We start from the raw sequence: 53,059 nt of genomic DNA, 5'->3' as shown, positions 1-53,059 counted from the left end.
ATTCCTTCCGGCTTATCGGGGACGGGCGGAGGTAACATCCCTGTAAAGCCCGCCCTCTCGGCGCATCCCTGCGCCTCGCCCCGGCCTACAGGAAACGCCTCAGCGATTTACAGCCGGACCGAGGCATCGCTGAAAGCCTTCAGTTATTCTGAAGGCAACGTTATCGCTTTTGCTTTCAAATTACTGGGGATCCCTCAGCCCGTCAGGGAGTGGGTACCAACTCCCTGCTTTTGCTGACATTTAACAAATCAGATCTTGCTCCCAATGAATAACCATACATCGTGTAATGATTTGTTTAATTACATTCATTAACGAGGGAGCATCATGATCACCATTGAGTTTATTGTCATTATTCTCTGCCTGCTGATAGGCACCCGCTTCGGCGGGATGGGCCTGGGGCTGATAAGCGGCATCGGCCTGTTTGTTTTGAGTTTTGTCTTTGGTCTGCAACCCGGTAAACCGCCGGTTGACGTGATGCTCACGATCCTCGCCGTCATCGGCTGTGCGGCCACGCTACAGACCGCCGGTGGCCTGAATGTAATGATGCAGTTTGCAGAGCGCCTGCTGCGTAAACATCCCCAGCACATCACCCTTCTCGCACCGTTTACCACCTGGATGTTGACCTTCCTGTGCGGGACCGGGCACGTCGTCTACACCATGTTTCCCATTATCGCGGATATCGCCCTGAAAAAAGGCATACGCCCGGAACGGCCGATGGCGGTGGCCTCGGTGGCATCTCAGATGGCGATCACCGCCTCCCCCGTTTCCGTGGCCGTCGTTTCGCTGGTCTCGATTCTGGGTGCGCAGCACGGTATCGGCCACGCGTGGGGGATCCTCGAAATTCTTGCGGTCTCCGTACCGGCCTCACTGTCTGGCGTCGCCATTGCGGCGCTGTGGAGCTTGCGTCGCGGGAAAAACCTCGCAGACGATCCTGAATTTCAGGAAAAGCTGAAAGATCCGAAACAGCGGGAGTTTATCTATGGAGGAACGGAGACGTTGATGGATCAACGTTTCCCGAAACAGGCCTACTGGTCCACGTGGATCTTCTTCGCCGGGATTGCCATAGTGGTCCTGCTGGGTGCGCTGCCCGAGCTGCGTCCGGCGTTTGAGATCAAAGGGAAAATGACAGCCCTGTCGATGAACCTTGTCATTCAAATGATGATGCTGATCGCCGGGGCCATCATGCTGATGACCTGCAAGGTGAATGCGTCGGCCATTTCAAACGGGGCGGTATTTAAGGCGGGGATGGTCGCGATTTTCTCGGTGTTTGGCGTGGCGTGGATGAGCGATACCTTTTTTCAGGCGCATCTCGACGAGCTGAAAATGGCGCTGGAGGGGGTGGTGAAAAGTCATCCCTGGACGTATGCCATCGTGCTGTTCCTGGTATCAAAACTGGTCAACAGCCAGGCTGCGGCCTTGACCGCGGTCGCCCCGATGGGGTTGATGCTGGGCATCGATCCGAAAATGCTGGTGGCCTTCTTCCCGGCATCCTACGGCTATTTTGTGCTGCCCACCTATCCGAGCGATCTGGCCTGTATCGGGTTCGATCGCTCCGGCACCACCCGCATCGGTAAATTCATCATCAACCACAGCTTTATTCTGCCGGGGCTGATTGGTGTCAGCTGTGCCTGCGTGGTGAGCTATCTGCTGGTGCAGACGTTCTTCTGATCCTTCTGCGGGCGACAGGCTCTGTCGCCCTTCGACGTAAAAGCAGAAAAGAGTTTCTAATTTTAAAACATCGGTTTATTTTAGTGTGACTCACCCTGCGGTGTGAAGCGGAGTTCAATCAGCGCAATCGCTTTCTGGATCGCGCGGAGCGTAACCGGGTCCGCCGCAGCAGGATGGTTGGTGAAATCGATGTTTTTCAGCTGGGTCGACATCTTTTCGCGTACCTCAACCGGCGCGATAACGTCAATCACATCAAGGATTTGTTTGATAACCAGCTGGCAGGCGACGACGTCAGATACCAGTTCCTGATCGGCGCTCAGGTTTTGTGACATGGGGTTCTCCTTATTCAAAGGCCGCCATAGTAGCAAAACAGACGCCCTTCCATCTCCCTCTCGTCGTCCGCAGACATAAAAAAACCTGCCGAAGCAGGTTTTTTTATCAGAACATCGCACCCGGTGGGACGTCTTTAAACGTTGTGCAGTAGTTTGCCCACATGCTTTTCAGGATTTTGCGCAGTTTCATTATGTTGCTCCAGTAACGTGTTATGCAGGTGTTATTGTCAATACGCTTATAATATGACCACCATCACAAAAATCAACCATTTTGTGACCTGCATCACGGTTATTAAACCCTCAGTGCTGCTGGTTTGTTAAAAAAAGCCATGATAAATCCGCACGTTACAGGCTTATAAATTCCAGTAAATGTTTATAAAATTTTTTGAGCGGGCAGGAAGAGAATGAGTGAAAACGTATCCGGCAAAGAGAGCCGTGGATTATCGCCTGCGGCGCTGCTGGTGGCCGGTGCTTTCTTTATGGAGTTTCTGGATGGGACGGTGATCGCCACCGCGTTGCCGGATATGGCAAAAAGCTTCGGCGACCAGGCGGTGGATCTGAATATCGGCATCAGCGCCTATCTGATCACCCTGGCCGTGCTGATCCCCGCCAGCGGCTGGATCGCCGACCGCTTCGGCGCGCGAAAAGTGTTTGCCCTCGCGCTGGCGATCTTCACGCTGGCCTCGGTATTTTGCGGCCTGTCCACCACGCTCGATCAGTTCGTTGCGATGCGCGTCCTCCAGGGCATGGGTGGTGCGCTGATGGTGCCCGTAGGTCGCCTGGCCGTGCTACGCACCACGCCAAAACATCAGCTCATCACGGCAATCGCCACCCTGACGTGGCCTGCGCTGGTCGCGCCGATCATCGGCCCGCCGCTGGGTGGATTCATTACCAGCTATGCCGACTGGCGCTGGATCTTCTTTATTAACGTGCCGCTGGGGATAATCGCCATTTTGCTGGCACTGCGCATCATTCCAGACCTGCATGAAGATACGCGCCGACCGTTTGATTTACCGGGTTTTGTTGTCACCACCCTTGCCATGGTGAGCCTGGTTTATGCGATGGAGTTGATGGGCGCAGAGCCTCTGCGAACAGGATTAACCGCCACGCTGTTTATCGTCGGTGTCGTCGCCTTAAGCCTGGCGCTGCGTCACTTTAAGCGGGCAACCTGGCCGATGATCAGGCTCGATGCGATGCAGGTGCCGACGTTTCGCGTCACCCTGTACGGCGGATCGCTGTTTCGCGCCTCCATCAGCGCGGTTCCGTTCCTGTTACCGCTGATGTTCCAGGTCGGCTTTGGCATGGACGCGTTCCATTCTGGCCTGCTGGTGCTGGCGGTTTTCGTTGGCAATCTCACCATTAAGCCGGCGACGACGCCGCTTATCCGCAGCCTGGGGTTTAAGCGGCTGTTGCTGATTAACGGTGCGTTGAATGTCCTGGCGTTGCTGGCCTGCGCGTTTCTTACGCCGCAGACGCCCGCGTGGCTCATCATGCTGATCCTTTATCTGGGCGGCGTTTTCCGTTCGATTCAGTTTACAGCCATCAGTACGCTGGCTTTTGCGGATGTGCCATCGGTGCAGATGAGCTATGCCAATACTCTGTTTTCAACCGCAACGCAGCTTGCCGTGGGGCTTGGGATCACGCTCGGGGCGATTGGTATTCGTATCGGGGAAAAAGTCAGTGAGGCGATGGGGATTGCCGGTATGCCAGGAATGAGCTTCCGGCTGGCATTTGTGGCAATCGCGCTGATCTGCCTGGTGGGAATGGTTGACACGCTGCGTCTGACTCAAGATGCGGGCAGCGCGGTCTCATCGAAAAAGTAACGCTATCTGCCGGGCAGGCAACGCACCGCCCGGCAAAGTAAATCAGCCAACAATACCGCGCACGAAGGCTTCAATCTCTTTGTCCTGGCAGTTCTCGAAGAAGCACTGCTGGAAGCGCTGGCCTGATACGGCGGTTTTAACCAGCTCAGGATCGATTGCTCGCAGGGTATCCAGATAGTTTTCTTTCACCACCGCCGCTTTCACCTGGTTCAGGATCCCGGCGTTACGCACCTGCGGCTCTTTACGCTCTGGTGGATAGCCTTCGCCATTGCGTCCGGTAAACGCTTTCTCAAAGATAAAGCGTACGTTCAGTTCTGCCCCCCAGCCGAAGCCCTTCGCAAACGGCAGAGAAAGCGCGTTACCGTTGTTGATTTGCGCAAACAGGAAAGCATCCGCAGGATCGATGCAGTAACCGCAAATCACACCCGGATGGATGTTCAGGGACATCAGCGCGCCCTGCCCGGTACCGCAGCCGGTAACAACAAAATCAACGGCTTTAGCGTTAAGCAGAATGCTCGCCATGATGCCCAGGTGAATATAGGTGAGATGATGATCGTTCTCATCACTCATACCGACGTTATAGACCGGAAAACCTTTCTCATCAGCAACGGCTTTCAGCTCATTAAGGATGATGGGATTCTTAGCGGCCTGGCTGTTTTCCATCATCAGTGCAATTTTCATCTTGTCTCTCCTGAATGCATGGCGGGCGATCCCGCTGTGGATACCTTTTCAACTTAACCTTACTATCAAACAAACGCACTTTCAAATTAAGTGAAAACTTGTTTTAAAAAACAAAGATGCGCTCACAATTTCGCGCGGTGGCCCGGCTCGTTGCACAGTGAGAGGGCAGATCCTCCGGCTATTCCAGCCATTGCGTACCATCGCGTTGGTTACAATGGCGTATTTCCCGTCACGCAGAGTGAACCATGAAACGTGTAATCATAGCCGGAACGATCCTGTTGCTCGCCGGGTGCAGTATCAACCGTCAGGCAGAAGTCAGCAGTACGGATGCCCCAAACGGAATTGTGCGCCTCGACTATGGCCAGGCCATGCTGCAAAACGCCTGGTCTGATGAGTATGTTAATAACGGTACGGCAACCAAAGCCTGTCAACATATGGGCTACGCCACTGCGTCAGCCTACGGGCAGCCAATTAATACCTGCACCCTGATCAGCGGTTCACTCTGTCTGAACGAAAGTGTGACCATTCAGTATAAATGTCAGGGATATGCTGTTACCTCTTCCAGCCAGAATCCGTGGTATTAACCGCTACTGCCAGTCACGCTGGCAGTTTATTTAATAAGAACTAAAACAATTCTCATTAATAAATATAAATGGCGGCAATGCGTTTTATTCCCATTCGTATTTTTAATAAAGAAATATTTATTTTACTTTTTGCAAATAATTAAATAACAAATTATAGTGTCGCTCATCGTGAACCAGAATTAATAAACCGGAGCTGCACCATGTTAAAAACTGAAATGATCGACAAGCTCAATGCGCAAATGAATCTTGAGCTTTTTTCTTCCCTGCTTTATCAGCAGATGAGCGCCTGGTGCAGCTATCACAGCTTTGAAGGGGCGGCCGCCTTCCTGCGTCGTCATGCCCAGGAAGAGATGACGCACATGCAGCGTCTGTTTGATTACCTGACGGACACCGGCAGCCTGCCGCGCATTGATAACGTGGCATCGCCTTTTGCCGAATACGGCTCTCTTGATGAACTGTTCCGCGCCACCTATGAGCATGAACAGCTGATCACCCAGAAAATTAATGAACTGGCTCATGCCGCCATGACCAGCCAGGATTATCCAACCTTTAATTTCCTTCAGTGGTATGTGGCTGAACAGCACGAAGAAGAGAAGCTGTTTAAATCCGTGCTGGATAAATTATCTCTGGCAGGTAAATCCGGGGAAGGTCTGTACTTCATTGATAAAGAGCTGTCGACGCTCGATACCCAGAATTAACAGAAAAGCGGTGCTGAGTTTTCAGCACCGCATTATTTAATGGCGGCAGATTTTACTTTCGTGAGTGGAAAATCCGTCTGCTGCCGGAATGAATTTTCCGCGCGCCGCCAGAAACGCCACCAGCTCCGCGGCCGTCATCTCCGAAGCTGAACAGGTATGGAAACGCGCCGCTTCGCCAAAGCGGGCATGTATCGCCTCAACCAGACTCTCCTCCGTATAGCGCTCACCTGACTCAATCATCATATTCAGCACGTCGTGTCCGTGAATTGACATGGTTACCTCTCGCAAATAAAAAGCAGACTAAACGTTCCCTCTACGGCACGCTTTGCGCTGGCGCAGGTTACCCTTTTCTTTTTGTAAATTAATTATTACACCCTATGTAACGGTGATTTGACGAGATGGTGCTTTTCCCTTACTCTGCGCCGCAGAATGAGTCGCGGTATGGAAGCGTTGTAGAGGAAAGCGTGAAGAACAGAACTCTGGGAAGTATTTTTATCGTCGCCGGAACGACAATTGGCGCAGGAATGTTGGCCATGCCGTTGGCTGCCGCCGGCGTCGGGTTTGGGGTTACCGTAGTGCTGCTGGGCGGTCTGTGGGCCCTGATGTGTTACACCGCGCTATTATTGCTGGAGGTTTATCAGCATGTCCCTGCCGATACTGGCTTAGGCTCCCTGGCTGCACGCTATCTTGGACGCTACGGGCAGTGGATCACCGGTTTCAGCATGATGTTCCTGATGTACGCCCTGACTGCCGCTTACATCAGCGGCGCCGGGGAGCTGATTGCGTCAAGTATCAATGACGGCTTCGGTGCGTCACTTTCACCGGAAACAGGCGCCATTGTCTTTACGCTGATCGGTGGCGGCGTGGTTTGTGCGGGCACATCGCTGGTCGATCTGTTTAACCGTTTTTTGTTCAGCGCCAAAATTCTCTTCCTGATTGTGATGCTGGTGCTGCTGGCACCGCATGTTCACAAGATTAACCTGCTCTCCCTCCCGCTGGAGAAAGGTCTGGCGCTTTCGGCCATCCCGGTTATTTTCACCTCCTTCGGTTTTCACGGCAGCGTGCCGAGCATCGTGAGCTATATGAACGGTGATATTCGCAAGCTGCGCCGCGTCTTTGTTATCGGCAGCGCCATTCCGTTGATTGCTTACCTGTTCTGGCAGCTGGTGACGCTGGGCAGTATTGATTCCAATACCTTTATCGGCCTGATGGCAGAGCATTCTGGTCTGAATGGATTCCTGGTTGCCCTGCGTAACGTGGTGGCCTCTTCACACGTGGAGCTGGCGGTACATCTGTTTGCAGACCTGGCGCTGGCAACCTCCTTCCTCGGCGTAGCGCTTGGCCTGTTTGACTATATGGCGGATCTGTTCCAGCGTCGCAATACCGTTGCCGGACGCTTACAGACGGGGGCGATGACCTTCCTGCCGCCGCTGGCCTTCGCGCTCTTTTACCCGCGCGGGTTTGTGATGGCGCTGGGGTATGCTGGCGTGGCGTTATCGGTACTGGCCCTGCTGCTGCCTTCCCTGCTGGCGTGGAAGAGCCGCCAGCAACATCCGCAGCAGGGGTATCGCGTAGCGGGCGGTACGCCAATGCTTTGCGCGGTGTTTGGTTGTGGGGTGGTGATTATTCTGGTGCAGATTTTGATTGCAGCGGGGATGCTGCCGGAAGTGGGATAACTTATTTATACAGGTCCTGAGGTACTGTTCCGTTCACCTTAAGATCAACAGAATATAATTTTTTCACAGCATGTGAACGGGATAAGGGGGCCGCCGCGGCCCCCTTATCAATCCCCGCGGCCCCGCGGAAAATCGGTGCTTCGCACTGCGCTCACCTCCCGACCATCTGCCTGCGGTCGGCTCAACTCGACATCCTGTCTCGATTCGCCTCTGGCCGCCATCCATGGCGTCCAGCCCTTGTCATCTGGTCTCCGGTTCGCCGATTTTAGCGGGGACTCAACACCCGTGCCCCATTCAGGCCACAGTAATTAATGATTTAATGCAGGCAGCAGCTTTTAAACTTCTTCCCACTCCCGCACGGGCACGGATCGTTACGCCCCACCTTCGACCCGTTCACGATCGGCTTTTTCGCTTCCGGCTGCTGCGGGTTAGCCACCCAGTAGTTATACAAACGCAGCGCCGCAGGCTGAATGCTCTCGATGCTGGCCATGTACTCCTCTTCGGTCAGCGCATCCAGCTTCTCGCTGTTCTCTTCCGTCCCGTGGAGGGCAATCACCGCCAGGTCCGCTTCCAGCGCTTCCGGCAGGGATGACCAGTCCGTCAGCGCCACGCCGCGCATGTAGCCATAGCACCACTCTTCCACCACGGTATAGCTCTGACCGTCAACGTCGTTATAGCCAAACAGCGGTTCAAACTGATCCGGGTATTCGCTCAAACGCTCGGCAATATCGTTCATGTGCTTAAAGCAGAGATCGATAAAACGGTTCATCTCACGATCGTTTTTCCAGCGCGGAATATATTTCTCACCACCCCAGACCGCCACCAGCCAGGTGTCGGGCTCCACCACAACGGGACCGGAAAGTACTGCGGTAAGCATGCCGTCCAGTTCGGACACGTCAATCACGGATGCATCGTCGTGACCGTAAGAGATTAATGTCTCTTCCAGCCACGCCATCTCGCTTTCATTTAATGGGCCTTCAGCCATTGCTGATACTCCTGATAAAAAAAACGATCCTGACATATATCGCAGCGCGTGCCTATCTGAAGTTTAGGTCTTTATTGCTGCAAAAACGTGCAAATCGTGACCGTTGCACAACTTATGGGCTTTGTTGTTAAGGAGATGTGATCTCCGCTGTAAATTCATCTTATCCCGCAAAGACGCATAAAACGGCGCTCTATACTCAACGTGTTGTGACCCGGTCAAGGGATTAACCATTCTGGCAACCTTTTTGCTTAATGTTCTGCGCGCTTCGCGGTGCGTGGGATCCTCGCCGTATTAAGCATGAGATTGCTTCTAAAGTGCATTTTGTTCTCGCTCTTGTTTTTGGATTTACGATGCCATCAGGCGTTCGGGTTTATACCTGGTGCAAAAACCTCTTTGCTAAGGAACATAATAATGTCGCTGAAATTTACCAAAACTCCCCTCTCCCTGGTGCTGGCCGGTTGTCTGGTGACGGCCTTTTCCGCGCAGGCCGATATCGTCATCGGCGTGGCCGGGCCGTTCACAGGCCCGAACGCAACCTACGGCGATCAATACTGGCATGGCGCTACGCAGGCGGCGGAAGACATTAACGCCGCCGGCGGGATCAACGGTGAGAAAATCAAACTGGTTCAGGGCGACGACGCCTGCGAGCCCAAACAGGCCGTCGCCGTTGCCAACCGCTTAGTCGATCAGGATAAGGTGAAAGCGGTCGTCGGCCACTTCTGCTCCTCGTCGACCATGCCCGCCTCCGAGGTCTACAGCGATGCCGGGATCCTCTCCATCACCCCCGGCTCGACGAACCCGCTTATTACCGAACGTGGCATGAGCGATATATTTCGCATGTGCGGACGTGACGACCAGCAGGGCCAGGTCGCCAGCGATTTCATTCTTGATAAGCTGAAAGCCAAACGGGTGGTCATCATCCACGATAAAGACACCTACGGCCAGGGGCTGGCGGACGCCACTAAGGCGGCGCTGGCGAAACGCGGCGTGAAGGAGGTGATGTACGAAGGGTTATCCCGCGGGGAGAAGGACTTTAACGCGCTGGTGACCAAAATTGGCGCACAAAAACCGGACGTGGTGTTCTTCGGGGGCTGTCACCCGGAAGCGGGTCCGCTGGTTCGCCAGATGCGTGAACAGGGCGTGCAGGCGAAGTTCTTCTCGGGAGACTGTATCGTCAATGAAGAGATGGTCACCGCCGCCGGTGGGGCGCAATACACCAACGGTATTTACATGACCTTCGGTAAAGATCCGCGCCTGATCCCGGACGGAAAAGCCGTCATCGAGAAATTCCGCACCGGTAAATTTGAACCTGAAGGATACACCCTCTACGCCTACGCGTCTGTGCAGGCTATCGCGGCGGCATTCAAGGCCACGAAAGGGACGGATTCCGCAAAAGCCAGCGAGTGGCTGAAGGCCAACCCTGTCGACACGGTGATGGGTAAAAAAGCCTGGGACAGCAAAGGTGACCTCAAAGTCTCTGACTACGTGGTCTATCAGTGGGATGACAAAGGCAAATATAAAGAAGTGCCATAACGGGACGGAATCTGCTCAGCGCCGGCAGGTCTGACTGTCGGCGTAACCCTTTATTCAGGTGCGCGACCATGAGTACATTCTTCCTGCAACAATTAATTAATGGCTTAACGCTGGGTTCGGTCTACGGTCTTATCGCCATCGGCTACACCATGGTGTACGGCATCATCGGTATGATCAATTTCGCCCACGGCGAAGTGTATATGATCTCCGCCTATCTCTCGGCCATTGGCCTGGCCCTGCTGGCGTTTTTTGGACTCCACTCCTTTCCGCTGCTGATCCTGGGGACGCTGGTTTTCACCATCGTGGTCACCGGCGTTTATGGCTGGACGATTGAGCGCATCGCCTATAAGCCGCTACGCAACTCGACGCGTCTGGCACCGCTGATTTCGGCCATCGGGATGTCGTTGATACTGCAAAACTACGTCCAGCTCAGCCAGGGCCCGCGCCAGCAGGGCGTGCCCACCATGCTTGATGGCGTGCTGCGTTTTCACCTCGGCGAAGGGTTTGTCCAGATAACCTATACCAAAGTCTTTATTCTCATCGCCTCGTTCGCGGGCATGCTGGTGCTGACCTGGATTATCAACCGTACCCGCTTAGGACGCATGTGCCGTGCGGTACAGCAGGATCGTAAGATGGCCTCCATTCTGGGTATCAACACCGACAGAATTATTTCGCTGGTGTTTGTTATCGGCGCAGCCATGGCCGGGCTGGCGGGCGTGCTGATCACCATGAATTACGGCACCTTTGATTTTTACGTCGGGTTCGTTATCGGCATCAAGGCCTTTACGGCGGCGGTGCTGGGCGGCATCGGCTCTCTGCCCGGTGCGATGCTTGGCGGGCTGATTCTGGGCGTCGCAGAAGCGCAATTCTCCGGGATGGTGAACTCGGATTATAAAGACGTGTTCTCGTTTGGATTGCTGGTCTTAATTCTGATCTTTCGTCCTCAGGGGCTGCTGGGCCGCCCCGTCGTGGCTAAAGTGTAAGGAACAACGCGATGACCTCTGACGGTTTTTCCCTGAAGCGCTGCATTCTGGACTCGATTTTTTCCGGAATGATCGCCCTGATTATTTTCGGTCCGATTGCGGGCGTGATACTGGATGGTTACAGCTTTACCTTTGACGGCCAGCGGCTGGCGTGGATTGTTGGCACGGTGATGTTGGGACGCTTTTTGCTGAGCGCGTTTTCAGCTACGGCGGCCGGAAGACGTTTACAGGCGCGGTTTGAATCCAACAATGCGGGGGTGTATGTCCGGCCGCCGGCGTATAAAAGCCGCATGCGCTGGATCATTCCGCTAATTGTCACGCTGGCGATCTGCTTCCCGTTTGTGGCCACTAAATACGTTCTGACGGTTGCCATTCTCGGACTGATCTACGTCCTGCTCGGTCTTGGGCTGAACATTGTTGTTGGCCTGGCAGGGCTGCTGGATCTGGGTTATGTCGCCTTCTATGCCATCGGCGCTTACGGGCTGGCGCTCGGGTATCAGTATCTGGGGCTTGGGTTCTGGAGCATGCTGCCGCTGGCGGCGCTAATGGCCGCGGGCGCGGGCGCCCTGCTCGGCTTTCCGGTGCTGCGCATGCACGGGGATTATCTCGCCATCGTCACGCTCGGGTTTGGCGAGATCATCCGCCTGGTGCTGAACAACTGGCTCACCTTCACCGGCGGGCCTAACGGCGTTTCAGCCCCTGCCCCGACCTTTTTTGGCCTGGAGTTTGGCCGACGCGCCAAAGAAGGCGGCGTCCCCTTCCACGAGTTCTTCGGCCTGACCTATAACCCCAACTTGAAGTTTATCTTTATCTATGCGGTGCTGTTCCTGGTAGTCATGCTGGTGCTGTACATTAAACACCGGCTGACCCGAATGCCCATTGGACGGGCGTGGGAAGCGCTCCGTGAGGATGAGATTGCCTGCCGTTCAATGGGGCTGAATCACGTTCTGGTCAAACTCTCGGCCTTCACCCTGGGCGCATCGACGGCAGGTATCGCCGGAGTGTTTTTTGCCACCTACCAGGGGTTTGTTAACCCGACCTCATTCACCTTTTTTGAATCGGCCCTGATCCTCGCCATTGTGGTCCTGGGCGGGATGGGCTCCACCGTCGGCGTCGTACTGGCCGCCTTTGTGCTGACCGTCACGCCGGAACTGCTGCGCAGCTTTGCGGAATATCGCGTGCTGCTGTTTGGCATGCTGATGGTGGTGATGATGATCTGGCGTCCTCGCGGTCTGATCCGCATCAACCGCAGCGGATTTGCCGTGCGTAAAGGAGTGGCGCCATGAACGCAACGATTTTACGTGTAGAACATCTGATGATGCACTTCGGCGGGATCAAGGCCTTAAACGACGTCAATCTTGAGGTGCAGCGCGGCTCCATTACCGCACTCATTGGGCCTAACGGCGCGGGAAAAACGACCGTCTTTAACTGCCTGACCGGTTTCTACCGGGCCTCCGGCGGCAACATTCTGTTCAATGCACGAAATAAAACCACCAATGTCATTCAGGTGCTCGGCCAGAAATTCCAGCCGGGCGACTGGCTCAACCCGGCGCAGCTTGGTCAACGCCTGTTCTATAAGATGTTTGGCGGCACGCATCTGGTGAACCGCGCGGGTCTTGCGCGCACGTTTCAGAACATCCGCCTGTTCCGCGAGATGTCCGTTGTGGAAAACCTGCTGGTGGCACAGCACATGCGCGTCAACCGCAATCTGCTGGCGGGGGTGCTGAACACCCCTGCGTATCGTCGCTCAGAGAACGATGCGCTGGACCGGGCGTTTTACTGGCTGGAGGTGGTGGATCTGGTGGATTGCGCGAACCGTCTGGCCGGGGAAATGTCCTATGGCCAGCAACGACGCCTCGAAATCGCCCGCGCCATGTGTACCGGCCCGGAGATGATTTGTCTCGATGAACCTGCTGCCGGCCTGAACCCGGTGGAAACGCACAAGCTGAGTGAGATCATCCGGTTCCTGCGCGACCACCATGACATCACGGTTTTGCTGATCGAGCATGATATGGGGATGGTGATGGGCATTTCAGATGACATCATTGTGCTCGATCATGGCGATGTGATTGCCAGAGGTAAACCGGCTGAAATCCAGCACAATGAAAAAGTGATTGCCGCGTATCTGGGCACCGACGAAAGCGAGGTAAATCTGTGAGCGAACCGATGCTTCAGTTTCAGGATGTGGATGTTTTCTACGGGGTGATCCAGGCGTTGAAGCAGGTTTCGCTTGAGGTTAACAAAGGGGAAACCGTGGCCCTGATTGGCGCTAACGGCGCGGGGAAGTCAACATTACTGATGTCTGTCTTTGGTCAGCCCCGGATCCGCAACGGGCAGATCCTCTTCTGCGGCGAGGATATCAGCCACAAATCCACCCACTATGTTGCCACCGGTGGCATCGCGCAGGCACCTGAGGGACGACGCATTTTCCCGGATATGTCTGTAGAAGAGAACCTGCTGATGGGGACAATCCCCGTCGGCAATCAGCATGCAGCGGAAGATATGAAAAGCATGTTCGACCTCTTCCCCCGCCTCAAGGAGCGACGTAACCAGCGGGCGATGACGCTCTCCGGCGGTGAACAGCAGATGCTGGCTATCGCCCGCGCGCTGATGAGCCGTCCTAAACTTCTGCTGCTGGATGAACCCAGCCTCGGCCTCGCGCCAATCGTGGTTAAACAGATTTTCCAGACGCTGCGCGAACTGGCCCGTAACGGAATGACGATTTTTCTGGTCGAGCAGAATGCGCACCACGCGCTGAAGTTGTCCGACCGCGGCTATGTGATGGTTAACGGGCAGATTCGGTTAAGCGGCAGCGGCGAGGCGTTGCTGAAGGATCCGGAGATGAGGAAGGCGTATCTGGGTGGCGTGTGAAACGAAAAGGCTATAGTGAGAAAAACTCACAGTGATTGCGATTATTAATCGTTTTTCAAAAACGCACACCTTCCAATATTATCCTCTCGACCTACCCTGACGGTGGGCCAATTAAAACATTCAGGCGCAAACTGAATAGTCATAATGAGAGGAACCGGGGCAAACATGACACTTGATGCTTTATTTCAGTTAATGAAAATTATATCGCCATCTGAAATTCCATCAGATGGCGATTTAGCGAATTTTATGACCCTGCTTATCTCCACCAAAAATCATTCTGACGCCCTGTTACCGTTTTCGCAGCGCGCGTATATGCTTTCAGTTGCCTATCGCGATCCCCAAAAAGCAGCTGCGTTGCTTTCATCCTGTCAGCCCGAAGCAGGCAACCCTCTCCCGCTGCTCAACTTCTCTGGCTGGCCGGACGTGCGTTACGCCACTTCTGGTGAATTACAGACGCCCGAGTCTAAGGACTATTTTCACAAGATTTCGTCTGCCGCCACGCTATTACGTGCGGCAATTATTGACGCTGAGCAACAGAAAAACACGCCAGCATTTTATATTCTGGATAAGGTGCTCAACCTGAACAGCGCTTTGCCAGAACGTTATAAAAAGATGGCAAATATATCTTATTCATAACGGTATTAATAAATCCGACTGTCATCGTATGCCAGATAATCGATATCCAGCGCCGGAACGACCGGGGTATGGTTTTGCAGCCAGGCCAGAAGATGCTGAATGCTCTCTCTTTTGAGTGAATTTATTGGCCAGACGAGGTAGTAGCCATCCCCCGTCGCGATAGCTTCCCTGAAAGGCAGGCCCAGCAGGCCACTTTTCAGGGCATCAAGCGTGAGATGCAGGTCGGCGATAGCGATGCCGTGCCCGTTCATCGCGGCAATACTTCCCTGTTCAAGGGTATCGAACACCATACCGCTGCTCATATCGAGCCCCGGGAACAATCCTGTTCTTCGCAGCCAGCGCCGCCAGTCACGTCTGTCCGGTGAAGGATGGATCAGATCGCATTGCGGAAGCCGCTGCCGGGCCGGTTCGATAAGCGATGGAGTACAAACCGGGATAAGCCATTCATGAAATAGCAGTTGGCTTTCCGTTGTGTCACCAAAACGCCCATTGCCGAGAAGAATGGCGCAATCGTAGGGCTCAAGATTGAAATCAACGGTGTCAATGTCCATCCAGACGCTGGCAATCTCAACCTGTGGTTTTGCATGGTTGTTGCGAAAAGATCGCAGCACGTCGAGAAGCCATCTCATGGTCAGGGTACTGGGTGCTTTAAGCCGCAGCAGGTGGTTTTCACTACGAAATACCCGGCAGGCCCATTCAATGCTCGTGAAGCTTTCGTTCAGCTGCCCGGCAAGCACTCGCCCGGCTTCAGTGACCTCCACCCGAGGACCTTGCCTTTTGAAAAGCTCGCAGTCGAACCACAGTTCAAGGGTACGAACATGTCTGCTGACCGCGCCCGGCGTAATATTGAGCGTTTCAGCGGCTTTACTGAAGGAGTTCAACCGCGCAGCAACTTCAAACGCACGCAGTGCATACAATGGCGGTAAAGACATAGCGTCCCTTAAATGAAAATTTCATTATGCTAAAACTTGTTCCGGGGCAACGCCAGCAAGTAAATTATGGAGAAACACAATGATCCCCAATATACCGAGTCATATCGATAGGGGTCAAAATCGATATGCAAAAAGCTGCGGACAAACTCGTAGCCATTAGCAAAGATGTTTATCTGAACGGCTGCAACAGCGATTACAAACACCATATATGCGATAAATAGCGGGTATTTATGCAGCCTGTTAACTTTTAGTTTCCCGAGATAAAGAAAGAAAAAAATTGCAACAGATACAACAAAATAGACGATGGCAGGCCAAATGGGTGGATGAAGCGAAAATTCTAATTCTTGTGACATAATCAATTCTCTTTAGCTATCTGGTACATCTGCCACCCCGTAATGCTTCCACTGGTCAAATCCAGCGCCATTGCCGTTTTAGATGCCTCTTGCCAACCGTAGTTCATATCCTGTACGTTCGAGAGCTTGTCGCCGGAGAACAATGTTTTGATCATTTGTTGATACCCTTGCCCAGCCCATTTGCAAGCTCTTCCACTTTTTCTAAGGAAAATCCAAATGAAGTTATCTGCGAAGCTGCCGCAGGGCAATCGATGAAACGGAGATATAAGAATTTACGCGATAATGCAACGCCCTCAACGCATAATGATCGAAAAATTATGGTTGTGCATGGGTCAGGCACGAAAAATAAGATTTGTTGTCAGGAAGGGGGGATTGCAGGCACAAAAAAACCACCTTTCGGTGGTTTCACGACACTGCTTATTGCTTTGATTATTCTGCTTTTTCCCATGGTAGCCGGAGTGGGACTTGAACCCACACAGCGCGAACGCCGAGGGATTTTAAATCCCTTGTGTCTACCGATTCCACCATCCGGCCAGGGAAGAAAGTGGAGGCGCGTTCCGGAGTCGAACCGGACTAGACGGATTTGCAATCCGCTACATAACCGCTTTGCTAACGCGCCTTAAATCTGTTGTCTTTCGACCTGCACCCGCAAGCTGCCGATGCATTAATCTGGAGCGGGAAACGAGACTCGAACTCGCGACCCCGACCTTGGCAAGGTCGTGCTCTACCAACTGAGCTATTCCCGCATGTCATCAAGTAACTATTTAACTACTTCCTAACCACTTGATTTCATTGTCGTCCGGCTAACTGTGCCGCCGTTCGATGCGTTGCATTCTACTGATATGACGTTTTGAGTCAACGTTATTTTTTGCATCTCAGGATCGTTTGCTGAAAATTAAGCCGAAACGATCACTGTTCAAGCAAATCACCGCGCGCAGCGTTCAAATATTGCAGCATTGACCACAGCGTCAGCACCGCCGCAACCCACAGCAGACCAATGCCGGCCCACTCTACCCAGGCATTCGGACGCCACAGCATCCATACCAGCGCCGCCATCTGTGCGGTGGTTTTAACTTTACCGATCCAGGACACCGCCACGCTGCTGCGTTTACCCAGCTCCGCCATCCACTCGCGCAGGGCAGAGATAATAATCTCACGGCCAATCATGGTCGCGGCAGGCAGCGTTACCCACCAGGTATGATAATGTTCCGCCACCAGCACCATCGCGATTGCCACCATCACCTTATCCGCAACCGGATCGAGGAACGCGCCAAAGCGGGTACTCTGGTTCCAGCGACGCGCCAGATAACCGTCAAACCAGTCCGTCACGGCAGCGATCAGGAAAATAAGCGCACAGGCAAAAGGCGCCCAGACGACCGGCAGGTAAAATGCCAGGACGAAGAACGGAATGAGCACAACGCGAAAGAGAGTGAGCAACGTAGGGATATTAAATCGCATGATGACGGTAACTGTCTGTTGTCAGTAAAATTTAGCTCTATGTTGCTACAGAGCCCTCAATGTTTCAACGAGTAGTAGATCTTTTCTGCCAGCCCTTGCGAAATACCCGGCACTTTTGCAATTTCTTCCATACTGGCGTTGAGTAATCCTTGCAATCCGCCCATATACTTCAACAGCATCTGGCGACGTTTTGGCCCGACGCCTTCAATCGTCTCAAGGGTACTGGTATTTTTCACTTTCGCCCGTTTTTTACGGTGCCCGCTGATGGCGTGATCGTGCGACTCATCGCGGATATGCTGGATCACGTGCAGCGCAGGGGAATCTGGCGGCAGGCTAAAGCCCTCGCCTTCCGGCTCAAAGAACAGCGTTTCCAGGCCAGCCTTACGATCTGCCCCTTTCGCTACCCCCAGCAGCAGCGGATGGTTCTTATCCCACTCCACGTCGAGCGATTCAAATACCGCCTTCGCCTGCCCCAACTGCCCTTTCCCGCCGTCGATAAGGATAACGTCCGGAATTTTGCTCTCTTCAATCGCTTTACCATAGCGACGGCGCAGCACCTGGTTCATGGCGGCATAATCGTCACCAGGTGTAATGCCGGTGATGTTATAGCGACGATACTCTGCCCGCAGCGGACCATTGGCATCAAAGACCACACACGACGCCACGGTCTGCTCCCCCATCGTATGGCTGATGTCGAAGCATTCCATGCGTTTCACTTCCGGCAGCTTAAGCAGCGTAGCAAGCGCGGTTAAACGCTGGCTGACGGTCGACTGCTGGGACAGTTTAGTGGTCAGCGCCGTGGCGGCATTGGTTCGCGCCAGCTTCAGATAACGCGCGCGATCGCCGCGCGGTTTCGTCTGAACATTCACCCGGCGGCCTGCCAGCTCTGAAAGCGACTCCGCCAGCAGGGTTTTATCATCGAGCGTGAAGTCGAGCAGGATCTCCGAGGGCAGCGTACGCATCTGGCTGCCCTGCAAATAAAACTGGCCGACGAAGGTCTCCACCACTTCACCCAGCTCAGTGCCGCCCGGCACTTTCGGGAAGTAGCTGCGGCTGCCGAGCACTTTGCCCTGACGAATAAAAAGCACATGAACGCAGGCCAGACCGGCGTCAAAGGCTACGCCGATAACATCGAGGTCGTCGCCCGTATTGGAAACAAACTGCTTCTCGGTCACCCTGCGCACCGCCTGAATCTGGTCGCGGATGCGTGCGGCCTCCTCAAATTCCAGCGCCGCGCTGGCTTTTTCCATACGGGCAATCAGTTGCGTCAGCACCTGATCGTCTTTCCCGGCTAAAAACAGGCGGACATATTCCACCTGCTGCGCGTACTCTTCTTCGCTCACCAGCCCTTCAACGCACGGCCCCAGGCAGCGGCCAATCTGATATTGCAGGCATGGCCGGGAGCGGTTGCGATAAACGCTATTTTCGCACTGGCGAACAGGAAAGATTTTTTGCAAAAGCGCCAGCGTTTCCCGCACGGCATAACCGTTCGGGAACGGGCCGAAATATTCACCTTTCGCATGCTTAGCGCCACGATGCATCGCCAGCCGCGGGTGCGTGTCGCCGCTCAGGAAGATAAACGGATAGGATTTGTCATCGCGCAGCAGAACGTTGTAGCGCGGCTGATACAACTTAATGTAGTTGTGCTCAAGGAGCAGCGCTTCCGTTTCCGTATGCGTTACGGTGACATCAATGTTGTGTATAAGTGCGACCAGCGCTTCGGTTTTACGAGAGGCAAGGTTGCTGCGGAAATAGCTGGAAAGGCGTTTCTTCAGATCTTTCGCCTTACCGACATAGATAACCGTACCGCCAGCATCGTACATACGGTAGACGCCTGGCTGGCTGGTGACGGTTTTCAGAAATGCTTTTGAATCGAACGCTTCACTCACTGACTTATTAACGACTCCGCATTGCACAAACCATGGCGAATGGCCAGGTGAGTCAGTTCGACATCACCGTGAATGTTCAGTTTACTGAACATTCGATAGCGATAGCTGTTGACCGTTTTCGGGCTGAGATTCAGCTGCTCTGAGATCTCATTCACCTTCTGACCTTTAGTGATCATCAGCATAATCTGCAATTCGCGCTCAGACAAACTGGCAAACGGAGATTCCGTTTTTTCCGGTTCAATCTGACTCAGAGCCATCTGTTGAGCAATATCAGAAGCAATGTAGCGCTGCCCGGCGTGTACGGTGCGGATAGCATTGACGACTTCCTGCGGCGCGGCGCCTTTACTGAGATACCCGGCAGCACCCGCCTGCATAACCCTGGCAGGCAGCGGATTTTCGGTATGGACGGTCAGCATGATAACTTTGGTATCAACGAACATGCGCGCGATTTTGCGCGTGGCTTCAAGCCCGCCAATACCGGGCATGTTCATATCCATCAGCACCACGTCTGCGGAGTTAGCGCGACACCATTTGACGGCATCTTCGCCACAGCACGCCTCGCCGGCAACTTTAATACCCTTTATATCTTCAAGAATGCGTCGTATCCCTGCGCGCACCAGTTCGTGGTCATCAACAAGAAGGACGTTGATCAAAGGAAATGTCTCCAGAATAGGGATAACGCTACTGACTGCTAATTGGGTTTATATTAACGGTTTTCCATGCAAGATTAAAACGCTAAAAAATCGGCTATTCGATTCTTGTCTCGTTTTTGGAAATTAAGCTGTACAGTAAGTGGAAAGAAAACCCTTGCCCGCCGGGCTTTTACCGCTATTTTTTAGCATCGACATTCGAAAAGTTACTAAAACAGTTGTTAACTCAAACGAAAAAGAGCGCGCGATTTTTTGTAACAACAATTAACGAATGGCGAACCGGGGATAAACATTTAATTGTCGCTAACATATTGGACAGAGTACCTTCATAATCCGCGCCGCCCAATAATCACTGCGCGATAAGTATAAAAAACAACCACTGCATTTTTTGCCGTAGCTTGTGGTATACTCCGCCGCCTTAACTTTCATCGTCGCGCTCATGCGCTGTTTTATAATGAGGAAAATAAATGAGCACACCTGAATTTGCCACTGCCGAGAATAACCAGGAACTGGCACAGGAAGTAAACTGCCTGAAGTCGCTGCTGACGCTTATGCTACAAGCGATGGGCCAGGCTGATGCTGGTCGTGTGATCATTAAAATGGAAAAACAGATCGCGCAGATGGAAGACCAGGCGGAATCCGCTGTTTTTGCCAATACGGTTAAGCAAATTAAACAAGCCTACCGCCAGTAACAAAAACGGCTGGATGCAAAGCATTCAGCCGTTTTCTCGTCTGACACGCAGAACGTGATATCAGTCAGATAAGCCCCGTCGCCGCGGCATAACACGCTATCTGGATCTTATTCGGTGCGTTGAATTTCTTCTGCATATTCTTTTGATGGAAATTGACGGTATTTTCCGAGATGGAGAGAATGATGGCGATTTCTGCCGAGGTCTTCCCTTCTGCGGTCCACTTCAGAATTTCCCGCTCACGCTTGCTGAATTTCATTTCAGGCGGCATCACCGTCTCATGTTCAAAGCGCAACAGTGTGGTGAGCGCCATCTGGACGAGCATTTGTAAACGCAGCTCAACTTCTTCACTGGATATCGAGTGTGCCTGTAAGCTGGTACATGACACGGAGAGGAAACCGAGCGCATGATTTGGCATCATCAGACACTGCGTTATTCCCTTGCGTAAACCGTGGTCCCGCGCGCCGTCCCATAATTGCTGGGCATCCGTGAATAATTCATCCGTCCAGGGCAAATGTCCCTGAATGAAATTCTCCGGCTTCAGCACCGGGTCAATGGCGAAATAATTCTCGGACTGATATTGCGCCATCCATTGTTGCGGATAACTGGAATGGACGGAGGTTCGCGGGCGGGTAAATGGCACAGGGTGTCGAACACAAAGCGCATAATAATCGAATTCAAGCGCCTGCGTTTGTCGCTGAAGTTCCTGATATACCTCTTCGGCACAGGTCATTTCCTGAAACCGGAGGAAGCATTCCCGTCGCCAGGTGAAAAAGTCTATATCCCTCATACTTACTGAATGAAGCCTCTGATAAAGATAATCATTATTATGGTGAATATAACCTAACACATAAAGCATGATTATTTATATAAAATATCGGCCACAGGCAGATTATCTTTAATTTGGCGATGGCTTATCCACATCAGGCGGAATAAAAAAGCAACAGAACGGAGTTTAAGGGAGGATAATTTGCTCCAGAAGCGGCATCTGGAGCAAATTGAACGCTAAAATGCTACTGCATTATGAATTTTTCAAGGAACTGACGGGTACGGGGCTGCTGCGGATTGGCAAACAGCGCCTTAGCCGGCCCCTGCTCAACTATTCTCCCCTGATCCATGAAAATAGCCCGATCGGCAACGTCGCGAGCGAAGCTCATTTCATGCGTCACAATCACCATCGTGCGTTTCTCCTGCGCCAGCTGTCGGATCGTGTTCAGTACTTCCCCGACCAGCTCAGGATCGAGCGCGGATGTGGGTTCGTCAAACAGGATCACATCCGGGCGCATCGCCAGCGCGCGCGCAATGGCGACACGCTGCTGCTGCCCGCCAGATAAGCGACGCGGATAGCTCGTCTCCTTCCCTGCCAGCCCAACCTTCGCCAGCAGCTCGCGGGCGCGGACCGTCGCGTCTTCCTTAGGTTCCCCCTTGACGATGACCGGCCCTTCAATAATGTTTTCCAGCACCGTGCGGTGCGGAAAGAGATTAAAGCTCTGGAACACGAAGCCGACATGCTGGCGCAGGCGGCGAATCAGCCCTTTTTGCTGGCTGATGGGTTTCCCGGTATCAATGGTGATATCACCCACGCGGATCGTCCCGCCTTCGGGCTGCTCCAGTAAATTGATGCTGCGCAGCAGCGTGGTTTTGCCTGACCCGCTCGGGCCGATAATTGCTACCACTTCGCCCTGCTCAACCTCAAGGTCAATGCCATGCAGCACCGTTTGCCCGTGGAATTTTTTCACCAGGTTTTTGACGTCAATTGCACTCATTTTGGATCACGCTCCTGGCGGTTAAGCTGGTTTTCAAAATAGTTTTGCAGAGCGGACAGTACCGTCGCCATCACCCAGTAAATCAGCGAGGCCGCCAGATACATGGTAAACACTTCCAGCGTGCGCGAGGTGATCAGCTGCGCCTGACGGAACAGCTCCGGCACCTGAATGGTCGCCGCAAGCGAGGTGTCTTTCACCAGGCTGATAAAGCTGTTGCTCAGCGGCGGCAGCGCCACGCGCGCCGCCTGGGGCAGGATCGCCCGGCGCAGCGTCTGCCACGGGGTCATCCCGATACTGGCCGCCGCTTCCCACTGTCCTTTATCGATGGAGGAGATCGCCGCACGCAGCGTTTCAGAGGTGTACGCCGCGGTATTCAGCGACAGGCCTATCATCGCCGCCGGGATCGGATCCAGCTCAATACCAAACTGTGGCAGCCCGTAGTAAATCATAAACAACTGGGCGATAAGCGGCGTTCCGCGGAACACGGAGATGTAAAACCGCGCCAGCCACCGCACCGGCCAGATGTTCGACATGCGCATCAGTGCCAGCACAAACCCGAGCACCAGCCCGAAGAACATCCCGCCGATACTGAGCTGTAAAGTAAACACCGCGCCCTTAAGCAAGAACGGCAGCGAATCAATAACCAGTTGAATACTTTCTTGCATTATTATTTTTCTACCTGATTTTTAGACATGAGGATGATAGGCAAACAGCGCAGGCGCCCCGCCAGTATGAACAAACAAAATGGGTCCTTCATCCTTAAAGCGCTTGCGGGCGATGCCGTCGATCAGGCCCGCCATTGCCTTGCCGGTATAGACCGGGTCGAGCAGAATACCTTCGAGACGGGCCAGCAGCTTAACCGCCTCCATCCCTTCATCATTGGGGGTGCCATAGCCCGGCGCGAAATAGTCATCCCACAGCAGTATTTCCGCCTTCGCCTGAAGCGCAAGCTGTTCAGCCACCGCCTGTTGCAGGGTGACGACTTTCGGCTTCTGGTCCGCAACGCTTCTGGAAACCGTCACGCCAATCAGCTCGACCTCCGGCATCAGTTGCTCAAGCCCGACCGCTAAACCAGCATGGGTCCCCGCACTGCCGGACGCCACCACCACCGAGGATAAACTCACCGCGCCTTCGCACTGCTGAGCGATTTCCAGCGCGCTCTCAACATAGCCGAGGGCACCCAGCGCATTCGAGCCGCCAACCGGGATCACGTACGGACGAAAACCCTGCGCTTCCAGACGCGTCGCCAGCTCGTCGAGCTGTGCAGCCGGGTCGGTCAACGCGTCGACCATTTCAACCTGCACGTTGAACAGATCCAGCAGCAAACGGTTACCGTTAGTCAGGTAATTCTCTGCCTGCGTCCCGATCGGGTTCTCCAGCAGGGCAACGCAGTGGAGTCCCAGCTTCGCCGCCACTGCCGCCGTCTGGCGAACGTGGTTAGACTGAATTGCCCCGGCGGTGATCAGCGTGTCCGCGCCTTCGCGCAGGGCATCGGCGGCGAGAAATTCCAGCTTGCGCAGCTTATTTCCGCCCATCGCCATGGGCGTCACATCGTCACGCTTAATGAAAATATCGCGCCCCAGGTAGTCAGAAAATCGCGGCAGATACTCCAGCGGCGTGGGTGCGCCGATAAATTCCAGACGGGGAAAGCGCGTTAAATTCTGTAGTGACATGGTTCCTCCGGTCACGCAAACAATTGTTATTTCATTATGCACGCAGACGCGCGAGAAATAAAAAAGGCGCTTTTAAAAGCGCCTTTTTTTGTCAGTCAGAGACTTATTTCGTCACGTCTGCGCCGAACCACTTCTCAGAAAGCGCCTTCAGGCTGCCGTCTTTCTGCATCTCAGCAATGGCGCCGTCGATGGCTTTCAGCAGATCCTCGTTACCTTTACGCACCGCCACGCCGGACTCCTGACGGGAGAACGCATCACCCGCGACAGCCAGGGTATTGTTGGTTTTCTTCACCAGATCCAGCGCTGCCAGGCGGTCAACCAGAATGGCGTCAATACGGCCTACGCGGAGATCCTGGTATTTCGTCGGGTCATCATCGTAGGTACGGATGTCCACGCCCTGCACGTTCTGGCGCAGCCACTCTTCGTAGTTGGTGCCCAGACCGACGCCGACTTTCTTACCTTTCAGATCCGATGCGGATTTGATACTGCCTTCGTTACCTTTCTTCACCAGCGCCTGAATACCGGACACGGTGTACGGCGTGGAGAAGTCATACTTCTTCTTACGCTCGTCAGAAATGGTTACCTGGTTAATCACCACGTCAATACGTTTGGAATCCAGTGACGCCAACATCCCGTCCCATTTGGTGGGTTTCAGGGAGGCTTTAACGCCGAGGTGTTTCGCCAGCTCCTGCGCAAACTCCACTTCAAAACCGGTCAGTTTACCGTCGTCGCCCTGGAAGCTGAACGGAGGATAGGTTCCTTCCAGCCCAACCAGCAGCGTGCCGCGCTCTTTAACTTTGTTGAGCAGATTCTCTGCCGCGAACGTTTTCACACTCATCCCCGCGACCAGCGCAACGGCCATCATCCCCATCAGCGCCTGACGACCCAGAAGTGCTAATTTCATAAGTACCCCGATACAGTGGAATTTTTGAGTAGTGTAGAGAAATCGCCTGCAACGTCAAAGGCGGCTGCGCTACATCTTATTCTTTTTTAATATATATCAGAAGTTGTTCCGGCGCGGACTTTCTGCTTTATGACGCCCGGCATCTGGACTTTATATTGCGCGTACTTTCGCAGCGCGATGCGGTAATTATTGGTACTGGTGGCGGGCAACCAGGGTTCCAGATTTTCATCCAGGTATCCGGTCGTCAGCAGATCGCGGGAGATATTTTGCATGGTCAAATGCTGACCCAGGCGGCGCAGGCGAACCACGTATTCACGCACGGTGCCGTGACTCATCTCCGTTTGTTCAAACAGGAATTGCTTGAAGCCGATAATATCGAAGAAGTCGCTTTGCTCTTTGCAATGGAGATCGCCACAGAAACGGCAAAGCGCTACCCACTCTTTTTGCTCTTCAAGCCAGGCGGCTTCATCCATCAGCGTGTCGAGGCGGGAAATCGCAATCTTATTCACGATTTCACCGCGACGAACCAGCGTGATGCGGTCGAGTAATTTTTTACAGTGGGCGCAATGCGTCTGGCTGTGTTTAAAGTCTTTCAGGTAGCGGCTTAAAGGCCGTCTTTTAGATTGCTGCACCGTCATGATAACTCCTGGTTGTCAATACGTTGTGCGGCATTTCCAAGGCGAATGACTCACCTATAACTTACCCAGTTTTGTGCGCAGGCGTTTAATGGCCTGGCTGTGCAGCTGGCTCACCCGTGACTCGCCCACCTCCAGCACGGCGCCAATCTCTTTGAGATTGAGCTCTTCCTGGTAATAGAGGGTTAACACCAGTTGCTCACGTTCCGGTAAAGCTTCAATTGCTTCCATCACGCGCTGGCGTAAATTCCCTTCCAGTAAATGGTGTAACGGGTTTTCTTGCTGATGTTCATCCGTCACCAGCTCGATGCTATCGCCATGCTCTTCGCGCCACTCATCATAAGAGAAGAGTTGGCTGTTATTGGTATCGAGCAACATCTGGCGATACTCTTCAACAGGAATGCCCAGACGCTCTGCCACTTCGGTTTCCGTCGCGTTGCGCCCCAGTTCCTGTTCCAGCTGCCCCATCGCATGCGCCACTTCGCGCGCGTTGCGGCGAACGCTGCGCGGCACCCAGTCGCGGCTGCGCAGCTCGTCCAGCATCGCACCACGAATACGCTGCACTGCGTAAGTCGTAAATGCCGTTCCTTGCAGAGCGTCGTACCGGTCAACTGCATTCAATAACCCGATACCGCCCGCCTGTAGCAGATCGTCCAGTTCCACGCTCGCCGGCAAACGCACCTGGAGGCGCAATGCTTCGTGACGCACCAGCGGAACATAACGCTGCCACAGCGAGTGTTTATCCATTACACCTTCAGCGGTATAGAGTGAATTCACGATAAACAGCCCTGCGTTAGTTGAGTTATCGGCATGATTATCCGATTCTGGAGGGGTTTTAATCGGGTGAATAGTGGGTGAAATGAGGGGTTATTTGGGGGGTTACGCGTAAATGCGGACAGAAAAAACCCCGCCGAAGCGGGGTTTGAGCTTAATCAGGCGATTAGCCTTGCAGCAGAGACAGAACCTGCTGAGGAACCTGGTTAGCTTTGGCCAACACGGAGTTACCGGCCTGCTGAACGATTTGCGCTTTAGACATGTTGGACACTTCGGTCGCATAGTCGGCGTCCTGAATACGGGACTGCGCTTCAGACAGGTTGGTGGTGGTGTTGTTCAGGTTGGTTACAGCAGAATCCAGACGGTTCTGGATAGCACCCAGTGAAGAACGGAATTTGTCTACGCTTGAAATCGCATCATCAAGCGCTGCCAGAGGATTGCTGGTAGACGTTTTGATTGCAGACAGAGTTTGAGTCTGGAGATTAGCACCGCCAAGGTCAGAGGATTTGTAAGTTTTGGCATTTTCGCCTGAACCTACGGTTACCACTTCGGTCAGGCCGTTAGTCCCGCCCAATGTTACATTAGCGCCTGTTACAGCGGCACCGTCTGCATCGGTATAGTTGATAGTTTTTGCTGTTACAACGCCGTTGGTGACATCAGCTGCATAGAGTTTGTTGTCAGTGCCTTTTAATGCATAAGCTTTATCGCCCGCAGCATTGGTCACTTGATACAGTTTTGCACCTGGGATGGCAGCGACAGAGGCATCGGTCATGTCGATAGCTTTGTCTACAGTAACTTTGGTCAGCGCAACATCATCTGATTTAACAGAAGTTTGGTCTGCGACTTTGGAACCCAGAGTCACTGCACCAGAGGCGTTGTCGATGCTAACTGAGTAATAACCATTTTTGGTTGCATCAGTAGTTGCACCTGTTACTTTTGCAAAATAACTACCGTCTTCACCTTTTACGATAGTAGCAGTAGTGTTACCCGTTTCTAAACCATCGACAGCAGTATTAAACGCAGTGGTGTTTAATGTCACATCGGTAGGAACGGTAGTCAGCTCTTTACCAGTTGAAACATTTGCAGTCTGAATGTTAAGCCCCTTAAGACCCAGGGTAGAAGAGTCGATTTTTTTCAGGTCGATTTCGATAGTTTGGCCATCGTTAGCGCCAACCTGAATTTTCATTGAACCGTCTTTAGCCAGCACGTTCACGCCGTTGAACTGAGTCTGTTCAGATACACGGTCAATTTCATCCAGACGAGATGTAATTTCGTCCTGAATAGATGCCAGGTCAGAATCGGAGTTGGTGCCTGTGGAAGCCTGCACAGACAGCTCACGGATACGCTGCAAGTTATTGTTGATTTCAGACAGAGCACCTTCAGTGGTCTGCGCAACAGAGATACCATCATTAGCGTTACGTGCAGCCTGAGTCAGGCCTTTGATGTTAGAGGTGAAGCGGTTAGCAATCGCCTGGCCCGCAGCGTCATCTTTTGCGCTGTTGATACGCAGACCGGATGACAGACGCTCAATGGCGGTAGACATTGAAGACTGGTTCTTGTTGATGTTGTTCTGAGTGATCAGCGAGAGGCTGTTGGTATTAATGACTTGTGCCATGATTACGTTTCCTGTTGTTCATCAAATCTGTGGGTTAGATTTGGGTTTCCACCCTTCGGCTTCATCGCCGTCAATGGTGTTATCGTCTGGTCCAAAACAACCTTTAGATTTTTTTTCAGGATCGCGTCATTTTTTTTAGCCACAGAAATACTCTTCTCTATTAGCGTTATTCTCGCCATTAAAAAAAAGAACATAACCGTAAACTTTCTTGAGTTGAGGCCGATAACCCCACTATTCGTTCTACGTGTCGTTACATTAAGGAATAAATATGGCAAGTATTTCTACGTTGGGAGTCGGTTCAGGTTTGCAGTTAGGTGACATTCTGGACAGTCTGACCGCTGCACAAAAAGCACAGCTGACGCCGATCTCTAAGCAGCAAACTTCCTATACAGCAAAACTTAGTGCCTACGGCACGCTGAAAAGTGCACTGGAATCCTTCCAGACGGCAAATACTGCACTTAGCAAAGCCGATCTGTTTACAGCGACTACCACCGCCAGCAGCAGCACAGCCTTCAGTGCCACAACCACCGGCAGCGCGATTGCGGGTAAATACACCATTAACGTATCGCAGCTGGCGCAGGCGCAAACCCTGACAACAGCAAAAACGCAAAGCGATAATAAAACGGCGATTGCGGCAGCAGACAGCACCATCACCATTCAGCAAGGTGGTGACAAGAAACCTGTCACCATTAATATCAGTGCAGAAAACAGTTCTCTAACGGGTATCCGAGATGCAATCAACAAAGCGGATGCCGGCGTAAGTGCCAGCATTATTAACGTCGGAAATGGTGAGTATCGTCTGTCCATTACGTCGAAAGATACCGGTAAAGACAATGCCATGACCATTAGTGTCAGCGGTGATACGGCACTTGAGTCCTTCATGGGCTACAACGGTAATAGCGCAGACACCGCTAACGGTATGCTGGAAAGCGTTACGGCTCAAAATGCGCTGTTGAAAGTTAATAACGTTGATATTGAAAACAGCAGCAATACCATTAGTGATGCGCTGGAAGATATCACCCTCAACCTGAACGACGTGACTACCGGTAATCAGACCTTAACGATCACTACCGATAACACTAAAGCGACCAAAGCGATAAACGATTGGGTTACGGCGTATAACTCCCTGCAAGATACTTTCAGCAGCCTCACAAAATATACTGCTGTGGATGCGGGTTCAGACGCACAGAATACCAGCAACGGCGCGTTGTTAGGCGACAGTACACTACGCACTATTCAGACTCAGTTGAAAAGCGTGCTGAATAACCCTCACACCAGTTCCAATATTAAGACCCTGGCACAAGCTGGCATTACGACAGACCCAAGCACCGGCAAACTAAAAGTGGATGATGACAAACTTAGCGCAGCAATGAAGACAAATTCCGCTGGTATGAAGGATCTGCTGGTAGGCGACGGTAAGACATCGGGGATCACTACCACTGTTGGGACGAATCTGACTGGTTGGCTCTCCAGCACCGGCATCATTCAGGCTGCAGAAGATGGCGTCAGTAAAACCCTGAACAATTTAACTAAGCAATACAACGCGGCCAGCGAGCGTATCGACACCATGGTAGCGCGTTATAAAGAACAGTTTACGCAATTGGACGTCATGATGAACTCGCTGAACTCTACGAGCAGCTACCTTACACAGCAGTTCGAAAATACGTCTTCCAACAAGTAGTAACAGATAATCAGACCCGAGGGGGATAACATGTACGGCGCAAAAGGCACGCAAGCCTACGCAAAGATAGAAGTTGAAAGCGCGGTGATGAGCGCCAGCCAGCAGCAACTGGTTATCATGCTATTTGATGGTGCCCTCAGCGCGCTGGTACGCGCGCGTCTGTTCCTAGCAGACGGTAATATCCCGGCAAAAGGGTTGGCACTCTCCAAAGCGATTAATATCATCGAAAATGGCCTGAAGGTCGGATTGGATGAAGAGAGTAAAGACGAGTTAACACAAAACCTGATCGCTCTCTATGCCTATATGGTTCGTCGCCTGCTTCAGGCCAACCTTCGCAATGATGCCAGTGCCATCGAAGAGGTGGAAAATTTACTGCGCAATATTGCGGATGGCTGGAAGGAGGCAGCAGGTATACCAACTCTTGTCCAGGACGCCGTCTAATGAGTAACGCACCGCAACTTTATGCCCTTTATCAGCAACTCCTTGAGCAGAGCCAGTTGATGTTGCGACTGGCCCGGCAGGGACTATGGGATGATCTGATCATCTGTGAAACCGACTATGTTAATGCGGTGCACTCACTGGCTCGTCTCACTCAGGAAAGTGAACCTTCGATGCAGATTCAGGAGCAGCTTCGCCCGACGCTGCGGGTGATCCTGGACAACGAAGGCCAGGTAAAAACGTTGCTGCAAGCCAGAATGGATGAACTGGCGAAGCTGGTTGGGCAATCCTCCATCCAGAAAACCGTTCTCTCCACCTACGGTAACCAGGGCGGTCATGTCCTGGTTCCGCAAAGTAATAGCGATATTAATTAGCCATTTAACTGGCGGGCAAACGTTAACCGTTTCGTTCGCCAGGCATTTCTGCCAAACCTGCTCCATACTTGAGTTTCGCGACCTCATGGAGATGGTGCATGCGCAACCCAACACTTTTACAATGTTTTCACTGGTACTACCCCACCGGCGGCGAATTGTGGCGAGAAGTCACGGCATTAGCCCCCAACCTGAACGAAATCGGCATCAATATGGTCTGGTTACCGCCGGCATATAAGGGGGCATCCGGCGGCTATTCCGTCGGGTATGACTCTTATGACCTTTTCGACCTCGGTGAGTTTGACCAGAAAGGCAGCGTCGCCACCAAATACGGCGATAAAGCCCAGCTGCTGGAGGCCATCAACGCCTTAAAAAGCAACCAGATTGCGGTGCTTCTGGACGTGGTGGTCAACCACAAAATGGGGGCCGATGAAAAGGAACCCGTCCGCGTGCAGCGCGTGGATGCTCAGGATCGCACCCAAATCAGCGATGAGATCATCGAATGCGAAGCCTGGACGCGTTACACCTTCCCCGTTCGGGCCGGGCAGTATTCGCAATTCATCTGGGATTACAAATGCTTCAGCGGTATCGACCACATTGAAAACCCCAATGAGGACGGTATCTTCAAAATCGTGAACGACTACACCGGCGAAGGCTGGAACGATCAGGTCGACGACGAGATGGGCAATTTCGATTACCTGATGGGTGAAAACATTGATTTTCGCAACCACGCGGTGACGGAGGAGATCAAATACTGGGCGCGCTGGGTGATGGAGCAAACCCACTGCGACGGCTTCCGCCTGGACGCGGTAAAACACATCCCGGCCTGGTTCTATAAAGAGTGGATTGAGCACGTCCAGGAGGTGGCCCCGCAGCCGCTGTTTATTGTGGCGGAATACTGGTCTCACGAAGTGGATAAATTGCAGCACTACATCAATCAGGTGGACGGTAAAACCATGCTGTTTGATGCGCCGCTGCAAATGAAATTTCACGAAGCGTCACGCCAGGGACGCGACTACGATATGAGCCAGATTTTCACCGGTACGCTGGTGGAAGCCGATCCGTTCCATGCCGTGACCCTGGTAGCCAACCACGATACCCAACCCTTGCAGGCGCTGGAAGCCCCGGTTGAAGCCTGGTTCAAACCGCTGGCCTACGCGCTCATCCTGCTGCGTGAAAACGGCGTGCCGAGCGTATTTTACCCGGATCTTTTTGGCGCCAGCTATGACGACACCGGCGGGGATGGCGAGACGTATCACATCGATATGCCGGTGATTGAACAGCTCCACGAGCTGATCCTCGCCCGGCAGCGTTTTGCCCACGGCGTACAGACGCTGTTTTTCGATCATCCAAACTGCATTGCGTTCAGCCGCAGCGGGACTGAGGAGCACCCGGGCTGTGTGGTGGTGCTGTCGAATGGCGATGACGGCGAGAAGACGATCTGCCTCGGGGAGAATTACGGCAACAAGACCTGGCGTGATTTTTTAGGCAACCGCGAGGAAATCGTGACCACGGCGGCGGATGGCGAAGGGACGTTCTTCTGTAACGGGGGCAGCGTCAGCGTCTGGGTGATTGAGGACGCGCTGTAGTGCTGGGAAAGTGCGGCCTGATGCCCTCACCCCGACCCTCTCCCACCGGGAGAGGGAGCAAACCCTAAAAACGGCAATATGATTGCCGTTTTGCTTTTACCGCTACGGAAGCTTACTCTCCAGCGGATTCTTACTCAGGTAATCTGCGCATTCCACTGTTGGACGGTCAACCTTGTACAGTTCCATACCGTCATACTCCAGCGCCGCCCCATCACGCTCCAGCGGATAGACATCCAGCTTACGCGTCACGTTATAATAATCATCTGAACGCAGCATGATCTTACCCGGCACCGCGATAACGCGCTGCCACTGACGGCAATCCAGCGTATCCCCCTCTGGCGTCACCACCAGCGTGGCGATCGCTTCCGGGCTCACCATCGCGCTCTGCGGCCCTTTCGACTGCCAGTAACCTGCCAGTTGCGAAGGTACCGGGTGCTTAATCACTTCCTGATAGTTATCTACCTGAACACATCCCGCTAACGTCAGCATCGCAGCCACAATTGCTACTTTTTTCATCATCTTTCCTGCATGCGAAGAAAAAAATATTGTGGCATTAAAGCCATCAGGCTGCCAGCGTAAGATAGGTATTGATTAAACCTGCATGCCCATCACTTCCTGGTATGCCGACACCAGCTTGTTACGCACCTGCAACCCCATCTGCAATGACACCGACGCTTTTTGCAGATCGGCCATCACATCGTTGAGCGCCACGCCGGGTTCGCCAAGGGTAAATCTCTCAGCCTGGGTACGGGCCGCGTTTTGCTTGTCGCTGATCCGGTCCAGCGCCGCATGCAGTTGACCGGCGAAGCTAACGCCCGGCGGCTGGTCAGCCACGCTCTGATTACGGGCGGTCATCGCCGTTGCCTGTAACTGACTGAGTACCCCTTCAATGCCCTGTATAGCCATGACTCTCCCCTGGATGGTTTTTTTACGAGGTCAAGACTAACAGCTTGTCAATAAGATAATGGCGGTAAATAGCGTTAAAAAACCAGGTTATTTGACGCATAGAAAATCCCGAATCATCAAATAATGGCAGGGCCATCAGTATGGAACTTTTGTCGTGTTTGCCGACCCGGGAGTCAGTTTTGTTTCTCTACACGAATAACGTAAACCACCAGGATTTAAGAGGTGCGCAATGAGTGCGACAGCAGCATCGACAGCGCCACAGAATAAATCACTCGAGTGGATGAACCGCCTTCGCGCCAACCCTAAGATCCCGTTGATTGTGGCAGGCGCTGCCGCCATTGCGATCGTTGTCGCGATGGTCTTATGGGCAAAAAGCCCGGATTACCGCACGCTCTACAGCAACCTTTCTGACCAGGATGGCGGTGCCATCGTCACCCAGTTAACCCAGATGAACATCCCGTATCGCTTTGCCGATAACGGTGGTGCGCTTGAAGTACCGGCAGATAAAGTGCACGAGCTTCGCCTGCGTCTCGCCCAGCAGGGGCTGCCAAAAGGCGGCGCGGTTGGTTTTGAGCTGCTGGATCAGGAAAAATTCGGCATCAGTCAGTTCAGCGAGCAGGTTAACTATCAGCGCGCACTGGAAGGTGAGCTGGCCCGTACGATTGAAACCTTAGGCCCGGTGAAAAGTGCCCGCGTGCACCTGGCGATGCCTAAGCCGTCCCTGTTTGTCCGTGAACAAAAGTCCCCTTCGGCCTCTGTGACCGTTAACCTCGAACCTGGCCGTGCGCTGGATGAAGGGCAGATCAGCGCCGTCACGCACCTGGTCTCCAGTGCGGTGGCCGGCCTGCCGCCGGGTAACGTTACGCTGGTGGATCAGAGTGGTCATCTGCTGACGCAGTCCAACACCGCCGGGCGCGATCTCAATGACGCCCAGCTGAAATACGCCGCGGATGTGGAAGGCCGTCTCCAGCGTCGCATCGAAGCGATTCTGGGCCCGGTGGTCGGCAGCAGCAACGTACACGCGCAGGTCACAGCGCAGATTGATTTCTCGAATAAAGAACAGACCGAAGAGCAGTACGCCCCGAACGGGGATGCCTCCCGCGCCGTGTTACGCTCGCGTCAGATCAATGAGACGGAACAGGTCGGCGGACAGTATCCTGGCGGTGTGCCGGGCGCGCTCTCTAACCAGCCTGCGCCTGCCAACGCCGCGCCAATCTCCACCCCGCCGGCAAACCCGCAGAACGGTCAGCAAACGAATCAGCAGACGACCTCGACCGCGAACAGTACCGGCCCGCGTAACAGCAGCCGTAACGAAACGACCAACTACGAAGTCGACCGGACTATCCGCCATACCAAACTGAACACGGGCGATATTCAGCGTCTCTCTGTTGCCGTGGTGGTGAACTACAAAACGCTGCCGGACGGTAAACCGCTGCCGCTCACGGCGGAGCAGATGAAGCAGATCGAAGATTTAACCCGCGAAGCGATGGGCTTCTCTGAAAAACGTGGCGATACCCTCAACGTTGTGAACTCACCGTTCAACCCGGTGGATGAGACCGGTGGCGAACTGCCGTTCTGGCAACAGCAGGCGTTCTTCGATCAGCTGATGTCCGCAGGCCGCTGGCTGCTGGTGCTGATTGTCGCGTGGCTGCTGTGGCGTAAGGGCGTTCGTCCTCAGCTACAGCGCCGTGCTGAAGCCGAGAAAGCCGCGCTGGAACAGAAGAACGCGCGTCCGGACGAGGAAGAAGCGGTTGAAGTTCGTCTCAGCAAAGATGAACAGATGCAGCAGCGCCGTGCTAACCAGCGTATGGGCGCAGAGGTGATGAGCCAGCGCATTCGCGAAATGTCAGATAACGATCCGCGCGTCGTCGCGCTGGTCATCCGCGGTTGGATGGGTAACGAACATGAGTAATACGCTTACAGGCACCGATAAGAGCGTCATCCTGCTGATGACCATTGGCGAAGATCGCGCGGCGGAAGTGTTTAAACACCTCTCCCAGCGAGAAGTGCAGATCCTCAGCGCGGCGATGGCCAACGTGCGCCAGATCTCCAACAAGCAGCTGACAGAAGTGCTGGCGGAGTTTGAGCAGGAAGCCGAGCAGTTTGCCGCGCTCAACGTCAACGCCAACGAATACCTGCGCTCCGTGCTGGTTAAGGCGCTGGGCGAAGAGCGCGCCGCCAGCCTGCTGGAAGATATTCTCGAAACGCGCGACACCGCCAGCGGGATCGAAACGCTCAACTTTATGGAGCCGCAAAGCGCCGCCGATCTTATTCGCGACGAGCACCCGCAGATTATCGCCACCATTCTGGTCCACCTCAAACGGGGTCAGGCAGCCGATATTCTGGCGCTGTTCGACGAGCGCCTGCGCCACGACGTGATGCTGCGTATCGCCACCTTCGGCGGCGTCCAGCCAGCCGCGCTGGCGGAGCTGACCGAAGTGCTGAACAACCTGCTCGACGGCCAGAATCTCAAGCGCAGCAAAATGGGCGGCGTGAGAACGGCAGCGGAAATCATCAACCTGATGAAAACGCAGCAGGAAGAGGCGGTTATTACGGCGGTACGCGAGTTCGACGGCGAGCTGGCGCAGAAAATTATCGACGAGATGTTCCTGTTCGAAAACCTGGTCGAAGTGGACGACCGCAGTATCCAGCGCCTGCTTCAGGAGGTGGACTCCGAATCGCTGCTTATCGCCCTCAAAGGCGCCGAGCAGCCGCTGCGCGAGAAATTCCTGCGCAACATGTCCCAGCGTGCGGCCGATATCCTGCGCGACGACCTGGCCAACCGTGGCCCGGTGCGTTTGTCTCAGGTGGAAAACGAACAGAAAGCGATCCTGCTTATTGTTCGTCGTCTGGCAGAAACCGGCGAGATGGTGATTGGCAGCGGAGACGACACCTATGTCTGATGAACTGTCGTGGAAGCGCTGGACGCCTGACGACCTCTCCCCTCCCACCGCAGAGTTCACCCCTGCCGTTGTGTCGTCCGACGAGGGCGACGCCGGGGCGGGCATCCCCGAGCTGAGTGAAGAGGAACAGCGCGCCCAGATGCTGGCCCAGATGCAAATGCAGGCGCACGAGCAGGGCTTCAACGCCGGGATGAACGAAGGCCGTCAGACCGGGCACGCACAGGGTTATCAGGAAGGGCTGGCGAAAGGTTTAGAGCAGGGCATCGAGCAGGCGCGCCAGCAGCAGGCGCCGCTGCATGCCCGCATGCAGCAGCTGGTGAGCGAGTTTCAGCACACGCTGGATGCGCTCGACAGCGTGATTGCCTCGCGCCTGATGCAGATGGCGCTGGAGGCGGCCCGTCAGGTGATCGGCCAGACGCCGGTAGTGGATAACGCCGCGCTGATTAAGCAGATCCAGGCCCTGCTCCAGCAGGAGCCGCTGTTCAGCGGCAAACCGCAGCTGCGCGTTCATCCTGATGATTTGCAGCGCGTGGAAGAGAGCCTCGGCGCGACGCTGAGCCTGCACGGCTGGCGGCTGCGCGGCGATCCGTCGCTCCATCACGGAGGCTGTAAGGTCTCGGCGGATGAGGGCGATCTGGATGCCAGCGTCGCGACCCGCTGGCAGGAACTGTGCCGCCTGGCGGCACCGGGAGTCGTCTGATGACCGCTCGCCTTACGCGCTGGCTTAACACGCTCGATAATTTTGAAACGAAGATGGCGCAGCTGCCATCCGTTCGTCGTTATGGACGCCTGACGCGCGCCACCGGTCTGGTCCTGGAAGCCACGGGGCTGCAACTTCCGCTCGGCGCCACCTGCGTGATTGAGCGTCAGGACGGGGGGGAGACGCGTGAAGTGGAAAGCGAAGTGGTCGGGTTCAACGGTCAGCGCCTGTTTCTGATGCCCCTTGAAGAAGTGGAAGGGATTTTGCCCGGCGCCCGCGTCTACGCGAAAAACATCAGCGGTGACGGCCTGCAAAGCGGCAAACAGCTGCCGCTCGGTCCGGCGCTGCTGGGCCGCGTGCTGGACGGAAGCGGCAAACCGCTCGATGGCCTGCCCTCCCCTGATACCACCGAAACCGGCGCGCTGATCACCCAACCCTTCAACCCGCTGCAACGCACCCCAATCGAGCACGTACTGGATACCGGCGTGCGGCCGATTAACGCCCTGCTCACCGTGGGACGCGGCCAGCGTATGGGGCTGTTTGCCGGCTCCGGCGTGGGTAAATCGGTCCTGCTCGGCATGATGGCGCGTTATACCCAGGCGGACGTTATCGTGGTAGGCCTGATTGGTGAGCGTGGTCGCGAAGTCAAAGATTTCATCGAAAACATTCTGGGTGCGGAGGGCCGCGCCCGCTCGGTGGTGATCGCCGCGCCTGCGGACGTGTCGCCGCTACTGCGTATGCAGGGTGCCGCCTACGCCACGCGTATTGCGGAAGATTTCCGCGACCGGGGCCAGCACGTGCTGCTGATTATGGACTCCCTGACCCGCTACGCGATGGCGCAGCGTGAGATTGCGCTGGCCATCGGCGAGCCGCCCGCGACCAAAGGCTACCCGCCGTCGGTCTTCGCCAAGCTCCCGGCGTTGGTTGAGCGCGCGGGGAACGGCATCAGCGGCGGCGGCTCCATCACCGCGTTCTATACGGTACTGACCGAAGGCGATGACCAGCAGGACCCGATTGCCGACTCCGCGCGAGCGATCCTCGACGGCCATATCGTGCTGTCGCGCCGTCTGGCCGAAGCCGGGCACTATCCGGCAATTGATATTGAAGCCTCGATCAGCCGTGCGATGACGGCCTTGATCACCGAGCAACACTACGCCCGCGTGCGTAACTTCAAACAACTGCTCTCCAGCTTCCAGCGCAACCGCGATCTGGTAAGCGTCGGGGCGTACGCCAAAGGCAGCGACCCGATGCTCGATAAAGCGATTGCCCTGTGGCCGCAGCTGGAGGCATTTCTGCAACAGGGTATTTTTGAACGCGCCGACTGGGAAGATTCCCTCCAGGCACTGGAGCTGATTTTCCCGCAGGTGTAACACAGGTGGAGGGCGAAGGTCATGGCGCAGAACAGCGCGTTATCAACGCTGAAAGATCTGGCTGAAAAAGAAGTTGATGATGCCGCATTGCAGCTTGGCGCAATGCGACGCGGGTGCCAGCAGGCTGAAGAACAGTTGAAGATGTTAATCGACTATCAGCATGAATATCGCACCAACCTTAACACCGACATGGCGCAGGGCATTGGTAGCCAGCGCTGGATTAACTATCAGCAGTTTATCCAGACGCTGGAAAAGGCGATTGAGCAGCATCGCCAGCAGCTCAACCAGTGGACGAAAAAAGTCGATACCGCGCTGAATTTCTGGCGCGAGAAAAAACAGCGGTTGCAGGCCTGGCAAACCTTACAGGACCGGCAGATTGCAGCCTCGACCCTGGCGGAAAACCGTCTGGATCAGAAAAAAATGGATGAGTTTGCCCAGCGCGCATCAATGAGGAAACCAGAATGATCACACTGCAACAACTGCTGATGACCGACAGCGACCCGTCCGGCGGCACGCTGACCGGGAAAGGCGCTGAGGGCGCGCAAGATTTTCTTTCTCTGCTGGCGGGCGCGCTGACCGAGACCACCGGCAAAGGCAAAGATGCCCCGCTGACGCTGGCGGACCTGAAAGCGGCGGGCAGCAAGCTGTCGACAGCGGTAAAGGAAAAAAACGGTGATACCACGCTCCAGGCCAAAATCGCCGAGCTGCTCTCCCGTCAGGAGACCCTGACTGGTGAAGATACCGCCGTCTCCCTGCAAAGCCTCGTCTCCGGCCTGAAACCCGCCGCGAATACGGATGCGCTGAAGGCGCTGACCCAGCCGGAGGCGAAAACAAACAGCGAGACCACGACTGAAGAAGAGGAGCTGGCCGGGTTAAGCGCGCTGATGGCGATGTTACCGCACCAGCAGACCACCATCCCGGTAGCGACGCAGCCTGCGAGCACCGGGGAGATCGCCCCCCGTGCCGCCCTCCCCTCTGCGCTAGCCCAGACGGACAACGGCCAGCATCAGCCGCTTAGCCATGCGTTAACGGCTCAGGAAAAAATGCCGGTTCAGGACAGCGACACATCGCTGCCCGCCACGGCAGCCGTTACGCCAGCCGTCGCCGCCGTCGCGGAGAAGCAGGACGTAGCGAGCGCGGCGTCGTCTGCCGCCAGCCCAACCGCGACGCTGGCCCCGATCGTCAGTCACCTGGCGCCTTCACAGCCTGCCGCTACCGTTTCGACAGCGCCGGTGTTAAGCCAGCCGCTGGGCACGCACGAATGGCAGCAGAATCTGAGCCAGCACATCACCTTGTTCACAAAGCAGGGACAGCAGACCGCAGAGCTGCGTCTGCACCCGGAGGATCTGGGTCAGGTGCAAATTTCGCTTAAGCTGGATGACAACCAGGCGCAGTTGCAGATGGTTTCGCCCCACAGCCACGTCCGCGCGGCGCTGGAAGCGGCCCTGCCGATCCTGCGCACGCAGCTTGCGGAAAACGGCATTCAGCTTTCCCAAAGCAGCGTCAGCAGCGAGGGCTTTGCCGGGCAACAGCAGTCCTCATCCGGGCAGCAACAGCACACTTCGCGTTCCGGCCAGCATGGCGGGTTTAACGATGAGAGCGAAGAGTTATTGCCTGCCCCTGCCGCCCTGCAATCCGCCGCGCGCGGCAGCCGTGCCGTAGACATCTTTGCCTAAACGCCAGAGGTAACGTGATTATCCCCGTCTTTTCCACGCTTTGACCTAAGCCGGACACGGGATAATCACCGTATTAAGCTGTACCGAAACAGGAAGCTCGTATCAGATGACAGACTCCGCTATCACCAAAAAAAGCAAGCGTTCCATCTGGATCCCGCTGCTGGTGTTGATTACCCTCGCGGCCTGCGCCACCGCAGGCTACAGTTACTGGCGTATGCAGCAGGAACCCTCCAGCGCGGCCGCCAAAGCTGAAGCGCCGCCTCCACCGGCGCCGGTCTTCTACCCGCTGGATACGTTCACTGTGAACCTGGGCGATGCGGATCGCGTGCTTTACGTGGGTATTACGCTGCGTCTGAAAGATGAAGCGACCCGTGCACGCCTGAACGACTACCTGCCAGAAGTGCGTAGCCGTCTGCTGCTGCTGTTTTCTCGTCAGGATGCCTCCGCGCTCGCCACCGATGTGGGCAAGCAAAAGCTGGTCGATGCCATAAAACAGACGCTGGCGACCCCGCTGGTAAACGGCCAACCTAAGCAGGAAGTCACTGACGTTCTGTATACAGCCTTCATTCTGCGGTAACGACATGGGCGACAGTATTCTTTCTCAGGCAGAAATCGATGCGCTGCTCAACGGCGACAGCGATAAAAGTGACGAACCGAAACCGGGTCTGACCGGCGATGATAATATTCGTCCCTACGATCCCAATACCCAGCGTCGCGTGGTGCGCGAGCGTTTACAGGCGCTGGAGATCATCAACGAACGTTTCGCACGTCAGTTCCGTATGGGGTTGTTTAACCTGCTGCGTCGTAGCCCGGATATTACCGTCGGTGCGATCCGCATTCAGCCGTATCATGAGTTTGCCCGCAACCTGCCGGTGCCAACCAACCTTAACCTGATCCATCTGAAACCGCTGCGCGGTACCGGCCTGGTTGTGTTCTCGCCAAGCCTGGTGTTCATCGCGGTGGATAACCTGTTCGGTGGCGATGGCCGTTTCCCGACCAAAGTGGAAGGCCGCGAGTTTACCCATACCGAACAGCGCGTGATTAACCGCATGCTGAAGCTGGCGCTGGAATCCTACAGTGACGCGTGGAAAGCGATTAACCCGCTGGAAGTGGAGTACGTGCGTTCCGAGATGCAGGTGAAGTTTACCAACATCACCACATCCCCGAATGACATCGTCGTGAACACCCCGTTCCACGTCGAGATCGGCAACCTGACGGGCGAGTTCAACATCTGCCTGCCGTTCAGCATGATTGAACCGCTGCGCGAACTGCTGGTGAACCCGCCGCTGGAGAACTCACGTCACGAAGATCAGAACTGGCGTGAAAACCTGGTGCGTCAGGTGCAGCATTCGCAGCTGGAGCTGGTGGCCAACTTCGCCGACATCTCCATGCGGTTATCGCAGATCCTGAAATTACAACCCGGTGACGTTTTGCCGATAGATAAACCTGACCGCATTATTGCCCATGTGGATGGCGTACCCGTGCTGACAAGCCAGTACGGCACGATTAACGGCCAGTATGCGTTACGCGTTGAGCACTTGATCAACCCGATTTTGAATTCGCTGAATGAGGAACAGCCCAAATGAGTGACATGAACAATCCGTCCGATGAAAACAGCGGAGCACTGGACGATCTGTGGGCTGACGCGTTAAACGAGCAGAAAACGACGCCGACGAAAAGCGCGGCAGACGCGGTCTTTCAGCAGTTAGGCGGCGGCGACGTCAGCGGCACGTTGCAGGACATCGACCTGATTATGGACATTCCGGTCAAGCTGACCGTTGAGCTGGGTCGCACCCGCATGACCATTAAAGAGCTGCTGCGCCTGACGCAGGGTTCCGTGGTGGCGCTTGACGGTTTAGCGGGTGAGCCGCTGGATATTCTGATCAACGGCTACCTGATTGCACAGGGCGAAGTAGTGGTGGTGGCCGATAAATACGGCGTACGTATCACCGACATCATTACCCCTTCCGAACGCATGCGTCGTCTGAGTCGTTAAGTATGAAAACCCAGGCAACACTGTCCGCGCCCTCCGCCGTACCCGGCTCACCGCTGCTCCAGGTGAGCGGCGCGCTGTTCGGTATTATTGCCTTTATCCTTATCGCCGCCTGGCTGGCAAAGCGTTTCGGTCTGGGGGGGAAAACGGCCGGTACCCGCGGGTTGAAGGTCAGCGCCAGCACCCCGCTAGGACCGCGCGAGCGCGTGGTCATTGTGGAAGTGGAAGATGCACGACTGGTGCTGGGCGTGACCGCCTCCAGCATTAACGTCCTTCACACGCTCCCCCCTGCGCCTGTCACGGTGGAGGCTAACGCCCAGGCCCCTGCGGATTTCCAGTCCGTAATGAAGAGTTTGCTCAAGCGTCCCGGGAGATCCTGATGCGCCGTTTGTTATTCCTTACGCTGACAGGCCTGGGCCTGTTCGCGCCCTCTGTGTATGCGCAACTGCCGGGGCTGGTTTCCACGCCGCTGGCGAACGGGGGGCAAAGCTGGTCCCTGTCCGTGCAGACGCTGGTATTCATCACCTCGCTGACCTTTATCCCGGCGATCCTGCTAATGATGACCAGCTTCACCCGCATTATCATTGTGTTTGGCCTGCTGCGCAACGCGCTCGGCACGCCGTCCGCGCCGCCCAATCAGGTGCTGCTGGGTTTAGCCCTGTTCCTGACCTTTTTCATTATGTCGCCGGTGATCGACAAGATTTACACCGAGGCCTACCAGCCGTTCAGCGAAGATAAAATTTCCATGCAGGTTGCCCTGGAAAAGGGCGCGCAGCCATTACGTGAATTTATGCTTCGCCAGACGCGCGAAGCGGATCTGGCCCTGTTTGCCCGTCTCGCTAACACCGGTGAGTTACAGGGGCCGGAAGCGGTGCCGATGCGCATTCTGCTCCCGGCGTATGTGACCAGTGAGCTGAAAACGGCGTTCCAAATTGGCTTCACCATTTTCATTCCGTTCCTGATTATTGACCTGGTGATCGCCAGCGTCCTGATGGCGCTCGGGATGATGATGGTCCCGCCCGCAACCATTGCCCTGCCCTTTAAGATCATGCTGTTCGTGCTGGTCGACGGCTGGCAGCTGCTGGTCAGCTCGCTGGCGCAGAGTTTCTACAGTTGAGGAGCGCGCAATGACGCCTGAGTCGGTCATGATGATGGGCACGGAGGCGATGAAAGTCGCGATTGCCGTCGCCGCGCCCCTGCTGCTGGTTGCGCTGGTCACCGGTCTGATTATCAGTATTCTCCAGGCCGCCACGCAGATTAACGAAATGACCCTGTCGTTCATCCCGAAGATCATTGCCGTCTTCGTGGCGATTATCGTTGCCGGGCCATGGATGCTCAATTTGCTGCTGGACTATATGCGCAACCTGTTCACCAATCTGCCTTACATCATCGGCTGACGGACGATGCTGCATTTCACCAGCGATCAGTTTGTTCAGTGGCTCGGGATCTATTTCTGGCCGATGCTGCGCATCATGGCGCTGATCTCCACCGCCCCCATACTCAGTGAAAAGTCGGTGCCTAAACGCGTCAAAATTGGGCTGGGCATCGTTATCACGATTATCGTTGCCCCTACCCTGCCGGCGGTGGATATCCCGATCTTTTCCCCGAATGCGATCTGGATTGCCCTGCAACAGGTGATGATTGGCGTGGCGGTCGGGTTTACGATGCAGCTCGCCTTCGCCGCGGTACGAACGGCGGGTGAACTTATCGGTTTGCAGATGGGCCTGTCTTTCGCGACGTTCGTTGACCCGGGCAGCCACCTGAATATGCCCGTGCTGGCGCGTATTATCGACCTGCTGGCGATGCTGTTGTTTCTCTCGTTCAACGGCCACCTGTGGCTCATCTCGATGCTGGTGGACACCTTCCACACGCTGCCGATTGGCGACAACCCGGTAAACAGCAACGCGTTTCTGGCGCTGGTGCGGGCTGCCGGGCTGATCTTCCTCAACGGGCTGATGCTGGCGCTGCCGATCATTACCCTGCTGCTCACCGTTAACCTCGCATTAGGTTTACTCAACCGAATGGCTCCGCAGCTGTCGGTATTCGTCATCGGCTTTCCGGTGACTTTGACGGTTGGCCTTTTATTAATGTCATTATTGATGCCACTTATCGCCCCCTTCTGCGAGCATTTATTCAGCGAGATATTCAATCTGTTAGCGGATATTGTCAGCGAACTTCCACGCAAATAATAACCCGCAGTGTTTACAATGTCTTTCTGAGGATATTCCTAAAAATAATCTCGAAAAACATCTACCAGGATATATCTGACGCGGTTTAAATGTTTCTAACCACCTCACAATACTTAATATTTACTTTACTTTAAGATGATTCCTGGCAAATTATACGTAACTTTACGGGATAGTGAGTTCGCCTGAAAGTCTTTGTCATGCTCACAGGTTTTATTAGATTTTTTCCATCCCGTATGGCTGTTTATGAGCTCTCAGGCAGGTGGTGAATTATCGTTACGCATTGAGTGAGGGTATGCCATGTCAACGATCATTATGGATTTATGCAGCTACACCCGGCTAGGGTTAACCGGGTACTTAGCAAGCAGAGGGGTAAGAAAGAGAGACATCAACGATGCACACACCGTTGAAGAACTCGCAGCCGCTTGTGACGCCCACAAGCCCGGCGTGGTGTTTATTAATGAGGACTGTTTCATTCACGACCCCGCTAACAGTCAGCACATTAAGCAGATCATTAATCAGCATCCTAAGACCCTGTTTATTGTTTTTATGGCGATCGCCAATATTCATTTCGATGAGTATTTGTTGGTGCGTAAAAACTTATTAATCAGTTCGAAATCGATTAAACCAGAGTCGCTTGATGATATCCTGGGCGATTATTTGAATAAAGAAGTTAAGAATGTAGGGGCGGTTAACTTACCCACCCTATCATTAAGCAGAACTGAATCAAGTATGCTAAGAATGTGGATGGCTGGACAAGGGACAATTCAGATCTCAGACCAGATGAATATCAAGGCAAAAACAGTATCGTCACACAAAGGAAATATTAAAAGGAAAATTAAAACGCATAATAAGCAAGTCATATACCATGTCGTACGCCTGACAGATAATGTGACGAATGGGATTTTCGTTAATATGCGCTAATTTGCACGGCCATGTTGTACCCTACCTTGATCTCTGGCCTGGCCAGAGATTTTGCTTTTCAGTAGCCGGAGCCGGGGAGAAGACGCCCCCGACGCCGCCCTATTCCGCCGTTTCCACAAAGATCCCATCCGGGTGCCCCAGTTCGTTGAAGAACCAGATGCCGAGCGGGTAATCTTCCAGCGACACCAGATACATTGTGCCTTCATTAAACTCTTCTATAGCCAGCACCACGCCCGGGCGGCGCGGCCCACCGTCCGTTTTGACGGTTACCCGATCGTTGACCTTCATACATTCCTCCTGTGGTTTTGAGCCAGTGTAGAACAAATTGCATTGCCTGGCATCGCCACCTGGCGCGAATGGCGTTTTTGTGTGCGGTCTATACTTAACTGTTGAGACGATTAAATGAGGAACCCGCCATGAAGACCGACAAAGAGTACAGCGACACCATTAAGCGTGAGGTTGAAGTGGATGTCGATGCCCTGCTTGCCGCCATCAATGAAATCAGTGAGTCCGAAGTTCATCGCGCAGAGGATAATCCCGACCGTGTCGTGGTCAATGGTAGGGATTACCATACATACCGTGAACTGGCTGAAGCATTCGAGCTGGATATCCATGACTTTAGCGTCTCGGAGACGAACCGCTAAGGCGAAAAAAATCCCGGTCATGGGGATGACCGGGATCAAACTTGCTTATGCAAGAAGCACTTGTAAATTCGTTACACCAGGAAATCTGATGCAGATAAGACATTATCCCCAACGGAATAGTCTTACAAGCATATATTCTCTTAGCGAATATTATATTTTATACATGTGTATTTTGGTTATGAGTATAAACATGCGCCGCCTGTGGGTTTGTCGGGATCGTTTCCACTTCAACGGCGCGTCAATGCCTGTTTTTTTAAGATTTATCTTAGGTGAAATCATCACCCGGGAGACGTTATGCCTTCGTTTGAGGAGACTCTGCTTGTTTTTACCGACCTCGACGGCACGCTGTTGGATTTTCACACACTCGACTGGCAGCCTGCGGCCCCCTGGCTGGAAAAGTTAATGGATGAACAGGTACCGGTCATTCTGTGCAGCAGCAAAACCGCGTCCGAGATGGATGACATCCAGCAGGAGCTGGGGCTTGGCGGGTTGCCCTATATTGCGGAAAACGGCGCGGTGATCCAGCCTGACGTACGGTGGGAAAACGCCGCACGGTTCATCTCAGAAAAGAAGCATGACGATATCCGGCAGTGTATTGCCCGGGTACGTCAGGAAATGCATCTTAAATTCACCACCTTCGATGACGTGGATGAGCGCGTGGTCGCCGGATGGACTGGGCTGAGTCGTCCCCGCTCAGTGCTTGCGCGTAAACACGAGGCTTCCGTGACGCTGATCTGGCGTGACAGTGATGAACAAATGGAACGCTTTGCCGGCGAACTCGCCCGGCAGGGGCTGAAGATCGTCCAGGGAGCACGCTTCTGGCATATCCTGGACACCTGCTGCGGCAAAGACGCGGCGGTTCACTGGCTTGTGGACCAGTATCGCCTGCACGAGGGTTCCGAACCGACGACGCTGGGCCTGGGCGACGGCCCGAATGATGCCCCGCTGCTGGACAGCGTAGGCTTTGCCGTCGTGGTGAAAGGCTTCAACCGGGAGGGCGTCAGCCTTAAGAACGACGATCCCGCCCGGGTTTATCACACTCAGCACACCGGGCCGACCGGCTGGTGCGAGGGGCTTGATTACTTTTTGACGTGATCCTGCCAGATGACCCGGTTACGCCCGCGCTGTTTCGCCTCATACAGACGCGCATCGGCGGTGGATTGCAGATTTTCGAAGTGATAATTGCCCTTCTCCTGCGCGCCAGAGACGCCAAACGACGCACTTACGCGCAGGGTGGTACTTTTCTTAATCAGGATCTCTTTGCTGTCGATACGCTCGCGGATCTGCTCTGCGACTTCCGCCGCCTCTTCAAGCGTCATGCCCGGCAGCACCACACAGAACTCTTCGCCCCCGACGCGTCCGGCAATATCTTTAGTCCGGAGGGTACTGGCAATCAGACCCGCGGCATGGGACAACACCTTATCACCCGCCTGATGCCCGAACCGATCATTGATGCTCTTGAAGCAGTCAAGATCGATCTGGATGACCGAGAAAGGTAGCGACTGCTGTTCACACTGCTTCGCCAGCATTTTCGCCTGCTCGAACAGCGACCCACGATTGTTCAGCCGGGTCAGAGGGTCGTGCCAGGCCTGCCATTGCAGCGAGTTCTGCATCGAATACATATTACTGACCATGCGCCGGATCACCAGCCATGAGATGAGCAGCATCGCGGTGAACAGCGCCCAAAGCAATGCCAGCACAATGCTGATGCTGCCAAAATCACCGCGCACCCCTTCATCCAGGGTGTGCACGCGCAGGACGATGCCATCAAAATGGTCGAGACGCTCCCAGCTCACAAAACGACTCCCCAGGCGAATGCCACCTTCGGAATCCGATTCTATCGCGTGCGCTATCTGCGCTAATTCGCGCGCGTCAAAATGATTAACGTCCGCAGCAGGTGATTCAGACGTTGCAAGCTGAGTAAGCCGACTGTCATACAGTTGGTATTCCCCTTCCGGGTTATCGCCCACGGCTTCCACCAGCAGGCGACGCAGGGTGGCAAAGGTGAAATCCATCGCCACCACGCCATACCAGACGTGATTGTAATAAACCGGCACGCTGGCGGTGATCAGCGGCTTTTTGCCGACAAAGGTGGAAGGCGGCGAGATAAACCAGCGCACGGCACGCGCACGGTTTTCACGCTCGGACTGTTGGGTAAACCAGGGCTGAGTGACCAGATGGTAATAGCGCTGCACGATATCGCTGGAATTTCCCGGCGTGTCCGTTTCCAGAAAGAATCCGGCGCGAGAGACATAAATCACGCGCTCTTCGTTGCGGGAAGGGCTGGATGCCAGACGCAGCAAATACCCCACTTCAAGCGCGGCGGACAGTTCATTATCAAGGTACTCATCATCACGGTTCAGAAGGGTCGTCTTTTCAACGAAGGCATCCGAAACACCGTTGATCGGTAACGTGCGCTGTTTATCAACCGCAATTTGCCAGCTGGGGGACGTGCGCAAATGCGCAAAACGCTTTACCGCATCATGCAGCACGCCAAACGCCAGCGGCGTTTCCAGCGCATCACGCATGCTGTGGCGAAAAAACAATATCTTATCGACGCTGAACTGAAGCTGTCTGTCCAGCGCACTGGCAACCGTTTCCAGATGGTTACGCTGGCTGGAGATATAAGCATCTTCCAGTACCACAACTTCGCGCCAGGTCAGGAGGGTGGAAAAGATCAGGACAACGATAAAACAGAGGTTAACAATCAAACGGGGATTGCTACGCTTATGCAGCCACTGCAAAAAAGATTGTTTTACAACAAAGGTATCGTGCTGCACACACACTCCCTGATTGTCGCTCACCATCCGATATGATAAGTCTTCTGCCAGTAAAAACGCCCGGCAAGGCCGGGCGTTGTGTGATTAAGCCTTGTCGCGTTTTTGCCTTTTATTAGCAGGCTGAAGCTCGTCTTCGCGAAAAGCCTCCCGCTTAATGCCGTATCCATCATGCCACCGACACTCCACCATTCCGCTGGAATACCCGGTGACGATCATACCTGGACCACCATTTTTGGGCTTAACTTCATCACTGATCAAAAAGACCATACCTGCCTCCTGTATCAGGGTGAAACGTTTTCAATTTAGACGAGGAATGGTCTTTTTGCATCCGGGGTCAGCAATAATTAATGCGATTTCCCGCGTACTTTTTCAACCAGCTTAACAACGGCTACCACAATCAGACCGACGATAAAGCCCAGTACGAGGTTAAGCAGTGTGGGCAGAATTGCAGCAACTACCGCCCCCTGGCCTGACGCAAAATGTTCAATCATGTGATGCAGCGAAGCAACACCGTGCACGATAATTCCGCCGCCGACCAGGAACATCGCCAGGGTTCCCACCACCGACAAGGTTTTCATCAGCCACGGCGCCAGCACCAGCAGGCTTTTCCCAATGCCGCGCGCAATTGCGCTGGATTTTTTTTCCAGCCAGAAGCCGATATCGTCCAGCTTGACGATCAGCCCGACCAGGCCATAAACCCCTATCGTCACGAGGATCGCAATGCCGGACAGGATCAGCACCTGGTTTATCAGAGGGGCATCTGAGACGATCCCCAGCGTAATCGCCACAATCTCGGCCGAGAGGATGAAGTCCGTGCGGATCGCGCCTTTGACCTTATCACGCTCGAACGTTTTTGGATCCTGCGCGGCCAGCGCTTCCAGACGCTGCTGGCGCATTTCCGGGGTGTCTTTCTCTTTGCGTGCAGCGAACATATGCAACACTTTTTCGGCACCCTCGAAGCACAGGAACGCCCCGCCAATCATCAGCAGGGGCGTAATGGCCCAGGGTATAAAGGCGCTAATCAGCAGCGCCAGCGGAACGAGGATCACCTTGTTAATAAAGGACCCTTTCGCAACGCCCCACACCACCGGCAACTCACGGTTCGCCCGCACGCCGCTGACCTGCTGCGCGTTAAGCGACAAATCATCTCCCAGTACCCCGGCGGTCTTTTTCGCCGCCAGTTTTCCCATAACCGAAATGTCATCCAGCAAGGTGGCGATGTCGTCCAGTAATGTTAATAAGCTACTTCCTGCCAAAATCTCTTTCCTTCTTTTTTTGCTAATTAAGTGAATAGTATGGAACAAAACTCACCGCCCGGAAACTGGCACCTCGCGTCAACAAAAATTTCACATCAACAACACAATTAAAGCACTCGCCAGGCTGATAGTTTTGGCGTTAACTATGAGCGAACTTTTTATTTCGTCGTGAGGGACTATGCGTTTCCGGCATTTATTACCGCTCATTGGAGCACTCTTTTCCCTGTATATCATCTGGGGGTCCACCTATTTTGTCATTCGTATAGGCGTGGAAAGCTGGCCCCCGCTGATGATGGCCGGTATTCGTTTCCTTACGGCCGGCGTGCTGCTGATGGCGTTTTTATTGCTGCGCGGCCACAGACTACCGCCGCTGCGTCCCCTGCTTAACGCCGCCCTGATTGGCCTGCTGCTGCTGGCGGTGGGCAATGGCGCGGTAACCGTCGCCGAACACCAGAACGTGCCGTCGGGCATCGCCGCAGTGGTCGTCGCAACCGTGCCGCTGTTTACGCTCTGCTTTAGTCGCCTCTTCGGGATCCGCACCCGTAAGCTCGAATGGCTGGGCATCGCGATTGGGCTTGTGGGTATCATCCTGCTGAACAGCGGCGGTAACCTGAGCGGGAACCCCTGGGCTGCCGTTCTGATCATGATCGGCTCCATGAGCTGGGCCTTCGGCTCGGTCTACGGTTCACGCATCGAGCTGCCCTCCGGGATGATGGCAGGTGCGATTGAGATGCTCGCGGCGGGCATTGTGCTGCTGATGGCCTCCGCGTTGACGGGTGAAAAACTGACGGCGATGCCAGACCTTTCAGGTTTCCTGGCCGTCGGGTATCTGGCGCTGTTTGGCTCGATTATCGCCATCAACGCCTATATGTACCTGATTCGCAACGTCTCACCGGCGGTTGCCACCAGCTACGCCTACGTTAACCCGGTGGTTGCCGTGCTGCTGGGTACCGGTTTTGCGGGCGAAGTGCTGTCGACGATTGAATGGCTGGCGCTGGGTGTGATTGTCTTTGCCGTGGTACTGGTCACGCTGGGTAAATATTTGCTGCCCGCGAAACCGATTGTCACGAGGTGTGAGGTGGAGAAACCGTGATCGGGTGAATGCCCTGGGTATCGATCTGCGCGGCCTGACCGCCGCCGCAGATCCACTCTTCCAGCCGCTCCGTCAGTTCCACGTCATTCAGCTTCATTCTTCCGCGCAGCGCGCACTCCCAGACAATCAGCACCCGCCAGCCCTGAGCGTAAAGCTGCGAAACATCGCGTTTATCACGCTCGACGTTCCTGCCAATCTTCTCCAGCCAGAAGTCGGTGCGTGTCGCCGGGACTTTAAACAGATAGCAGTCGTGATGATGCCAGAAACAGCCGTGGGTAAAGATGATGCACTGGTACGCGTCGATGACGAAATCAGGACGCCCGGCAAGCGTGGCATCCTGAACCCTGAATTCAAACCCGGCGGCGGTCAGAAGGCCCGCGATCCGTTTTTCAATCGCGGTATCACGCGTGCCGATGGCACGCATGTTTTTACTGCGCGTGGCCTTATTGTGAACGTCCGCCATTGACGGCCTCGCTCTGACGAAGCTGAACGGCCTTGCTGATGCGTGAGGCCAGCAGTTTAGCTACCGCGGCAAAGGCTGGCACCACCACCGAGTTGCCAAACTGACGATAGGCCTGGGTATCCGACACCGGGATGCGAAAACTGTAGCCCTGCGGCGTCTCAAAGCCCATTAAGCGGGCGCACTCGCGCGGCGTTAAGCGCCGCGGTCGGTGCTGTTGGTTCTGGGGATCGTCAAAATCTTTTTCGCCCAGCGCCTTATCCCAGCCGCGATCGATAAGAATTTCCGCACCATCTTTGTAATAGCGCGCCGACAGCGTACGCGTCACGCTGTCAGGATTAAGCGGATTGACCATGCCAAACCCAAAGCCATTGCCTTTGGCCTGATGCTTTTTGGCATAGCGATAGAGGTATTTCCACAGCACCGGGGTCAGAATGAATTTCGCATCGACGGCGGGCTCCAGCAGATCGGCCACCGTCGGGCGGCGCGCCGGATACAGCGAGGGCAAATCACGCAGCGTAAAATCGCCTTTCAGATTGAGATCGCGGCGGAAGCCCACCAGCACGATGCGTTCGCGGTGCTGCGGCAGGAAGTGTTTGCCGTCGATAATTTTCGGATCGTCCGGCCCCATGTCCTCTGCATCCGCCACGTCATAACCCAGTTCATCCAGCGTTTGCATGATAATGCGGAAGGTTTTGCCGCCGTCATGACTCTTTAAATTCTTGACGTTCTCCAGCACAAAAATTGCCGGGCGGCGGGCATCAATGATCCGGGCAACATCAAAGAACAGTGTGCCCTGCGTATCGCAGGCAAAGCCGTGTGCGCGTCCCAGCGCGTTCTTCTTCGACACGCCAGCCAGCGAGAACGGCTGACACGGAAAGCCCGCCAGCAGCACATCGTGCGCCGGAATAGTATTGCGAATGTGTTCGGCGGCCTCTTCATCGCTGACGCCGGTTTTGTGGCTCAGCGTGACATCCCGAATATCCGCGTTGAACTGGTGCGCGTCGGGATCGCAATACCAGTTGGCTTTATAGGTACGGACGGCATGTTTGTTCCATTCACTGGTGAATACACACTGCCCGCCAATAGTTTCAAAGCCATGGCGAATGCCGCCGATACCGGCAAAGAGATCGATAAAGCGAAAGGCATAATTTGGATGCGCAGCAGGCGGACGCGGCAGCAAATTTTGCAGATAGCGGAACTCACCGTCGCTCAGGCGGTGCCCTGCCCTGTCGCTTATCAGCAGCCGCTTGAGTATCGCCGGGCTCCAGTGGCTCTCGCCATGGGCCACCAGCTGGTTTGCCAGCGTTTTAGCATCATACATTTCCAGCAGCTGACGCAGGAGTGCCTGCACGGCTGCCGTTGATTTCTCAACCCGCTCAGGCGCGGGCACAGTCACTGATCGATTTTCCTGCATTCTCTTAACCGGACAATAAAGACAGAAAACAGAGTACCACAGTTCAGGATCGCACACTGCGACGGAAATGGGTCAATATCTGGCTGTCGGTTCCGAGGTAATCGCCCTGTAATTCGGCACTCAGCTTCGCCATAAACTGGATCAGAAAATCGGCATTGTGACGCGCAAGTTCGCGCCCCCGCGCGGTTTGCATGGTGTCAGGCAGGCGCAGGAGTTTGGTCTGAAAGTGGTCGAGCGCGAAGGCTTTATCATCCAGCGCTCGTGTTCCGGCGAACGGGTCGTCGGCATCAAACAGCGCGGCGCCCAGCGCACCGGAGACGGCAAAGACGCGCGCCAGGCCGATAGCGCCTAACGCCTCCAGCCGGTCGGCATCCTGCACAATTTTGGCCTCCAGGCTTTGCGGCGCGATACCGGCACTGAAGCTGTGCGCTTCAATAGCATGCTCAACGGCTGCATAACGATCCGGCGGAAAATCAGGAAAGTCGCGACTGAGGATCTCGCGCGTTTTTCGCGCTGCCAGCCGCGAGGAGTGGCTACGTTCCGGGTGATTTTTCGGCAGGCTGACAATGTCATGGAAGTAGCATGCGGTCAGCACAACCAGCGGATCGCTATCCTCGTCAGCCATAATACCCTGCGCCGTCATCCAGACGCGGTGAAAATGGGCGATATCGTGCGCCGCATCATCAGTAAAATGATTTTCGTCGAGCCAGCGCTCAAAACGGTGTTGCCACTGCGCAAGTTCCATCATCCTGTCCTGTTGCTCAAAAGTGAGTGAATTATAATACACCCGAATTAAAATCCTTTATAAATAGAATTACGAAATACTTAATAATAATTACCCGCTATATTTTCAATGAATTAATT

General features: G+C 54.5%; 59 protein-coding genes, 3 tRNA genes and 1 pseudogene. 33 read left to right on the top strand and 30 right to left on the bottom strand.

Annotated features, from left to right (window positions below; translation table 11 throughout):
- Positions 1-324 precede the first annotated feature (324 nt).
- The gene (locus INF61_RS22055) at positions 325-1,668 is read left to right on the top strand and encodes an anaerobic C4-dicarboxylate transporter (RefSeq protein ID WP_032671672.1); all 1,344 of its coding nucleotides are present in this window, start codon (positions 325-327) and stop codon (positions 1,666-1,668) included.
- An 80-nt stretch (positions 1,669-1,748) separates the two neighbouring features.
- Here the strand turns inward: INF61_RS22055 and INF61_RS22050 are convergent, their stop codons facing one another.
- Both INF61_RS22050 and azuC read right to left on the bottom strand, forming a co-directional pair.
- Positions 1,749-2,000, bottom strand: coding sequence for a DUF2766 family protein (locus INF61_RS22050; RefSeq protein WP_003859683.1), 252 nt, complete (start codon positions 1,998-2,000; stop codon positions 1,749-1,751).
- 106 nt (positions 2,001-2,106) lie between these two features.
- Complete coding sequence (gene azuC, locus INF61_RS22045; RefSeq protein ID WP_003859682.1) at positions 2,107-2,190, bottom strand: stress response protein AzuC; 84 nt, start codon at positions 2,188-2,190, stop codon at positions 2,107-2,109.
- Between the two features lie 214 nt (positions 2,191-2,404).
- On the opposite strand from azuC, the gene INF61_RS22040 reads away from it, so the two are divergent.
- Positions 2,405-3,823 carry an MFS transporter gene (locus INF61_RS22040; RefSeq protein ID WP_033486941.1) on the top strand — a complete coding sequence of 473 codons (1,419 nt, stop codon included), beginning with the start codon at positions 2,405-2,407 and terminating at the stop codon, positions 3,821-3,823.
- 42 nt (positions 3,824-3,865) lie between these two features.
- On the opposite strand, the gene INF61_RS22035 is transcribed toward INF61_RS22040, so the two are convergent.
- The gene (locus INF61_RS22035; protein WP_003859680.1) at positions 3,866-4,504 is read right to left on the bottom strand and encodes an RpiB/LacA/LacB family sugar-phosphate isomerase; all 639 of its coding nucleotides are present in this window, start codon (positions 4,502-4,504) and stop codon (positions 3,866-3,868) included.
- A gap of 245 nt (positions 4,505-4,749) precedes the next feature.
- Here INF61_RS22035 and yecR point away from each other — a divergent pair, with 245 nt between their 5' ends.
- Positions 4,750-5,088, top strand: a complete 339-nt coding sequence (gene yecR, locus INF61_RS22030; protein WP_062937920.1) for a YecR family lipoprotein — start codon at positions 4,750-4,752, stop codon at positions 5,086-5,088.
- A gap of 200 nt (positions 5,089-5,288) precedes the next feature.
- Positions 5,289-5,786, top strand: a complete 498-nt coding sequence (gene ftnA, locus INF61_RS22025; protein ID WP_003859676.1) for a non-heme ferritin — start codon at positions 5,289-5,291, stop codon at positions 5,784-5,786.
- 36 nt (positions 5,787-5,822) lie between these two features.
- Here ftnA and INF61_RS22020 read toward each other — a convergent pair whose 3' ends face one another.
- Positions 5,823-6,059, bottom strand: a complete 237-nt coding sequence (locus tag INF61_RS22020) for a YecH family metal-binding protein (RefSeq protein ID WP_003859673.1) — start codon at positions 6,057-6,059, stop codon at positions 5,823-5,825.
- A gap of 191 nt (positions 6,060-6,250) precedes the next feature.
- Here INF61_RS22020 and tyrP point away from each other — a divergent pair, with 191 nt between their 5' ends.
- Positions 6,251-7,462, top strand: a complete 1,212-nt coding sequence (tyrP, locus tag INF61_RS22015; protein ID WP_032620305.1) for a tyrosine transporter TyrP — start codon at positions 6,251-6,253, stop codon at positions 7,460-7,462.
- A gap of 316 nt (positions 7,463-7,778) precedes the next feature.
- Here tyrP and INF61_RS22010 read toward each other — a convergent pair whose 3' ends face one another.
- The gene (locus INF61_RS22010; RefSeq protein ID WP_003859671.1) at positions 7,779-8,447 is read right to left on the bottom strand and encodes a YecA family protein; all 669 of its coding nucleotides are present in this window, start codon (positions 8,445-8,447) and stop codon (positions 7,779-7,781) included.
- 411 nt (positions 8,448-8,858) lie between these two features.
- Here INF61_RS22010 and INF61_RS22005 point away from each other — a divergent pair, with 411 nt between their 5' ends.
- From INF61_RS22005 to INF61_RS21980, 6 genes are all read left to right on the top strand, one after another.
- A complete protein-coding gene (locus tag INF61_RS22005; protein ID WP_003859669.1) occupies positions 8,859-9,980 on the top strand; it encodes a branched-chain amino acid ABC transporter substrate-binding protein in 1,122 nt (373 codons plus the stop codon).
- Between the two features lie 68 nt (positions 9,981-10,048).
- Positions 10,049-10,963, top strand: a complete 915-nt coding sequence (locus tag INF61_RS22000) for a branched-chain amino acid ABC transporter permease (protein ID WP_003859667.1) — start codon at positions 10,049-10,051, stop codon at positions 10,961-10,963.
- An 11-nt stretch (positions 10,964-10,974) separates the two neighbouring features.
- Positions 10,975-12,249, top strand: a complete 1,275-nt coding sequence (livM, locus tag INF61_RS21995) for a high-affinity branched-chain amino acid ABC transporter permease LivM (RefSeq protein WP_062937922.1) — start codon at positions 10,975-10,977, stop codon at positions 12,247-12,249.
- Entirely contained in the window at positions 12,246-13,121 is an 876-nt protein-coding gene (locus INF61_RS21990; protein WP_015570244.1) for an ABC transporter ATP-binding protein, read from the top strand. The genes livM and INF61_RS21990 overlap by 4 nt, the downstream gene beginning before the upstream one ends.
- The gene (locus INF61_RS21985) at positions 13,118-13,834 is read left to right on the top strand and encodes an ABC transporter ATP-binding protein (RefSeq protein ID WP_193548126.1); all 717 of its coding nucleotides are present in this window, start codon (positions 13,118-13,120) and stop codon (positions 13,832-13,834) included. Before INF61_RS21990 ends, INF61_RS21985 begins: the two co-directional genes overlap by 4 nt.
- A gap of 165 nt (positions 13,835-13,999) precedes the next feature.
- Positions 14,000-14,470, top strand: coding sequence for a hypothetical protein (locus INF61_RS21980; RefSeq protein ID WP_045348696.1), 471 nt, complete (start codon positions 14,000-14,002; stop codon positions 14,468-14,470).
- Positions 14,471-14,475: 5 nt separating this feature from the next.
- Here the strand turns inward: INF61_RS21980 and INF61_RS21975 are convergent, their stop codons facing one another.
- The 8 genes from INF61_RS21975 to uvrY all read right to left on the bottom strand — a co-directional run bounded on the left by INF61_RS21975 (position 14,476) and on the right by uvrY (position 19,755).
- Complete coding sequence (locus INF61_RS21975; protein ID WP_045339019.1) at positions 14,476-15,402, bottom strand: LysR substrate-binding domain-containing protein; 927 nt, start codon at positions 15,400-15,402, stop codon at positions 14,476-14,478.
- 355 nt (positions 15,403-15,757) lie between these two features.
- The gene (locus tag INF61_RS21970; protein WP_154815616.1) at positions 15,758-15,910 is read right to left on the bottom strand and encodes a hypothetical protein; all 153 of its coding nucleotides are present in this window, start codon (positions 15,908-15,910) and stop codon (positions 15,758-15,760) included.
- A gap of 292 nt (positions 15,911-16,202) precedes the next feature.
- Positions 16,203-16,289 (bottom strand) — tRNA-Leu (locus INF61_RS21965).
- Between the two features lie 11 nt (positions 16,290-16,300).
- Positions 16,301-16,374, bottom strand: a tRNA-Cys gene (locus INF61_RS21960).
- A gap of 51 nt (positions 16,375-16,425) precedes the next feature.
- Positions 16,426-16,501 (bottom strand) — tRNA-Gly (locus tag INF61_RS21955).
- 163 nt (positions 16,502-16,664) lie between these two features.
- A complete protein-coding gene (pgsA, locus tag INF61_RS21950; protein WP_003859652.1) occupies positions 16,665-17,213 on the bottom strand; it encodes a CDP-diacylglycerol--glycerol-3-phosphate 3-phosphatidyltransferase in 549 nt (182 codons plus the stop codon).
- Positions 17,214-17,269: 56 nt separating this feature from the next.
- Positions 17,270-19,102 carry an excinuclease ABC subunit UvrC gene (gene uvrC, locus INF61_RS21945; RefSeq protein WP_017384477.1) on the bottom strand — a complete coding sequence of 611 codons (1,833 nt, stop codon included), beginning with the start codon at positions 19,100-19,102 and terminating at the stop codon, positions 17,270-17,272.
- Positions 19,099-19,755 (bottom strand): UvrY/SirA/GacA family response regulator transcription factor, encoded by a 657-nt coding sequence (uvrY, locus tag INF61_RS21940; RefSeq protein WP_017384478.1) that lies wholly within the window; start codon positions 19,753-19,755, stop codon positions 19,099-19,101. Before uvrY ends, uvrC begins: the two co-directional genes overlap by 4 nt.
- A gap of 464 nt (positions 19,756-20,219) precedes the next feature.
- Here uvrY and INF61_RS21935 point away from each other — a divergent pair, with 464 nt between their 5' ends.
- On the top strand, positions 20,220-20,444 hold the full coding sequence (locus INF61_RS21935) for a DUF2594 family protein (RefSeq protein WP_003859644.1): 225 nt from the start codon (positions 20,220-20,222) through the stop codon (positions 20,442-20,444).
- Positions 20,445-20,508: 64 nt separating this feature from the next.
- Here INF61_RS21935 and sdiA read toward each other — a convergent pair whose 3' ends face one another.
- The 8 genes from sdiA to INF61_RS21895 all read right to left on the bottom strand — a co-directional run bounded on the left by sdiA (position 20,509) and on the right by INF61_RS21895 (position 27,808).
- Positions 20,509-21,231, bottom strand: coding sequence for a transcriptional regulator SdiA (gene sdiA / locus INF61_RS21930; RefSeq protein WP_017384479.1), 723 nt, complete (start codon positions 21,229-21,231; stop codon positions 20,509-20,511).
- A gap of 223 nt (positions 21,232-21,454) precedes the next feature.
- Positions 21,455-22,207 (bottom strand): L-cystine ABC transporter ATP-binding protein TcyN, encoded by a 753-nt coding sequence (tcyN, locus tag INF61_RS21925; protein ID WP_193548125.1) that lies wholly within the window; start codon positions 22,205-22,207, stop codon positions 21,455-21,457.
- The gene (gene tcyL, locus INF61_RS21920; RefSeq protein ID WP_003859632.1) at positions 22,204-22,872 is read right to left on the bottom strand and encodes a cystine ABC transporter permease; all 669 of its coding nucleotides are present in this window, start codon (positions 22,870-22,872) and stop codon (positions 22,204-22,206) included. Before tcyL ends, tcyN begins: the two co-directional genes overlap by 4 nt.
- Positions 22,873-22,893: 21 nt before the next feature.
- Positions 22,894-23,880, bottom strand: coding sequence for a D-cysteine desulfhydrase (gene dcyD, locus INF61_RS21915; protein ID WP_017693220.1), 987 nt, complete (start codon positions 23,878-23,880; stop codon positions 22,894-22,896).
- 103 nt (positions 23,881-23,983) lie between these two features.
- Positions 23,984-24,784, bottom strand: coding sequence for a cystine ABC transporter substrate-binding protein (tcyJ, locus tag INF61_RS21910; RefSeq protein WP_032669598.1), 801 nt, complete (start codon positions 24,782-24,784; stop codon positions 23,984-23,986).
- 86 nt (positions 24,785-24,870) lie between these two features.
- Positions 24,871-25,422: a flagella biosynthesis regulatory protein FliZ gene (fliZ, locus tag INF61_RS21905; protein ID WP_015570235.1), complete on the bottom strand. Its 552-nt coding sequence runs from the start codon at positions 25,420-25,422 to the stop codon at positions 24,871-24,873.
- A 54-nt stretch (positions 25,423-25,476) separates the two neighbouring features.
- Positions 25,477-26,196, bottom strand: a complete 720-nt coding sequence (locus INF61_RS21900) for an RNA polymerase sigma factor FliA (RefSeq protein WP_003859623.1) — start codon at positions 26,194-26,196, stop codon at positions 25,477-25,479.
- Between the two features lie 163 nt (positions 26,197-26,359).
- Positions 26,360-27,808: a flagellin gene (locus tag INF61_RS21895; protein ID WP_045333307.1), complete on the bottom strand. Its 1,449-nt coding sequence runs from the start codon at positions 27,806-27,808 to the stop codon at positions 26,360-26,362.
- A gap of 268 nt (positions 27,809-28,076) precedes the next feature.
- On the opposite strand from INF61_RS21895, the gene fliD reads away from it, so the two are divergent.
- The 4 genes from fliD to amyA all read left to right on the top strand — a co-directional run bounded on the left by fliD (position 28,077) and on the right by amyA (position 31,887).
- Positions 28,077-29,489 carry a flagellar filament capping protein FliD gene (gene fliD / locus INF61_RS21890; RefSeq protein WP_193548124.1) on the top strand — a complete coding sequence of 471 codons (1,413 nt, stop codon included), beginning with the start codon at positions 28,077-28,079 and terminating at the stop codon, positions 29,487-29,489.
- Positions 29,490-29,519: 30 nt separating this feature from the next.
- The gene (fliS, locus tag INF61_RS21885) at positions 29,520-29,930 is read left to right on the top strand and encodes a flagellar export chaperone FliS (RefSeq protein ID WP_045333310.1); all 411 of its coding nucleotides are present in this window, start codon (positions 29,520-29,522) and stop codon (positions 29,928-29,930) included.
- A complete protein-coding gene (gene fliT, locus INF61_RS21880; protein WP_006811148.1) occupies positions 29,930-30,301 on the top strand; it encodes a flagella biosynthesis regulatory protein FliT in 372 nt (123 codons plus the stop codon). Before fliS ends, fliT begins: the two co-directional genes overlap by 1 nt.
- Positions 30,302-30,399: 98 nt before the next feature.
- On the top strand, positions 30,400-31,887 hold the full coding sequence (amyA, locus tag INF61_RS21875; RefSeq protein ID WP_045348701.1) for an alpha-amylase: 1,488 nt from the start codon (positions 30,400-30,402) through the stop codon (positions 31,885-31,887).
- Positions 31,888-31,989: 102 nt separating this feature from the next.
- On the opposite strand, the gene yedD is transcribed toward amyA, so the two are convergent.
- Together yedD and fliE are read right to left on the bottom strand one after the other, a co-directional pair.
- Positions 31,990-32,403, bottom strand: coding sequence for a lipoprotein YedD (gene yedD / locus INF61_RS21870; RefSeq protein ID WP_003859613.1), 414 nt, complete (start codon positions 32,401-32,403; stop codon positions 31,990-31,992).
- Between the two features lie 75 nt (positions 32,404-32,478).
- The gene (gene fliE, locus INF61_RS21865) at positions 32,479-32,793 is read right to left on the bottom strand and encodes a flagellar hook-basal body complex protein FliE (protein WP_003859612.1); all 315 of its coding nucleotides are present in this window, start codon (positions 32,791-32,793) and stop codon (positions 32,479-32,481) included.
- Between the two features lie 229 nt (positions 32,794-33,022).
- On the opposite strand from fliE, the gene fliF reads away from it, so the two are divergent.
- The 14 genes and pseudogenes from fliF to rcsA all read left to right on the top strand — a co-directional run bounded on the left by fliF (position 33,023) and on the right by rcsA (position 44,545).
- Positions 33,023-34,705: a flagellar basal-body MS-ring/collar protein FliF gene (fliF, locus tag INF61_RS21860; protein ID WP_017383346.1), complete on the top strand. Its 1,683-nt coding sequence runs from the start codon at positions 33,023-33,025 to the stop codon at positions 34,703-34,705.
- On the top strand, positions 34,698-35,696 hold the full coding sequence (fliG, locus tag INF61_RS21855; RefSeq protein ID WP_003859608.1) for a flagellar motor switch protein FliG: 999 nt from the start codon (positions 34,698-34,700) through the stop codon (positions 35,694-35,696). Before fliF ends, fliG begins: the two co-directional genes overlap by 8 nt.
- Complete coding sequence (gene fliH, locus INF61_RS21850) at positions 35,689-36,396, top strand: flagellar assembly protein FliH (RefSeq protein ID WP_045333365.1); 708 nt, start codon at positions 35,689-35,691, stop codon at positions 36,394-36,396. The genes fliG and fliH overlap by 8 nt, the downstream gene beginning before the upstream one ends.
- The gene (gene fliI, locus INF61_RS21845; protein ID WP_017693144.1) at positions 36,396-37,766 is read left to right on the top strand and encodes a flagellar protein export ATPase FliI; all 1,371 of its coding nucleotides are present in this window, start codon (positions 36,396-36,398) and stop codon (positions 37,764-37,766) included. Before fliH ends, fliI begins: the two co-directional genes overlap by 1 nt.
- Positions 37,767-37,787: 21 nt before the next feature.
- A complete protein-coding gene (gene fliJ / locus INF61_RS21840; protein ID WP_193548123.1) occupies positions 37,788-38,231 on the top strand; it encodes a flagellar export protein FliJ in 444 nt (147 codons plus the stop codon).
- Entirely contained in the window at positions 38,228-39,442 is a 1,215-nt protein-coding gene (gene fliK / locus INF61_RS21835; RefSeq protein WP_193548122.1) for a flagellar hook length control protein FliK, read from the top strand. Before fliJ ends, fliK begins: the two co-directional genes overlap by 4 nt.
- Before the next feature lie 106 nt (positions 39,443-39,548).
- Positions 39,549-40,019 carry a flagellar basal body-associated protein FliL gene (fliL, locus tag INF61_RS21830; protein ID WP_003859598.1) on the top strand — a complete coding sequence of 157 codons (471 nt, stop codon included), beginning with the start codon at positions 39,549-39,551 and terminating at the stop codon, positions 40,017-40,019.
- Between the two features lie 4 nt (positions 40,020-40,023).
- Positions 40,024-41,028, top strand: coding sequence for a flagellar motor switch protein FliM (gene fliM, locus INF61_RS21825; RefSeq protein ID WP_003859594.1), 1,005 nt, complete (start codon positions 40,024-40,026; stop codon positions 41,026-41,028).
- Positions 41,025-41,438, top strand: a complete 414-nt coding sequence (gene fliN / locus INF61_RS21820; protein WP_003859592.1) for a flagellar motor switch protein FliN — start codon at positions 41,025-41,027, stop codon at positions 41,436-41,438. Before fliM ends, fliN begins: the two co-directional genes overlap by 4 nt.
- 2 nt (positions 41,439-41,440) lie before the next feature.
- Positions 41,441-41,815, top strand: a complete 375-nt coding sequence (fliO, locus tag INF61_RS21815; RefSeq protein ID WP_063151634.1) for a flagellar biosynthetic protein FliO — start codon at positions 41,441-41,443, stop codon at positions 41,813-41,815.
- Entirely contained in the window at positions 41,815-42,552 is a 738-nt protein-coding gene (gene fliP, locus INF61_RS21810) for a flagellar type III secretion system pore protein FliP (protein ID WP_015572437.1), read from the top strand. Before fliO ends, fliP begins: the two co-directional genes overlap by 1 nt.
- Positions 42,553-42,562: 10 nt before the next feature.
- On the top strand, positions 42,563-42,832 hold the full coding sequence (gene fliQ, locus INF61_RS21805; protein ID WP_003859587.1) for a flagellar biosynthesis protein FliQ: 270 nt from the start codon (positions 42,563-42,565) through the stop codon (positions 42,830-42,832).
- A gap of 6 nt (positions 42,833-42,838) precedes the next feature.
- Positions 42,839-43,631: pseudogene (gene fliR / locus INF61_RS21800) on the top strand (flagellar biosynthetic protein FliR); the annotation flags it as partial.
- Positions 43,632-43,921: 290 nt separating this feature from the next.
- On the top strand, positions 43,922-44,545 hold the full coding sequence (rcsA, locus tag INF61_RS21795; protein ID WP_017383340.1) for a transcriptional regulator RcsA: 624 nt from the start codon (positions 43,922-43,924) through the stop codon (positions 44,543-44,545).
- 99 nt (positions 44,546-44,644) lie between these two features.
- On the opposite strand, the gene dsrB is transcribed toward rcsA, so the two are convergent.
- Complete coding sequence (dsrB, locus tag INF61_RS21790) at positions 44,645-44,833, bottom strand: protein DsrB (protein WP_003859583.1); 189 nt, start codon at positions 44,831-44,833, stop codon at positions 44,645-44,647.
- Between the two features lie 128 nt (positions 44,834-44,961).
- On the opposite strand from dsrB, the gene yodD reads away from it, so the two are divergent.
- Entirely contained in the window at positions 44,962-45,189 is a 228-nt protein-coding gene (yodD, locus tag INF61_RS21785; RefSeq protein WP_193548121.1) for a YodD family peroxide/acid resistance protein, read from the top strand.
- Positions 45,190-45,483: 294 nt separating this feature from the next.
- Positions 45,484-46,284, top strand: coding sequence for a mannosyl-3-phosphoglycerate phosphatase-related protein (locus INF61_RS21780; RefSeq protein ID WP_193548120.1), 801 nt, complete (start codon positions 45,484-45,486; stop codon positions 46,282-46,284).
- Here the strand turns inward: INF61_RS21780 and dgcQ are convergent.
- The 3 genes from dgcQ to INF61_RS21765 form a co-directional block, all read right to left on the bottom strand.
- Positions 46,269-47,969: a cellulose biosynthesis regulator diguanylate cyclase DgcQ gene (gene dgcQ / locus INF61_RS21775; protein WP_047718230.1), complete on the bottom strand. Its 1,701-nt coding sequence runs from the start codon at positions 47,967-47,969 to the stop codon at positions 46,269-46,271. The two genes, INF61_RS21780 and dgcQ, sit on opposite strands and share 16 nt — an antisense overlap.
- Before the next feature lie 84 nt (positions 47,970-48,053).
- Positions 48,054-48,236: a YodC family protein gene (locus INF61_RS21770; RefSeq protein WP_003859574.1), complete on the bottom strand. Its 183-nt coding sequence runs from the start codon at positions 48,234-48,236 to the stop codon at positions 48,054-48,056.
- A 77-nt stretch (positions 48,237-48,313) separates the two neighbouring features.
- Complete coding sequence (locus INF61_RS21765; protein WP_047056240.1) at positions 48,314-49,225, bottom strand: DUF808 domain-containing protein; 912 nt, start codon at positions 49,223-49,225, stop codon at positions 48,314-48,316.
- A 178-nt stretch (positions 49,226-49,403) separates the two neighbouring features.
- On the opposite strand from INF61_RS21765, the gene yedA reads away from it, so the two are divergent.
- Positions 49,404-50,318: a drug/metabolite exporter YedA gene (gene yedA / locus INF61_RS21760; RefSeq protein WP_023303927.1), complete on the top strand. Its 915-nt coding sequence runs from the start codon at positions 49,404-49,406 to the stop codon at positions 50,316-50,318.
- On the opposite strand, the gene INF61_RS21755 is transcribed toward yedA, so the two are convergent.
- From INF61_RS21755 to INF61_RS21745, 3 genes are read right to left on the bottom strand one after another with little or no spacing between them, the layout of a single operon-like run.
- On the bottom strand, positions 50,290-50,781 hold the full coding sequence (locus INF61_RS21755; RefSeq protein WP_017383335.1) for a very short patch repair endonuclease: 492 nt from the start codon (positions 50,779-50,781) through the stop codon (positions 50,290-50,292). The two genes, yedA and INF61_RS21755, sit on opposite strands and share 29 nt — an antisense overlap.
- The gene (locus INF61_RS21750; protein ID WP_192969608.1) at positions 50,762-52,195 is read right to left on the bottom strand and encodes a DNA cytosine methyltransferase; all 1,434 of its coding nucleotides are present in this window, start codon (positions 52,193-52,195) and stop codon (positions 50,762-50,764) included. Before INF61_RS21750 ends, INF61_RS21755 begins: the two co-directional genes overlap by 20 nt.
- A gap of 43 nt (positions 52,196-52,238) precedes the next feature.
- Positions 52,239-52,940 carry a phosphohydrolase gene (locus INF61_RS21745; protein ID WP_033486933.1) on the bottom strand — a complete coding sequence of 234 codons (702 nt, stop codon included), beginning with the start codon at positions 52,938-52,940 and terminating at the stop codon, positions 52,239-52,241.
- Positions 52,941-53,059: the final 119 nt, after the last annotated feature.

The sequence above is a fragment of the Enterobacter cloacae complex sp. P18RS genome (genome assembly GCF_014982105.1).
In the GTDB taxonomy this organism is placed as follows: Bacteria; Pseudomonadota; Gammaproteobacteria; order Enterobacterales; family Enterobacteriaceae; genus Enterobacter; species Enterobacter hormaechei_C.
Note: the sequence above shows the minus strand (reverse complement) of the source record. Positions and strands in the feature narration are given on the sequence as shown.

Coding starts and splice junctions, on each gene's coding strand:
- INF61_RS22055 (WP_032671672.1), top strand. CDS start 325: ATGATCACCATTGAGTTTATTGTCATTATTCTCTGCCTGCTGATAGGC.
- INF61_RS22050 (WP_003859683.1), bottom strand. CDS start 2,000: ATGTCACAAAACCTGAGCGCCGATCAGGAACTGGTATCTGACGTCGTC.
- azuC (WP_003859682.1), bottom strand. CDS start 2,190: ATGAAACTGCGCAAAATCCTGAAAAGCATGTGGGCAAACTACTGCACA.
- INF61_RS22040 (WP_033486941.1), top strand. CDS start 2,405: ATGAGTGAAAACGTATCCGGCAAAGAGAGCCGTGGATTATCGCCTGCG.
- INF61_RS22035 (WP_003859680.1), bottom strand. CDS start 4,504: ATGAAAATTGCACTGATGATGGAAAACAGCCAGGCCGCTAAGAATCCC.
- yecR (WP_062937920.1), top strand. CDS start 4,750: ATGAAACGTGTAATCATAGCCGGAACGATCCTGTTGCTCGCCGGGTGC.
- ftnA (WP_003859676.1), top strand. CDS start 5,289: ATGTTAAAAACTGAAATGATCGACAAGCTCAATGCGCAAATGAATCTT.
- INF61_RS22020 (WP_003859673.1), bottom strand. CDS start 6,059: ATGTCAATTCACGGACACGACGTGCTGAATATGATGATTGAGTCAGGT.
- INF61_RS22010 (WP_003859671.1), bottom strand. CDS start 8,447: ATGGCTGAAGGCCCATTAAATGAAAGCGAGATGGCGTGGCTGGAAGAG.
- INF61_RS22005 (WP_003859669.1), top strand. CDS start 8,859: ATGTCGCTGAAATTTACCAAAACTCCCCTCTCCCTGGTGCTGGCCGGT.
- INF61_RS22000 (WP_003859667.1), top strand. CDS start 10,049: ATGAGTACATTCTTCCTGCAACAATTAATTAATGGCTTAACGCTGGGT.
- livM (WP_062937922.1), top strand. CDS start 10,975: ATGACCTCTGACGGTTTTTCCCTGAAGCGCTGCATTCTGGACTCGATT.
- INF61_RS21990 (WP_015570244.1), top strand. CDS start 12,246: ATGAACGCAACGATTTTACGTGTAGAACATCTGATGATGCACTTCGGC.
- INF61_RS21980 (WP_045348696.1), top strand. CDS start 14,000: ATGACACTTGATGCTTTATTTCAGTTAATGAAAATTATATCGCCATCT.
- INF61_RS21975 (WP_045339019.1), bottom strand. CDS start 15,402: ATGTCTTTACCGCCATTGTATGCACTGCGTGCGTTTGAAGTTGCTGCG.
- INF61_RS21970 (WP_154815616.1), bottom strand. CDS start 15,910: ATGATCAAAACATTGTTCTCCGGCGACAAGCTCTCGAACGTACAGGAT.
- pgsA (WP_003859652.1), bottom strand. CDS start 17,213: ATGCGATTTAATATCCCTACGTTGCTCACTCTCTTTCGCGTTGTGCTC.
- INF61_RS21935 (WP_003859644.1), top strand. CDS start 20,220: ATGAGCACACCTGAATTTGCCACTGCCGAGAATAACCAGGAACTGGCA.
- sdiA (WP_017384479.1), bottom strand. CDS start 21,231: ATGAGGGATATAGACTTTTTCACCTGGCGACGGGAATGCTTCCTCCGG.
- tcyN (WP_193548125.1), bottom strand. CDS start 22,207: ATGAGTGCAATTGACGTCAAAAACCTGGTGAAAAAATTCCACGGGCAA.
- tcyL (WP_003859632.1), bottom strand. CDS start 22,872: ATGCAAGAAAGTATTCAACTGGTTATTGATTCGCTGCCGTTCTTGCTT.
- dcyD (WP_017693220.1), bottom strand. CDS start 23,880: ATGTCACTACAGAATTTAACGCGCTTTCCCCGTCTGGAATTTATCGGC.
- tcyJ (WP_032669598.1), bottom strand. CDS start 24,784: ATGAAATTAGCACTTCTGGGTCGTCAGGCGCTGATGGGGATGATGGCC.
- fliZ (WP_015570235.1), bottom strand. CDS start 25,422: ATGACGGTGCAGCAATCTAAAAGACGGCCTTTAAGCCGCTACCTGAAA.
- INF61_RS21895 (WP_045333307.1), bottom strand. CDS start 27,808: ATGGCACAAGTCATTAATACCAACAGCCTCTCGCTGATCACTCAGAAC.
- fliD (WP_193548124.1), top strand. CDS start 28,077: ATGGCAAGTATTTCTACGTTGGGAGTCGGTTCAGGTTTGCAGTTAGGT.
- fliS (WP_045333310.1), top strand. CDS start 29,520: ATGTACGGCGCAAAAGGCACGCAAGCCTACGCAAAGATAGAAGTTGAA.
- fliT (WP_006811148.1), top strand. CDS start 29,930: ATGAGTAACGCACCGCAACTTTATGCCCTTTATCAGCAACTCCTTGAG.
- amyA (WP_045348701.1), top strand. CDS start 30,400: ATGCGCAACCCAACACTTTTACAATGTTTTCACTGGTACTACCCCACC.
- yedD (WP_003859613.1), bottom strand. CDS start 32,403: ATGAAAAAAGTAGCAATTGTGGCTGCGATGCTGACGTTAGCGGGATGT.
- fliE (WP_003859612.1), bottom strand. CDS start 32,793: ATGGCTATACAGGGCATTGAAGGGGTACTCAGTCAGTTACAGGCAACG.
- fliF (WP_017383346.1), top strand. CDS start 33,023: ATGAGTGCGACAGCAGCATCGACAGCGCCACAGAATAAATCACTCGAG.
- fliG (WP_003859608.1), top strand. CDS start 34,698: ATGAGTAATACGCTTACAGGCACCGATAAGAGCGTCATCCTGCTGATG.
- fliH (WP_045333365.1), top strand. CDS start 35,689: ATGTCTGATGAACTGTCGTGGAAGCGCTGGACGCCTGACGACCTCTCC.
- fliI (WP_017693144.1), top strand. CDS start 36,396: ATGACCGCTCGCCTTACGCGCTGGCTTAACACGCTCGATAATTTTGAA.
- fliJ (WP_193548123.1), top strand. CDS start 37,788: ATGGCGCAGAACAGCGCGTTATCAACGCTGAAAGATCTGGCTGAAAAA.
- fliK (WP_193548122.1), top strand. CDS start 38,228: ATGATCACACTGCAACAACTGCTGATGACCGACAGCGACCCGTCCGGC.
- fliL (WP_003859598.1), top strand. CDS start 39,549: ATGACAGACTCCGCTATCACCAAAAAAAGCAAGCGTTCCATCTGGATC.
- fliM (WP_003859594.1), top strand. CDS start 40,024: ATGGGCGACAGTATTCTTTCTCAGGCAGAAATCGATGCGCTGCTCAAC.
- fliN (WP_003859592.1), top strand. CDS start 41,025: ATGAGTGACATGAACAATCCGTCCGATGAAAACAGCGGAGCACTGGAC.
- fliO (WP_063151634.1), top strand. CDS start 41,441: ATGAAAACCCAGGCAACACTGTCCGCGCCCTCCGCCGTACCCGGCTCA.
- fliP (WP_015572437.1), top strand. CDS start 41,815: ATGCGCCGTTTGTTATTCCTTACGCTGACAGGCCTGGGCCTGTTCGCG.
- fliQ (WP_003859587.1), top strand. CDS start 42,563: ATGACGCCTGAGTCGGTCATGATGATGGGCACGGAGGCGATGAAAGTC.
- rcsA (WP_017383340.1), top strand. CDS start 43,922: ATGTCAACGATCATTATGGATTTATGCAGCTACACCCGGCTAGGGTTA.
- dsrB (WP_003859583.1), bottom strand. CDS start 44,833: ATGAAGGTCAACGATCGGGTAACCGTCAAAACGGACGGTGGGCCGCGC.
- yodD (WP_193548121.1), top strand. CDS start 44,962: ATGAAGACCGACAAAGAGTACAGCGACACCATTAAGCGTGAGGTTGAA.
- INF61_RS21780 (WP_193548120.1), top strand. CDS start 45,484: ATGCCTTCGTTTGAGGAGACTCTGCTTGTTTTTACCGACCTCGACGGC.
- INF61_RS21770 (WP_003859574.1), bottom strand. CDS start 48,236: ATGGTCTTTTTGATCAGTGATGAAGTTAAGCCCAAAAATGGTGGTCCA.
- yedA (WP_023303927.1), top strand. CDS start 49,404: ATGCGTTTCCGGCATTTATTACCGCTCATTGGAGCACTCTTTTCCCTG.
- INF61_RS21755 (WP_017383335.1), bottom strand. CDS start 50,781: ATGGCGGACGTTCACAATAAGGCCACGCGCAGTAAAAACATGCGTGCC.
- INF61_RS21750 (WP_192969608.1), bottom strand. CDS start 52,195: ATGCAGGAAAATCGATCAGTGACTGTGCCCGCGCCTGAGCGGGTTGAG.
- INF61_RS21745 (WP_033486933.1), bottom strand. CDS start 52,940: ATGGAACTTGCGCAGTGGCAACACCGTTTTGAGCGCTGGCTCGACGAA.